Source organism: Amycolatopsis sp. MtRt-6, from assembly GCF_017308975.1.
Lineage (GTDB): Bacteria > Actinomycetota > Actinomycetes > Mycobacteriales > Pseudonocardiaceae > Amycolatopsis.
In genome coordinates, this window is sequence record NZ_JADWPD010000021.1 from 56,095 (window position 1) to 113,765 (window position 57,671).

The 57,671-nt window shown below is 71.9% G+C and carries 42 protein-coding genes and 1 pseudogene (2 of these 43 only partly in view); 24 read left to right on the top strand and 19 right to left on the bottom strand.

Annotation, left to right across the window (positions count from 1 at the left end; all coding sequences use genetic code 11):
- The 10 genes and pseudogenes from I4Q55_RS30615 to I4Q55_RS30655 form a co-directional block, all read left to right on the top strand.
- A protein-coding gene (locus I4Q55_RS30615) for a type I polyketide synthase (RefSeq protein WP_206792557.1) crosses the window boundary here: on the top strand, positions 1–3,979 show its 3' portion. 1,847 nt of this gene lie to the left of the window's left edge; only the last 3,979 of its 5,826 coding nucleotides appear in the window; its start codon lies off the left edge, out of view; the stop codon is at positions 3,977–3,979.
- A gap of 2 nt (positions 3,980–3,981) precedes the next feature.
- Positions 3,982–4,434, top strand: coding sequence for a thioesterase family protein (locus I4Q55_RS30620; protein WP_206792559.1), 453 nt, complete (start codon positions 3,982–3,984; stop codon positions 4,432–4,434).
- 99 nt (positions 4,435–4,533) lie between these two features.
- Positions 4,534–4,680, top strand: a complete 147-nt coding sequence (locus tag I4Q55_RS50695; RefSeq protein ID WP_206792561.1) for a hypothetical protein — start codon at positions 4,534–4,536, stop codon at positions 4,678–4,680.
- A 67-nt stretch (positions 4,681–4,747) separates the two neighbouring features.
- A pseudogene (locus I4Q55_RS50700) lies at positions 4,748–4,849 on the top strand (hypothetical protein); the annotation flags it as partial.
- Between the two features lie 420 nt (positions 4,850–5,269).
- Positions 5,270–7,087, top strand: coding sequence for an amino acid adenylation domain-containing protein (locus I4Q55_RS30630; protein WP_206792563.1), 1,818 nt, complete (start codon positions 5,270–5,272; stop codon positions 7,085–7,087).
- A gap of 29 nt (positions 7,088–7,116) precedes the next feature.
- Positions 7,117–14,550, top strand: a complete 7,434-nt coding sequence (locus tag I4Q55_RS30635) for a non-ribosomal peptide synthetase (protein WP_206792565.1) — start codon at positions 7,117–7,119, stop codon at positions 14,548–14,550.
- Complete coding sequence (locus I4Q55_RS30640) at positions 14,534–15,790, top strand: MFS transporter (RefSeq protein WP_206792567.1); 1,257 nt, start codon at positions 14,534–14,536, stop codon at positions 15,788–15,790. Before I4Q55_RS30635 ends, I4Q55_RS30640 begins: the two co-directional genes overlap by 17 nt.
- The gene (locus I4Q55_RS30645) at positions 15,787–16,743 is read left to right on the top strand and encodes a threonine/serine dehydratase (RefSeq protein WP_206792569.1); all 957 of its coding nucleotides are present in this window, start codon (positions 15,787–15,789) and stop codon (positions 16,741–16,743) included. The genes I4Q55_RS30640 and I4Q55_RS30645 overlap by 4 nt, the downstream gene beginning before the upstream one ends.
- Position 16,744: 1 nt before the next feature.
- Complete coding sequence (locus tag I4Q55_RS30650) at positions 16,745–22,885, top strand: non-ribosomal peptide synthetase (RefSeq protein WP_206792572.1); 6,141 nt, start codon at positions 16,745–16,747, stop codon at positions 22,883–22,885.
- Positions 22,882–23,109: an MbtH family NRPS accessory protein gene (locus I4Q55_RS30655; protein ID WP_206792574.1), complete on the top strand. Its 228-nt coding sequence runs from the start codon at positions 22,882–22,884 to the stop codon at positions 23,107–23,109. The genes I4Q55_RS30650 and I4Q55_RS30655 overlap by 4 nt, the downstream gene beginning before the upstream one ends.
- A gap of 290 nt (positions 23,110–23,399) precedes the next feature.
- Here the strand turns inward: I4Q55_RS30655 and I4Q55_RS30660 are convergent, their stop codons facing one another.
- From I4Q55_RS30660 to I4Q55_RS30670, 3 genes are read right to left on the bottom strand one after another with little or no spacing between them, the layout of a single operon-like run.
- Positions 23,400–25,205, bottom strand: a complete 1,806-nt coding sequence (locus tag I4Q55_RS30660; protein ID WP_206792576.1) for an ABC transporter ATP-binding protein — start codon at positions 25,203–25,205, stop codon at positions 23,400–23,402.
- On the bottom strand, positions 25,202–26,950 hold the full coding sequence (locus I4Q55_RS30665) for an ABC transporter ATP-binding protein (RefSeq protein WP_206792578.1): 1,749 nt from the start codon (positions 26,948–26,950) through the stop codon (positions 25,202–25,204). Before I4Q55_RS30665 ends, I4Q55_RS30660 begins: the two co-directional genes overlap by 4 nt.
- Positions 26,947–28,233 (bottom strand): MFS transporter, encoded by a 1,287-nt coding sequence (locus I4Q55_RS30670; RefSeq protein ID WP_206792580.1) that lies wholly within the window; start codon positions 28,231–28,233, stop codon positions 26,947–26,949. Before I4Q55_RS30670 ends, I4Q55_RS30665 begins: the two co-directional genes overlap by 4 nt.
- Positions 28,234–28,371: 138 nt before the next feature.
- Between I4Q55_RS30670 and I4Q55_RS30675 the strand changes: the two genes are divergently transcribed.
- On the top strand, positions 28,372–29,106 hold the full coding sequence (locus tag I4Q55_RS30675) for a TetR/AcrR family transcriptional regulator (RefSeq protein WP_206792582.1): 735 nt from the start codon (positions 28,372–28,374) through the stop codon (positions 29,104–29,106).
- Here I4Q55_RS30675 and I4Q55_RS30680 read toward each other — a convergent pair.
- The gene (locus tag I4Q55_RS30680) at positions 29,008–29,799 is read right to left on the bottom strand and encodes an IclR family transcriptional regulator (protein WP_242547067.1); all 792 of its coding nucleotides are present in this window, start codon (positions 29,797–29,799) and stop codon (positions 29,008–29,010) included. The two genes, I4Q55_RS30675 and I4Q55_RS30680, sit on opposite strands and share 99 nt — an antisense overlap.
- Between I4Q55_RS30680 and I4Q55_RS30685 the strand changes: the two genes are divergently transcribed.
- Genes I4Q55_RS30685 through I4Q55_RS30695 form a run of 3 tightly spaced genes read left to right on the top strand, consistent with a single transcriptional unit; the run spans position 29,798 to position 31,363 of the window.
- Positions 29,798–30,154 carry a hypothetical protein gene (locus tag I4Q55_RS30685; protein WP_206792584.1) on the top strand — a complete coding sequence of 119 codons (357 nt, stop codon included), beginning with the start codon at positions 29,798–29,800 and terminating at the stop codon, positions 30,152–30,154. The genes I4Q55_RS30680 and I4Q55_RS30685 overlap by 2 nt on opposite strands.
- A gap of 22 nt (positions 30,155–30,176) precedes the next feature.
- The gene (locus tag I4Q55_RS30690; protein WP_206792586.1) at positions 30,177–30,524 is read left to right on the top strand and encodes a type II 3-dehydroquinate dehydratase; all 348 of its coding nucleotides are present in this window, start codon (positions 30,177–30,179) and stop codon (positions 30,522–30,524) included.
- Positions 30,521–31,363: a shikimate dehydrogenase gene (locus tag I4Q55_RS30695; RefSeq protein WP_206792588.1), complete on the top strand. Its 843-nt coding sequence runs from the start codon at positions 30,521–30,523 to the stop codon at positions 31,361–31,363. Before I4Q55_RS30690 ends, I4Q55_RS30695 begins: the two co-directional genes overlap by 4 nt.
- A gap of 16 nt (positions 31,364–31,379) precedes the next feature.
- On the opposite strand, the gene I4Q55_RS30700 is transcribed toward I4Q55_RS30695, so the two are convergent.
- A complete protein-coding gene (locus I4Q55_RS30700) occupies positions 31,380–32,432 on the bottom strand; it encodes an alpha/beta fold hydrolase (RefSeq protein WP_307793355.1) in 1,053 nt (350 codons plus the stop codon).
- Positions 32,433–32,460: 28 nt separating this feature from the next.
- Positions 32,461–33,774, bottom strand: coding sequence for a cytochrome P450 (locus tag I4Q55_RS30705; RefSeq protein ID WP_206792591.1), 1,314 nt, complete (start codon positions 33,772–33,774; stop codon positions 32,461–32,463).
- Between the two features lie 165 nt (positions 33,775–33,939).
- On the opposite strand from I4Q55_RS30705, the gene I4Q55_RS30710 reads away from it, so the two are divergent.
- The gene (locus I4Q55_RS30710) at positions 33,940–34,755 is read left to right on the top strand and encodes an SAM-dependent methyltransferase (RefSeq protein ID WP_206792593.1); all 816 of its coding nucleotides are present in this window, start codon (positions 33,940–33,942) and stop codon (positions 34,753–34,755) included.
- 3 nt (positions 34,756–34,758) lie between these two features.
- On the top strand, positions 34,759–36,903 hold the full coding sequence (locus I4Q55_RS30715; protein WP_206792595.1) for a bifunctional diguanylate cyclase/phosphodiesterase: 2,145 nt from the start codon (positions 34,759–34,761) through the stop codon (positions 36,901–36,903).
- Positions 36,904–36,915: 12 nt separating this feature from the next.
- Here I4Q55_RS30715 and I4Q55_RS30720 read toward each other — a convergent pair whose 3' ends face one another.
- Positions 36,916–37,587, bottom strand: a complete 672-nt coding sequence (locus I4Q55_RS30720; RefSeq protein WP_206792597.1) for a response regulator — start codon at positions 37,585–37,587, stop codon at positions 36,916–36,918.
- A complete protein-coding gene (locus I4Q55_RS30725) occupies positions 37,584–39,134 on the bottom strand; it encodes a sensor histidine kinase (protein WP_206792600.1) in 1,551 nt (516 codons plus the stop codon). The genes I4Q55_RS30720 and I4Q55_RS30725 overlap by 4 nt, the downstream gene beginning before the upstream one ends.
- 76 nt (positions 39,135–39,210) lie before the next feature.
- Here I4Q55_RS30725 and I4Q55_RS30730 point away from each other — a divergent pair, with 76 nt between their 5' ends.
- From I4Q55_RS30730 to vanX, 6 genes are all read left to right on the top strand, one after another.
- Positions 39,211–40,233, top strand: a complete 1,023-nt coding sequence (locus I4Q55_RS30730) for a tripartite tricarboxylate transporter substrate binding protein (protein WP_206792602.1) — start codon at positions 39,211–39,213, stop codon at positions 40,231–40,233.
- Positions 40,230–40,727, top strand: coding sequence for a tripartite tricarboxylate transporter TctB family protein (locus tag I4Q55_RS30735; RefSeq protein WP_206792603.1), 498 nt, complete (start codon positions 40,230–40,232; stop codon positions 40,725–40,727). Before I4Q55_RS30730 ends, I4Q55_RS30735 begins: the two co-directional genes overlap by 4 nt.
- A gap of 1 nt (position 40,728) precedes the next feature.
- Positions 40,729–42,213, top strand: a complete 1,485-nt coding sequence (locus I4Q55_RS30740; protein ID WP_206792605.1) for a tripartite tricarboxylate transporter permease — start codon at positions 40,729–40,731, stop codon at positions 42,211–42,213.
- 65 nt (positions 42,214–42,278) lie between these two features.
- Positions 42,279–43,259, top strand: a complete 981-nt coding sequence (locus I4Q55_RS30745) for a D-isomer specific 2-hydroxyacid dehydrogenase family protein (protein ID WP_206792606.1) — start codon at positions 42,279–42,281, stop codon at positions 43,257–43,259.
- Positions 43,246–44,262 (top strand): D-alanine--(R)-lactate ligase, encoded by a 1,017-nt coding sequence (vanA, locus tag I4Q55_RS30750; RefSeq protein WP_206792608.1) that lies wholly within the window; start codon positions 43,246–43,248, stop codon positions 44,260–44,262. The genes I4Q55_RS30745 and vanA overlap by 14 nt, the downstream gene beginning before the upstream one ends.
- Positions 44,259–44,867: a D-Ala-D-Ala dipeptidase VanX gene (gene vanX / locus I4Q55_RS30755; protein ID WP_206792610.1), complete on the top strand. Its 609-nt coding sequence runs from the start codon at positions 44,259–44,261 to the stop codon at positions 44,865–44,867. Before vanA ends, vanX begins: the two co-directional genes overlap by 4 nt.
- Here the strand turns inward: vanX and I4Q55_RS30760 are convergent.
- On the bottom strand, positions 44,831–45,922 hold the full coding sequence (locus tag I4Q55_RS30760; protein ID WP_242547068.1) for a HAMP domain-containing sensor histidine kinase: 1,092 nt from the start codon (positions 45,920–45,922) through the stop codon (positions 44,831–44,833). The two genes, vanX and I4Q55_RS30760, sit on opposite strands and share 37 nt — an antisense overlap.
- Positions 45,923–45,932: 10 nt before the next feature.
- Complete coding sequence (locus tag I4Q55_RS30765) at positions 45,933–46,610, bottom strand: response regulator transcription factor (protein ID WP_206792614.1); 678 nt, start codon at positions 46,608–46,610, stop codon at positions 45,933–45,935.
- An 88-nt stretch (positions 46,611–46,698) separates the two neighbouring features.
- Here I4Q55_RS30765 and I4Q55_RS30770 point away from each other — a divergent pair, with 88 nt between their 5' ends.
- Positions 46,699–47,181 carry a M15 family metallopeptidase gene (locus I4Q55_RS30770; RefSeq protein ID WP_206792616.1) on the top strand — a complete coding sequence of 161 codons (483 nt, stop codon included), beginning with the start codon at positions 46,699–46,701 and terminating at the stop codon, positions 47,179–47,181.
- On the opposite strand, the gene I4Q55_RS30775 is transcribed toward I4Q55_RS30770, so the two are convergent.
- The 4 genes from I4Q55_RS30775 to I4Q55_RS30790 all read right to left on the bottom strand — a co-directional run bounded on the left by I4Q55_RS30775 (position 47,178) and on the right by I4Q55_RS30790 (position 51,436).
- Positions 47,178–48,524 (bottom strand): CBS domain-containing protein, encoded by a 1,347-nt coding sequence (locus I4Q55_RS30775; protein ID WP_307793356.1) that lies wholly within the window; start codon positions 48,522–48,524, stop codon positions 47,178–47,180. The genes I4Q55_RS30770 and I4Q55_RS30775 overlap by 4 nt on opposite strands.
- Complete coding sequence (locus I4Q55_RS30780) at positions 48,518–49,093, bottom strand: Rho termination factor N-terminal domain-containing protein (RefSeq protein ID WP_206792618.1); 576 nt, start codon at positions 49,091–49,093, stop codon at positions 48,518–48,520. The genes I4Q55_RS30775 and I4Q55_RS30780 overlap by 7 nt, the downstream gene beginning before the upstream one ends.
- A complete protein-coding gene (locus I4Q55_RS30785) occupies positions 49,090–50,031 on the bottom strand; it encodes a ParA family protein (RefSeq protein WP_206792620.1) in 942 nt (313 codons plus the stop codon). Before I4Q55_RS30785 ends, I4Q55_RS30780 begins: the two co-directional genes overlap by 4 nt.
- Before the next feature lie 70 nt (positions 50,032–50,101).
- Complete coding sequence (locus tag I4Q55_RS30790) at positions 50,102–51,436, bottom strand: cytochrome P450 (RefSeq protein ID WP_206792622.1); 1,335 nt, start codon at positions 51,434–51,436, stop codon at positions 50,102–50,104.
- 367 nt (positions 51,437–51,803) lie between these two features.
- On the opposite strand from I4Q55_RS30790, the gene I4Q55_RS30795 reads away from it, so the two are divergent.
- Positions 51,804–53,921, top strand: a complete 2,118-nt coding sequence (locus tag I4Q55_RS30795) for a bifunctional diguanylate cyclase/phosphodiesterase (protein ID WP_242547069.1) — start codon at positions 51,804–51,806, stop codon at positions 53,919–53,921.
- Here I4Q55_RS30795 and I4Q55_RS30800 read toward each other — a convergent pair.
- The 5 genes from I4Q55_RS30800 to I4Q55_RS30820 all read right to left on the bottom strand — a co-directional run.
- The gene (locus I4Q55_RS30800; RefSeq protein ID WP_206792625.1) at positions 53,903–56,017 is read right to left on the bottom strand and encodes an MMPL family transporter; all 2,115 of its coding nucleotides are present in this window, start codon (positions 56,015–56,017) and stop codon (positions 53,903–53,905) included. The two genes, I4Q55_RS30795 and I4Q55_RS30800, sit on opposite strands and share 19 nt — an antisense overlap.
- Positions 56,018–56,128: 111 nt before the next feature.
- The gene (locus tag I4Q55_RS30805) at positions 56,129–56,377 is read right to left on the bottom strand and encodes a hypothetical protein (RefSeq protein ID WP_091318156.1); all 249 of its coding nucleotides are present in this window, start codon (positions 56,375–56,377) and stop codon (positions 56,129–56,131) included.
- Positions 56,374–56,715 (bottom strand): winged helix-turn-helix domain-containing protein, encoded by a 342-nt coding sequence (locus I4Q55_RS30810; RefSeq protein ID WP_206792626.1) that lies wholly within the window; start codon positions 56,713–56,715, stop codon positions 56,374–56,376. Before I4Q55_RS30810 ends, I4Q55_RS30805 begins: the two co-directional genes overlap by 4 nt.
- Positions 56,716–56,770: 55 nt before the next feature.
- On the bottom strand, positions 56,771–57,508 hold the full coding sequence (locus I4Q55_RS30815) for a Long-chain-fatty-acid--CoA ligase (RefSeq protein WP_206792628.1): 738 nt from the start codon (positions 57,506–57,508) through the stop codon (positions 56,771–56,773).
- Between the two features lie 52 nt (positions 57,509–57,560).
- Positions 57,561–57,671 carry the 3' portion of a DUF2786 domain-containing protein gene (locus I4Q55_RS30820; RefSeq protein ID WP_206792630.1) on the bottom strand. Its footprint extends 609 nt past the window's final position, so 111 of the gene's 720 nt are visible here — the last part of the coding sequence; the start codon falls outside the window, past its right edge — the gene reads right to left on this strand; its stop codon occupies positions 57,561–57,563.

Here is a 57,671-nt window from a genome sequence, read left to right on the forward strand (position 1 = left end):
GCCCGAGGGCGGCGACCAGGTGGCGACCGAGGTGGCCCAGCCCCGCATCGTCACCGGCTCGCTCGCGGCGTTGCGGGTGCTCGGCGAGCTCGGTATCGAGGCGGCCATCGCGGCCGGGCACAGCCTCGGCGAGCTGACCGCGCTGCACTGGGGCGGGGCGATGGACGAGGCGCAGGTGCTCCGGCTCGCCGCGATCCGCGGCAAGGTGATGGCCAGCGCCAGCCACGGCGACGGGGCGATGGCCGGGCTGGCCACCGACCCGAACGGCGTGGAGCGCTTCGCCGACGGCGAAGACGTGGTGATCGCCGGGTACAACGCGCCGAGGCAGACCGTGATCTCCGGCCCCGCCGAGGCGGTGGAAAGGGTGTGCGCGAAGGCGCGGGCCGCCGACGTGACCGCGACGAGGATCAACGTCTCGCACGCGTTCCACTCGCCCGCCGTCGAACCGGCCGCCGAGGCGCTGACCGAGCATCTGGCCGGGTTCGGGTTCGACCGGCTCAGCGGGGCGGTGGTGTCCACCGTGACCGGTGAGGTACTGCACGGCGCCGAGGACCTCGGCGAGCTGCTGCGCGACCAGGTCGTGCTGCCGGTGCGGTTCCGCGAAGCCGCGGCGAAGGCGGCCGAGGGCTGCGATCTCGTGCTCGAGGTCGGCCCCGGCCGGGTACTCGCCGGGCTGCTCGAGTCGATCGCGCCGGGTACCCCGGTGCTGTCGGTGGACACCGACAGCGGCTCGTTGTCGTCGTTGCTTTCCGTCGCGGGCGCGGCGTTCAGCCTCGGCGCGCCCGTACGGACCGAGGCCCTGTTCGAGGGCAGGGTTGTGCGGCCGATCTCGCTCGAAGGCGATATGACCTTCCTGGCCAGCCCATGTGAGTCGGCTCCGGCGATCGACGCCGAGCTGGTGTCCGCCTTACCCGCCGAGCGGCCAAGGCAGGAAGCGGCCGAACCGGCCGGTGGCGGTGGCAGCACGCTGGATCTGCTGCGCAAGCTGGCCGCGGAGCGCGTCGAGCTGCCGCTGGAGACCGTCACCGCGGACAGCCACCCGCTGGACGACCTGCACCTGAGTTCCATCACGGTCGGCCAGCTGGTCAACGAGGTGACCAGGGCGCTCGGCCGCCCGCCGCTGGCGGGCATGCCCAACTTCGCCACCGTGTGCCTCGGTGACCTGGCCGAGATGATCGACGAGCTGGCCGAGACCGAGCAGGCCAAGGACGAGACGTCCGGGGCCGGCGAGGTGCCGGGCGTCGAGCCGTGGGTGCGCTCGTTCGCCGTGGACTACGTCGAGCGGCCGCGCCCGGGCGCCGATCTCGGCTCGGCGGGGGGCGCGACGCACGAGTGGACCGTGTTCGCCCCGGACGGCCACCCGCTGGCCGAACCGCTGCGAGCCGCGCTGGCCAGCGCGGGGGTCGGCGACGGCGTGCTGCTGTGCCTGCCCGCCGACTGCGGTGCCGGCCACCTCGGCCTGTTCCTCGACGCGGGCAGGGCGGCGCTGGCCGCACCGACCGGTACCCGGTTCGTCGTGGTGCAGCGCGGGCTCGGGGCCGCCGGGCTGGCCAGGACGCTGCGGCTGGAGGACCCTTCGACGCGAACCACGATCGTTGACCTCGACGACATCGTGCCCTCGGGCGACGCGCTCGCCGACGCGGTGTCCACCGTGGTCGCCGAGGTGGCGGCCACGACGGACTTCGCCGAGGTGCGGTACACCGCCGACGGCAGGCGGACCGTGCCGATGCTGGAGGCGAGGCAGGCGAGGACGGTCGAACCCGGCACGTCGCCGCTCGGCGAGGGCGACGTACTACTGGTCACCGGAGGCGGCAAGGGCATCACGGCCGAGTGCGCGCTGGCGATCGCGAAGGATTCCGGGGCGAAACTGGCCCTGCTCGGCAGGGCCGACCCGGCCGAGGACACCGAGCTGGCGGCCAACCTGTCCAGATTGGACGCGGCGGGTGTGCGGTACCGCTACGTGCGGGCCGACGTGACGTCGGCCGGGCAGGTGGGCGAGGCGGTCGAGCAGGTGCAGGCCAGCCTCGGCCAGGTCACCGCGGTGCTGCACGGGGCGGGGCGGAACGAACCCGCGGCTGTGTTCTCCCTTACCGAGCAGGGATTCCGGTCGACGGTGGCGCCCAAGGTGGACGGCCTGAAAGCGGTACTGTCCGCTGTGGACGCCGACCGGATCAAGCTGCTGGTGACCTTCGGCAGCATCATCGGCAGGGCCGGCCTGCGCGGAGAGGCGCACTACGCCACCGCCAACGACTGGATGTCCGAGCTGACCTTGCGGTTCGGCCAGGAACACCCAGGGGCCCGTGTGCTGGCGATGGAGTGGTCGGTGTGGTCCGGCGCCGGGATGGGCGAGAAGCTGGGCGTGGTCGAGGCGTTGCAGCGCGACGGCATCACCCCGATCTCCACCGAGCAGGGCATCGACGTGCTGCGCCAGGTGCTCGCCGACCCGGGGGCGCCGCCGGTGCTCGTCGTCGGTGGCCGCACGGGCGGGCTGGCCACGCTGCCCATCGAGCGGCCCGAGCTGCCGCTGACCAGGTTCGTGGACAGGGCCGTCGTGCACTATCCCGGGATCGAGCTGATCACCGAGGCCGATCTCGCCGACGGCAGCGATCCCTATCTCGGCGACCATCTGCTCGACGGCGACCTGCTCTTCCCCGCGGTGCTGGGCATGGAGGCGATGACCCAGGTGGCCGCGGCGGTGAGCGGGCGGACGGGCTCGCCGCGGCTGGACGGCGTCGAGTTCCTCCGGCCGATCGTGGTGCCCCGCACGGGCTCGACCACGATCAGGGTGGCCGCACTGGTCCGCGACCAGGACACGGTCGACGTCGTGATCCGCAGCGGGGAAACCGGGTTCGGCGCGGACCACTTCCGGGCCAGGCTGCGGTACTCCGGCCCCGAGCCGGAACGGGGCGAGGTCACCGGGGCGCACGAGCTGTCGGCGGTTCCGGTGGACCCGGTGACCGAGCTCTACGGCAGCGTGCTGTTCCAGGGCAAGCGGTTCCAGCGGCTGCTGGCCTACCGCAGGGCGAGCGCGCGGCAGGCGGTGGCCGAGATCTCCACCAGGTCCGAGGCCGCGTGGTTCGCGCCGTTCCTTCCGCAGGAACGGATCCTGGCCGACCCGGGTACACGGGACGCGATGATGCACGCGATCCAGTGCTGCGTCCCGGACGCGACGCTGCTGCCGCAGGGCATCGAGCGGCTGTACCTCGCCGACCGTGAGCGGCAGCAGGCCCTGGAGTACGTGGTGCTGGACGCGGTGGAGCGGTCGCAGGACGGCGACACCTACGTCTACGACCTCGACGTGCGGGCCCAGGACGGCGAGCTGGTGGAGCGCTGGGAGGGGCTGACCCTGCGGGCGGTCCGCAAGCGGGACGGCGCCGGACCGTGGGTTCCGGCCGTGCTCGGATCCTATGTGGAGCGTGCGCTGGAGCGGGTGCTCGGTGGCCACCGGGCGGTGGTGGTCGAGCCCGACCCCGCCGACGGCGACGTCGGCACGACCGCGCAGCGCAGGGCACAGACCGAGCTGGCCGCGAGCAGGGCGGCGGGCAGGCCGGTGCGGCTGCGCTACCGCCCGGACGGCAAGCCGGAGGCGGACGGGTTCGAGGTCTCGGCCTCGCACACCGCGGGCCTGACGTTCGTGGTGGCGGGTTCCGGCAAGCTCACCTGCGACGCCGAGGCCGCCACCGAGCGCGGCGAACAGGACTGGGCCGGCCTGCTCGGCGCCGAGCTGCTCGCGGTGAGCGACCTGCTCGCCGCCGAATCGGGCGAGCCGGTGACGGTGTCGCGCACGAGGGTGTGGACCGCGCTGGAGTGCGTCCGCAAGACCGGTGAGCTGACCCAGTCGCTGGCCGTACACCGGGTGCACCAGGACGGCTGGGCCGTGCTGTCCACTGGCGGGGCGAAGATCGCGACCTGGGCGACGATGGTGCACGGCCGGCCCGCGCCGGTGGTGTTCGCGGTACTCGCGGGAGAGGAAGCCTGAGCATGACGGGCTACTACGAGATCCGGCACACCGTCGGGTTCGAGGAGACCAACCTGGTCGGCAACGTCTACTACGTGAACTACCTGCGCTGGCAGGGACGTTGCCGGGAGATGTTCCTCAAGGAGAAGGCACCGACCGTGCTGGCGGAGGTTCGCGACGACCTGAAGCTGTTCACGCTGAAGGTCGAGTGTGAATTCTTCGCCGAGATCACCGCGTTCCACGAGCTGTCCATCCGGATGCGGCTCGAGGAGCTGACCCAGACCCAGATCCAGTTCACCTTCGACTACGTGCACCTGCACGAGGACGGCGAGATCCTGGTCGCCCGCGGCAGGCAGCGGATCGCGTGCATGCGCGGCCCGAACACGAACACGGTCCCGGCCAGGGTTCCCGAGGAGCTGCGTGCCGCGCTCGCTCCGTACTCGGCGAACGCGGCCATGCTGACCGCGGGAGGATGACTTGGCCGACAACGGTTCCGCAGGTGGCCATCGGCCGATAGCCAGGTTGCCGCGCCCGCCGGCGCAACGGTTGTCAAGGCAGGCCTCGCACTGGTCAAGGTGTACGGCGGGCGCGACCACTCGATCTTCGTCGGCGAGGTGCTCGAAGCCACTCGCGGCGTGGGTGATTCGGCGCTGCTCTTTCACGGCGGCCGGTTCGAGCACACCGGCACCGTGCCAGCCCACGACGAAAAGGCCATCTCGTGACTACCAACCAGGCCGCGGTGCCCGTCCCGATCGAGCCGAGAACCCCGAACCGGATGGCCGGCTCGGCCGGGGCATCGTGTGGAGCGACCTCGTCGCCGAAATGGAACGCGAGTGGGCGCGGCGAGGCCGCGAGAACCACGACGTCCGGGAGGACCGGAGGGCCGCCTGATGAGTTCCGGCCCGGCCGAGCACTCGCGGCCGCCGGCCGGAGTGCGGGCGGCGAGCCTGCGGGTGGTGCGGCCCGGCGACGTCGGCGAGCCGGAACCGGAGCAGGCCCCGCCGACGATGGGCTCGCTCAGGCAGCGGCACGGCCTGCTGCGCGCGGAGATCGTCGCGGGGAACCGGAAGGCGGTCGAGCGAAATTCGGCATACCACTTCCATTCTATCGACAATTCAGTGACACACTATGTTGGGCGCGTATATTTCGATCGGCGGAACCGATAAACCGATAATGCCGAAGGTGGGGGCGTTTGTCTTGACACGGAAGCCTTTGGGGCAGTTGGCCAATTTCTCGCTGTTGCCGGTGGACGACAACGACCTGATTGCAGAATCGAACGATACGGCCACGGAATTCGCCGATTCCGAGCGGTTGCTGCACGAATTGTTCCACCGCGCCGCGTTGCGGCACTCCGAAGAGCCGGCGGTCATCCACCCGGGCGGGCAGCTGACCTACCGGCAGCTCGGCGACCGGGTGAACAGGCTCGCCGCCCGGCTGCTCGCGACGGGTATGCGGCCCGGTGACGCCGTCGCGATCGTCATGGACAAGGGGTGGGAGCAGGTCGTCGCCTCGCTCGCGGTGCCCGCGGCGGGCGGGTTCTTCGTGCCGGTGGATCCGCGGGTGCCGCGGGATCGGTTGCACCACCTGCTCGACCACGCGGGCGCCGCCGTCGTGGTGACCCAGCCCTGTCTGGTCGAAGGGGTGGACTGGCCGGACGGCGCCGTCGTGCTGGACGTCCCGGACACCGAGCCGGGCACGCGGGAGCCGGTGAGCACGCCGGACCGGGGCCCGGACGACCTCGCCTACGTGATCTACACCTCCGGTTCGACCGGTGCACCCAAGGGCGTGATGATCAACCACCGCGGTGCGGTGAACACCTGCCTGGACATCAACGAGCGGTTCGGGGTCACCGCCGGGGACCGCGTGCTCGCCTTGTCGGCGCTGACGTTCGACCTCGCCGTGTACGACGTGTTCGGCGTGCTGGCCGCGGGCGCGACGATCGTGATTCCGGCGCCCTCCCCGGCACCGGATCCGGACTACTGGGCGGAGTTGACCCACCGGACCGGGGTGACCGTGTGGAACTCCGTGCCCGCGCTGATGGAACTCGCGGTCGCCGCGGCGCGGCCAGGGGCATTGGCGAGCCTTCGCCTCGTCATGCTGAGCGGGGACTGGATCCGCGTCGGGCTCCCGGCCGACATCGCACGCGCCTGCCCGGACGCCAAGGTCATCAGCCTCGGTGGTGCCACGGAGGCGTCGATCTGGTCGATCCTCCACGAGATCGGCGACGTCGACCCCGCATGGACGAGCATTCCTTACGGGCGGCCGATGGCGAACCAGACCTTCCACATACTCGACAAGGCGATGTCCCCCTGTCCGATCGGTGTGCCCGGTGATCTCCACATCGGCGGGGTCGGCGTGGCGATGGGCTACTGGAATGCCCCGGAGCTGACCGCGGCGAGCTTTGTCGACCACCCGGAGACCGGCGCTCGGATCTACCGCACCGGTGACCTCGGGCGGTACTTGCCGGACGGGACGATCGAGTTCCTCGGCCGGGACGACTTCCAGGTGAAGATCCAGGGTTTCCGAATCGAGCTCGGCGAGGTCGAGGCCGCGCTGCGGCAGTGCACGGGTGTGGCGGACGCGGTCGCGGCGGCCGAGGTCGGCGACGGTGGTGCGCGGCTGGTGGCCTTCGTCCGGGGCGCCGACGGGCTGGATCCCGAGCAGCTGCGTGCGGATGTGGGGCGGACGCTGCCCGCGTACATGGTCCCGTCGAGTGTCGCCGTCGTCGGCAGCTGGCCGCTGACGGGGAACGGGAAGGTGGACCGGGCCGCCCTGGTGAGCGGGCACCTCCCGGTCGCGGAGGGCGGTGGGGAGCCGCGGGACGCACTCGACGAGCTGCTGGCCGAGCTGTGGGCCGACACGCTCGACCGGGACGCGGTCGGCACCCGAGACAGCTTTTTCACGCTCGGTGGCCAGTCACTGCTCGCCGCCCGGCTCGTGATGGCCATCAACGCGGTTCTCGACCTCGAGGTGCCGGTCCGGGCGCTGTTCGAGGCGCCCACGGTCGTCGCCTTCCGGGACTGGCTCGAGGTCAAGCCGGAGGTCGACGCGGACGCGCTGCTCGGCACCGCGGAGGCGTTGCTCGCCGACGGGTACGAGATGGACGACGACGAGAGCACGGCTCGATGACCGCCTCGCCCAGGAGGCGTCCCGCCGCCGTGCGCGCAGCCCTGCGCAAGGCCGCCGCCGGGACCGGCGCCTACCCCGACGAGCAGCGTCTCGTGCCGTCCGCCGGCCAGGAACGGCTGTGGTTCCTCGACCAGCTCTCCCCTGGCAGCCCGGCCTACAACGTGCCGCTCGCGTTCCGGCTGAGCGGCCCGCTCGACGTCGCCGCAATGGGCCAGGCCCTCGCCGCGGTCGTCACGCGGCACGACTCACTCCGCTCGAACATCGTCGCCGCGGATGGCGCACCGGTGCTCACGATCACCCCGGACCACCGGGTCGTCATCGCCGTCGACGACATCGGCAGCGACGCCGCCGGCGAGCAAGCCTGGCTCGGCAGGCACATCCGGGCGCCGTTCGACCTGGGCCGCGACCCGCTCGTGCGTGCCCGGCTCGCCAGGTTCGGCGCGGATCACCACCTGCTGCTGGTGGTGATCCATCACGCCGTGTGCGACGGATGGTCCCAGGACGTCCTGGTTCGCGAACTGTCCACTGCGTACGATCAACTCGTCCGAAATGGACAGACGAACCTGCCGCCGGTGCCGGCACAGTACCCGGACTTCGCCGCGTGGCAGCGGGAGCGGCTCGCCGAGCGCAGCGCGGCCGAGCTGGCTCACTGGCGCGAGCACCTCGCGGGTGCGCCGGAGTCGCTCGAGCTGCCGACCGACTTCCCGCGCCCGTCCGCCGCCACCCTGCGCGGAGACGACCTGCCGGTCACCGTGTCTCCGGAGACCTCGCGCAAGCTGCGAGCCCTCGCCCGGGCCGAGGGCACGACGCTGTTCCCGGTGCTGCTCGCCGCGTTCCAGACGCTGCTCGCCCGCTACACCGGCAGCCGCGACGTGGTCGCGGGCACGCCCATGGCGGGCCGGGTCCGAGGTGGCACCGAGGATGTGATCGGGTTCTTCGTCAACACGGTGCCCTTGCGGGTCGACGTCGGCGACGCGTCAGTACGGGAGCTGGTGACCCGCTGCCGGGAAGCGACGCTCACCGCCTACGAACACCAGGAACTGCCACTCGAACTGCTCGCCGACCGCGTGCGCGGCACCGGGCACGACACCCTCGTCCGCGCGCTCGTCCAGCTCGACGACGCACCACGCGTGCTCGCGGCGGGTGGCGCGGAGTGGACGCCGGTGGCGGTCACCAACGGCGCCGCCCGCTTCGACCTCGACTTCATGGCGGTCGACGGCGGGGAGCTGACCGGGCGGCTGCGCTACGCCCGTGACCTGTTCACCCGGGCGACCGCGGAGCGCATGGCGGGTCACCTCGGTCTGGTGCTCGCGGCGTTCGCCGAGGACCCCGACCAGCAGGCGCTGGATATTCCACTGTGGACGGAAAAGGAGCGGGCGCTGGTCCGCGCCGCCAACGACACCTCGGTGCCGGCACCCGGCGCGTGCCTGCACGAGCTGGTCTCCGCGCAGGTGGCGAGAACTCCGGACCTGATCGCCGTCGCCGACGAGCACACCGAGCTGACCTTCCGCGAGCTCGACCGGCGGGCCAACCGGCTCGCTCACCGGTTGCGCGAGCTCGGTGCCGGACCGGACATCCTGGTCGGGGTCTGCCTCCCGCGATCGACAGAGCTCGTCGTGGCCCTGCTCGCGGTCCTCAAGGCAGGTGCGGGCTACCTGCCGCTCGAACCCGACCTCCCGCCGGTACGGATCGGACGCATGGTCGCCGATGCGCGCCCGGTCGCGGTCGTGACCGAGGCCGAAGCGACCCGCGCACTGCGGAGCACCGACCTGCCCCCGGTCGTCCTCCTCGACCGCGACGACCTCACGAACCTCCCGGACGGAGCACCCGGCACCGGCGTGACACCGGATGCCACCGCATACGTGATCTACACCTCCGGCTCGACCGGGTCGCCGAAGGGAGTCGCGATCCCGCACCGGGCCGTGGTCAACCACCACCTCTGGCTCGCCGGCGAGCTGGGCCTCGACCGCGCCGACGTCGTCCTGCAGAAGACACCGTTCGGGTTCGACGTCTCCGTCTGGGAGCTGTTCCTGCCGCTGATGACGGGAGCGCGCATGGTGCTGGCCCGTCCCGGAGGCCACCGCGACCCGCGCTACCTCGCCGAGCTGATCGACCACGCGGGCGTGACCGCGGCACACTTCGTGCCGTCGATGCTGCGGACCTTCGTCGACGCCACCGGAGTCCCCGCCGGCACGAGCCTGCGCGTGATCATCTGCAGCGGTGAGGCGCTACCCGGTGACCTGCGCGACCGGGTGCTCGCCGAGTTCGACGGCTCCCTGCTCAACCTGTACGGCCCGACCGAGACCACGATCCACAGCACCGGCGCCTGGGCGTCCACAACGGACCACGGCGCGGTCGCGTCGATCGGCCGTCCGATGTGGAACACCACGGCGCACGTGCTCGATCCCGACGGCAGGGAGGCGGGGTTCGGGCTGCCGGGCGAGCTGTACCACGGCGGGACCGCGGTCGGCCGGGGTTACCTGCACAAGCCGGGGCTGACCGCGGAGCGATTCGTGCCCGATCCCACCGTGCCCGGAAGCCGGCGCTACGCGACCGGCGACGTGGTCCGCTGGCGGCCAGACGGCACGCTCGAGTTCCTCGGCCGCACCGATCACCAGGTCAAGGTCAACGGGCAGCGGATCGAACCGGCCGAGATCGCGGCCGCCCTCGCCGCGCACCCGGCGGTGGGCGAGGTCGCGGTGCGCCCGGTCGCCGACCGGGCGGGCACCACCACACTCGCCGCGTACCTCACCGTCGCCGGTCCGACGCCCGGACCGGCGGAGCTGCGTGCCCACCTCCGAGAACACCTGCCGGCAGGCTGGGTGCCGCAGCACTTCGTCGTGCTGGACGCACTGCCGCGCACAGCCAACGGCAAGCTCGACCGGGACGCGCTCCCCGCACCCGAACCGGCACCGGCGAGCAGCACGCCCCTCCGGACCGATGGCGAGCGTGCGCTGGCCGGAATCTGGGCCGAGGTGCTCGGCAGGGCGGACATCGGCGCCGACGCCCGCTTCTTCGACCTCGGCGGCCACTCACTCCAGTTGATCCAGATGGTGGTGCGGCTCGAGCGCGCGACCGGGGTGCGGGTTCCGGTGCAGATCGCGTTCGAGGCGGCCACGCTCGCCGACCTCGCCCAGTACGTCGAGGCACAGGCCGGCGGCGAGAGCACGCCGCCGGTCCGCGTGTCGCGTCGCAGCGGCACCGACGCGCTGTCATACGGCCAGGAACGGCTGTGGTTCCTCGACCGGCTGGTGCCCGGCTCCCCGGCCTACAACGTGCAGCTGGTGCTCGCGCTGCCCGAACTGCTGGACGTGCCCGCACTGCGGGCGGCACTCACCGAGGTCGTGCGCCGCCACGAGATCCTCCGCACCGTCTACGACGACACCGGCAGTGGCCCGGCCGGCCGGTTGCTGCCGGCCGAGCCGGTGCCACTTCCGGAGGTGGACCTGACGGCGCACGCGGACCAGGACGGCGCGGTCCGTGCCGCGGCCGGCACCCAGGCGCGGCTCCCGTTCGATCTCGCCACCGGACCGTTGCTGCGGGCCGAGTTGCTGCTGCGGGCCGGTCGGCCGGTGCTGGTGCTGACGATGCACCACATCGTCACCGACGGCTGGTCGCTCGGGCTGCTCGTCGACGAGCTGGCCGGGCTGTACCACGGGCGCACGCTCGCCGAGCCCGCGCTCCAGTACGCCGACTACGCCGCGTGGCAGCGGGACTGGATGGCGGGCGAGCGGCTGGACCGCGAGCTCGACCACTGGCGGTCCGTGCTGGACGGGGCACCCGCGATCCTCGACCTGCCGGGCACCGGCGTCCGGCCACCCGTGCCGACCTACCGCGGCGGCATCCGGCGGTTCATGCTCGACGCCGGCCTCACCTCGGCGGTGCGTGCGGTGGCCATGGCGCACGGCGCGACGCCGTTCATGGTGCTGCTGACCGGGTTCACGCTGCTGCTCGCCCGGTTCGGCGGCAAGGACGACCTCGTGGTCGGCACGCCGGTGGCCGGGCGTGCGACCTCGGAACTGGAGGACGTGCCCGGCTTTTTCGTCAACACCGTCGCGCTGCGCGCCGATCTGTCCGGCGCCACGACCTTCGCGGACGCGCTGACGGTCGTGCGAGACGCGGCAGTCGCCGCCTACGAGCACCAGGACGTGCCGTTCGAGAAGGTCGTCGAGGCGGCGGCGCCGCACCGGGACCTCGCCCACCAGCCGTTCCACCAGGTCATGTTCGAACTGCACGCGCCCCGCCCGGCCGGCGAGACGTGGGCCGAGGTGTTGCCGGTCGGCGTTTCCAACGACACGGTCAAGAACGACCTGACCCTGGTCGCCACCGACTCGGGCGACCGGTTCGACTGCGGGCTTCGGTTCGCCACCGACGTGTTCGCCGGTGCGGAGGCGGACGTCCTTGTCGAGGGATGGCGCACCATCCTGGCCGCCATGGTCGCCGACCCGTCCGCACCGCACGCCGACGTGTCGCTGCTGACCGCGGCGGGACAGGCCCTGCTCGACCGCGCGGGCGACACCGCCACACCGGTCCCCGGCACCGGAGTGGCCGCGCTGGTCGCCGCGCGGGCGGCGCTGCACCCGGACGCGGACGCGGTGGTGTGCGGGGACGAGGTCGTGACGTACCGGGATCTGGACCGCCGGGCCGCCCGGCTGGCCGGCCGGCTCACGGCATTGGGCGCCGGACCCGAACGGCTCATCGCGGTGCGGCTGCCGCGCGGCGTCGACCTCGTCGTCGCCCTCCTCGCTGTCTGGCGCACCGGAGCGGGCTTCGTCGCATTGGATCCGGAGCTGCCGCCGCGGCGGGCCGCGGACGTGCTCGCCGACGCACGGCCCGACCTCGAGCTCACCGAACTGCCCCCACTCGAGGACGGGCCCGAGCCGCCGCCGCGGCTCGTCCACCCGGACGGCCGCGCGTACGTCGTCTACACCTCCGGTACGACCGGCACCCCGAAGGGCATCTCCGGCACCCACCGCGGAGTCGCCAACTACCTGGCCGATCTGAGCCGGGCCGGTCTCGTCACCGCTGCCGACACGGTGACGGCGTTGACCACCGTGTCCTTCGACGCGTCGCTGCGCGACCTGCTGCTCCCGCTCGCCGTCGGCGCACGCGTCGTCCTCGTGCCGGGCGGTGCGGCCGATCTCGACGCGGTTGCCGGCGCCATCGCCGAGGCGACGGTCGTGCCCGCCGTCGTGCCGTCGCTGCTGCGCATGCTCACCACACGCGGGAGGCAGTGGCCGGATCTGCGGACCGTGCTGGTCTCCGGTGAGCCGCTGCACCCCGAGGACGTGGCCGCGGTGGCGGCCGTCGCGCCGAATGCGGCCGTCTACAACATGTACGGGCCCAGCGAAACGACCATGACCACCACCCGCCACCGCGTACGGCCCGGCGCGACCAACCGGATCCCGGTGGGCACGGCGATCGGCAACACTCGTGTCGAGGTGCTCGACGAACGGTTGCGCCCGGTGGGGATCGGCATGCCGGGCCGCGTCTTCATCGGTGGCGCGGGCCTCGCACGCGGCTACCACCGGCAGCCGGGGCGCACCGCCGAGCGGTTCGTTCCCCACCCCACCAGGGCCGGGGAACGGTTGTACGACACCGGTGACCGCGCCAGGTACCTGCCTGACGGGACTCTGCAGTACCTCGGGCGCACCGACCACCAGCTCAAGGTCAACGGGGTGCGCATCGACCCGAGCGAGATCGAGGCAGCGCTGTGCGCGCACCCCGCGATCGCCGAGGCCGCGGTGCACGCACCCGGCGGCAGGCTGGTGGCGTGCGTGGTGCCGGCGGGCACTTTGCCCACGCCCCAGCGCATCCGCGCCGATCTGGCCGACCGGCTGCCCACCACCCACCTCCCGGCCGGTTTCGTCCCGCTCGACCGGCTCCCGCGCACCACGACGGGGAAGATCCGCCGCGATGCGCTCCCCGGACCCGCGGCGGAGGCGGTGACCGACCAGCACCCGCGCGACGGTGTCGAGGAGCTGATAGCCCGCGTTTGGTGCGACGTCCTCGACGTGCCGGAAGTCGGGGTGCACCAGGACTTCTTCACCCTCGGCGGACATTCGCTGCTCGCCGCACGGACCGTCTCCGGGCTACGGGAGTCGCTGGGCGTAGTGCTGCCGGTGCGTGCGTTGTTCGAGAGCCCGACTGTCGCGGAGCTCGCGACGCGGGTCCGTGACGCGGAAGCCGACCCGCTGCCCGAGCTCGTGCCGGCTTCGGGCGAGCCGGTGCTGACCGCCGCGCAGCGTCGGTTGTGGTCCCTGGAACGGAGTTCCGGGCGGTATGCGTTCTACAACGTGCCGATTGTCCGGCGGCTGCGCGGCGAGCTCGACCACGACGCGCTGGCGACGGCCCTCACTGGGCTCGTCGCACGGCACGACGCGCTGCGGACGGTCTTCCCCGCGCACGGCCCGCAGCTCCGGCCGCCCGCGCCGGTGCCGCTCGAGGTGGTCGACGTGGCTCCCGCCGACCTGGCAGGTGCGGTCGCGGCGCGGGCCGGGCAGCCGTTCGACCTGGCGGCCGGGCCATTGCTGCGTGCGACGCTGCTGCGGCAGGGCCCGCGGGACCACGTCCTGTGCGTGGTCATCCATCACCTCGTCGCCGACGGATGGTCGGTCGGCCTGGTTCTCCGCGACCTCACCGCGCTGTACCAGTCCACTGTGGAGCTTCCGTCGGTCGCGCGGTACGCGGACTTCGCCGCGTGGCAGCGGGCATATCTCACCCCCGAGTTCGTCGCGGCCGAATTCGACCACTGGCGTCGCGAACTCGCCGGGGCCGGCGCGCTGTTCGAGCTGCCACCGGACTACCCGCGGCTCACCGGGCCCGGCCGGCCGGCCCGTGGCAGGGTGACCCGCACCCTCACCACTGGGCAGAGCGCCCGGGTCCATGAGCTGTGCCGCCGGCTGCGGGCGACACCGTTCATGGTGCTCATGGCGGCGTTCCAGGCCGCGCTCGGCACACGGTTCGGCCGGGACGACTTCACGGTCGCGGTGCCCATGGCCAATCGCGACCGCCCGGAGCTCGACGCGATGGTGGGGTACGTCGCGAACATGGTGGTGCTGCGGGCCGATCTGACCGGCCGGCCGGACTTCGCCACGCTGGTCGACCGCACGCGGGGCCGGGTGCTCGACGCCCATTCCCACCGCCACCTGCCGTTGGAACTCCTGCTCGACGAGTTGGCGCCCGACCAGGCCGCGAGCCACGCGCCGCTCGCGCAGGCGCTGTTCAACATGCAGGACTTCCCGCACCGCGCCGTCGAGGTTGCCGGACTGGAGATCGAGCACACCGGCCTGAACGAGGTCTGGGCCCGCTACCCGATCACGCTGTTCGCGCACGACCGGCCGGGAGGTGTGTTCCTCGACCTGATCTACGACCAGGAGCTGTTCGACCCGGGCCGGGCTGGGTCGCTCCTGGACACGATGGTGACAGCGACCGAGGCGGAAACCGATGACCTTGCTGCGTAACGGCCCGTTCGTGCGCCTGTGGACGGGACAGACGATCTCCGAGCTCGGCTATCACCTCTCGCTGGTGGCGTTGCCACTGGTCGCGGTGATCCAGCTCGACGCGACGGCCACCGAGATGGGGCTGTTCGTCGGCGTCGGCATGGCACCCATGGCGTTCGCATGGCCGTTCTTCGGGGTGCTCGCCGACCGGGTCGACCGCCGCCGGATGCTGGTCGCGACCTACACCGGCCGCGCGGTGCTGCTCGGTTCGCTGCCGGTCGCGGCGCTACTCGGCCTGCTCTCCATGCCGTGGCTGATAGTCGTGTACTTCCTGGTCAGCACGCTGCACGTGGCGTTCAGTGTGGTGTCGCCCTCGCTGCTGCCCGCGCTGGTGAGCGGGCGCGAGCTGGTGGACGCCAACAGCAAGCTGGAACTCACCCGTTCCGCCGCGATGATCGTCGGTCCGTCGATCGCCGGGTTCCTGGCGGAGTTGCTCGGCGCCGCCAACACCGTCGCCATCGACGCGGTCTGCTACCTGGCGGCAGCCGGGTTGATCGTCACCCTCACCGTGCCGAAGCGGGCGGGGCCGGCGGAAACGACCGCGGCGCCCCCGGCGGCCTCGGTCTGGCGGGACATCCGCGAAGGCCTGTCGACCGTGTTCGGCGACCGGCTGCTGCGCCCGATGGCGATCTCGTCCGGGATCATGAACGCCTTCTTCTACATCCGCACCCCGATCCTCGCCCTGTTCGTGCTGGAGGACCTCGGTTTCTCGGCCGGGAGCCTCGGGCTGATCCTGGCCGCGGCCGGGCCGGGCGCGCTGGTCGGCTCGTTCGTCGTGCGCAGGGTCAGCGGCCGAGTCGGCCTCGGCACCACGGTGACCTGGGCGGCGTTCGTCGCGGGCGGGCCGGTGCTGATCGTCCCACTGGTGCCGGACAACAGCTTGTGGAGCCTGGGGTTGCTGATCCTGTCGACCTTCACGGTGAGCGCGGGGGTGCAGACCTACAGCATCAGCCTGGTCAGCGCGCGGCAGATCATGACACCCGACCACCTGCTGGGGCGGGTGAACGCGACGTTCCGCTGGGTCGCCTGGGCGGCCACCCCGGTCACCGCGGTGGTGAGCGGGCTGCTCGCGGAGCTCTTCGGGCTGCGCGGGGCGATCGCGGTCGCGGGCGCCGGACTCCTGCTCCCCGCCCTGTTCCTGGCGTTCTCACCAGTCCGCGGCACCCGGATCGTCCCAGGCCTGGCGGGACAGCCGTCATGACGCTCGCCCACGACGACATGATGCCGCCGGCGGAGTACCTGAGCGCCCACCGCACGGCCATCGAGGAGGCGGCCCGGCGGGTGCGGTTCCGCATCCGGCACACGCCGCTGCGCGCGCTGCCCTGCGGGACCTGGCTCAAGCTCGAGTCGACGCAGGTGTCGGGGTCGTTCAAGATGCGCGGTGCGTACAACGCCCTGCTGCGGCTGCCCGGTCACCCCGCGGGTGTGGTCGCCCCCAGCTCTGGCAACCACGCCAAGGCGGTGGCCACCGCCGGGCGGGCGCTGGGCATCGCGGTGACGGTCGTGGCACCGGAGAACGTGCTGCCCACGAAGCTCGCTGCCGTCCGCGACCTCGGTGCCGAAGTGATCACCCACGGCGTCACCTTCGGCAACCGCGACGGGCTGGCCCGCGCGATCGCCGCCGAACGCGGCTGGCCGTTCGTGCACTCCTCCGACGACTGGGACGTCATCCATGGTCAGGCCACAGTCGCCGAGGAGATCATGACCGCGGTCCGGGATCTCGCGACCGTCGTGGTGCCGGTCGGCGGTGGCGGCCTGCTCGGCGGTACCGCTCTCGCGGTCAAATCCCGCGCCCCGCACGTCGCGGTCATCGGGGTGGAGCCGGAACGGGCCGCGGACGCCGCGGCCAGCCTGCGCACCGGCAGGCTGCACCGGCTCCACGGCGAGGCCGACACCATCGCCGACGGGGCCCGGGTGGCGAACCTCGGCGAACGGCCTTTCGAGGTCGTTGTCGGCAGGGGGCTGGTCGACGACATCGTCACCGTCTCCGAGGACAGCATCCGCACCGCGTGGCACGCCATGGCAGACGTGCCGGCCGAACCGACCGCGGCGCTGCCGCTCGCCGCGCTGCTCGACGGAGCGGTTCCCGCCGGCACCGGCACGGTGCTGGTCATCAGCGGCGGCAACGTCAAACGCCCCGCATCGGAGACGTGAAATGGACCTTCGCCTGACCCCGGATCTCATCGAGGAGCAGTGCCACCGCGCACCGGACGCGACGGCGGTGACGTTCGAAGGCACCCACCTCACCTTTGCCGAGCTCGATGACCGGGCCGCGCGGTTCGCGGCCCGGCTGCGCGAGCTCGGCGTCGGCGCGGAGACGGTGGTCGGCGTGTGCCTGCCGCGCGGCATCGACCTGATCGTCACGCTCGTCGCGATCTGGCAGGCGGGTGGGGCGTACGTGCCGCTCGACCCGGACTACCCGCGGGAGCGGCTGCGGTACATGGTCGCCGACGCCACCCCGGCGGTGCTGGTCACCGACACCACCGACCGGGCGGGAGCGCTGCTCGACGACAACGAGCACCGGCCCGAGTTGGTGTGCCTCGACCGGGACCGCGCCACGGTCCTGGCCGGGGCCCGGATCGACCTACGCGTCCGTACCGCGCCGGGCAACCTCGCTTACGTCATCTACACGTCGGGCTCGACCGGGCGGCCGAAGGGCACGATGCTCGACCACCGGTCGGTGGCCAACTACCTTGCGTGGACCAGGGATCTGCTGCCGGTCGGCGCCGGCGATGCCGTGCTGCTGCGCACCGCGATCAGCTTCGACCCGTCCGTGTGGGAGTTGTTCCTCCCGTTGACCACCGGCGCCCGGCTCGTCGTGCCGAAGCAGGACGGGCACCGCGAGCCCGACTACCTGTCCGCGTTGATCGCCAGGGAACGAGTCACGGTCGCGCAGTTCGTGCCGTCGCTGCTGCAGCTGTTCCTCGACGAGGCCGACCCGGCCTCGTGCGCGAGCCTGCGCTGGCTGGTGGCGGGCGGCGAGGCGCTGCCCGCCGCCCTGGCCGACCGGGTGACGGCGGCGCTCGACGTCGAGTTCTACAACTTCTACGGGCCGACCGAGACCACGATCTTCTCGACGTTCGCCCGGTGCCGGGGCGGCGAGTCACCCGTGCCGATCGGGGTCGCTGTGCCCGGCAACACGCTGCACGTGCTCGACGAGCACCTGCGCCCGGTCCCGCCCGGCACACCGGGTGAGCTGCACATCGGGGGCGTCGCGGTGTGCCGGGGCTACTTCCGCAGACCCGGCCTGACCGCCGACCGGTTCGTGCCCGATCCGACCGTGCCCGGCGGACGCCTGTACCGGACCGGTGACCTGGTCCGCGAGCGTCCGGACGGGCAGCTCGACTACCTCGGGAGGCTGGACAACCAGATCAAGGTCAACGGAGTCCGGGTCGAGGCGGGCGAGATCGAGGCGGTGCTCACCGGCCACCCGGGGGTCGCGGCCGCCGTGGTCCACCAGCGCGACGGGCGGCTCGTCGCCTACGTGGTGACCCGTCCCGGCACGCCGGGGCCGGGCGCGCGGGAGCTGCGCGAGCACCTCGCGGACTCGCTGCCCGCCATGGTCGTGCCGCGGTACTACGTGACGTTGCCGCGTTTTCCGCTCAACCCCGCGGGAAAGGTCGACCGAGCCGCGCTCCCCGCGCCCGGCCCGGAGCGGGCCGAGGACCACGTCGCACCGTCGAACGACCTCGAACGGCGGCTCGCCGGGATCTGGTCGGCGGTACTGGGTGCCGGCGGGGTCGGCGTGACCGACCACTTCCTCGACGTCGGCGGGCACTCGCTCGCGGGGATCCGGATCGTCACCAGGATCGCGCGGCAGCTGGGCGTCCGGCTCACGCTCGCCGACCTGTTGCGTGCCGGCACGGTCGCGGGTCTCGCCGACCTGATCTCCACCCGGGGGCGGGACGCGGCGGACGAACCGCGGCCGCTGCCGCGTGACGGACGGCCGCTGCCGCTGTCGTTCGCGCAGGAGCAGCTGTGGTTCGTCGAGCAGGTGGGAGACCAGGCAGGCACCTACAACCTGGCGCTGGCCCTGCACCTGTCCGGGCCCCTCGATGTCGACGTGCTGCGCGAGGCGGTCACCGGGCTGCTCGCCCGCCACGAGACGCTGCGAACGACCTTTCACGCCGAGAACGGTGTGCCGTACGCCCAGGTGCACCCGCCCGGGGCGGCGAGGATGGCGGTCGAGGATGTCGCACCGGACGAGGTGGCCGCCGCGCTGGCCGAGGAGACCGCGCGGCCGTTCGACCTGGCGACGTATCCGCTGGTGCGGGCCCGGGTCTTGCGGGTCGGCGCGGACGAGCACGTTCTGGTCGTCGTGGTGCACCACATCGTCGCCGACGGGATGTCGTTGGACGTGCTCGCTCGCGACCTCGGCTCGATCTACGCGGGTGCGGAACTGCCCGTGCCCGCCATGCAGTACGCCGACTTCGCCGCCTGGCAACGAGAGCGGCTCACCGGCGCTCGCCTCGACGCCGGGCTCTCGTACTGGAAGTCCACTTTGGATAGTGCGGAGCTCGTGCTCGACCTGCCGAGTGACCTGGTGCGCCCGGCGGTGCAGGACTTCCGCGGCGGCCGGGTCTCGTTCACCGTCGACGGCATCTTGTGTGCCCGGCTGCGCGAGCTCGCCAGGGCCGGGCAGGCCACGCTGTTCATGGTGCTGCTGGCCGGCTACCAGGCACTGCTCGCCCGGTACACCGGCCGGGACGACGTGCTGGTCGGTTCCCCCGTCTCCGGGCGGGACCACGTCGACCTCGAGCCGCTGGCCGGGCTGTTCGTCAACACGGTCGTGTTTCGCACCTCGGTGTCCGGTGACCCGAGTTTCCGGCAGCTGCTCGATCGGGTGGCCGCGACCGCGCTCGGCGCCTACGCGCACCAGGACGTGCCGTTCGAGCGTCTCGTCGAGGCGCTGGCACCGGACCGCGACCTCACCCGGCATCCCATCGTGCAGGCGCAGTTCGTCGTGGAGAGCGATCCAGCGGCCGGCTTCGCCGTGCCCGACCTTGCCGCGCGCTCGGTGCCGGTCCCGGTGGGCGGGATCAAGTGTGACTTGCGGCTCGCGGTGACCGAGCACGCCGGCGGCCTGGCCGGGACGCTCGAGTTCGACAGAGACGTCGTCGACCAGGCCTGGGCGGAGACGTTCGTGGCGCACTGGCTGCGGCTGCTCGACCTCGTCGCCGCCGAACCGGACCGCCCGGTAATGCGCGTGCCGCTCACCCCGGCACCGGTCCCGCGACGGGTCACCCCCGCGGTGGCCGACCCGTGGGAGCTGGTGGCCCGGCAGATCGCTGCCCGGCCGGACCGGGTCGCGGTGCGTGCCGCCGGGACCGACGTCACGTACGCCGAGCTCGGCGCCCGCGTCGACCGCCTCGCCACCCGCCTCGTGGCGGCCGGTGCGGGACCGGAGACGCTCGTCGCCGTCCACCTCGGCCGGGACGCGGAGCTGGTCGTCGCCCTGATGGCGGTGTGGCGGGCCGGAGCGGGGTTCGTGCCGCTCGACCCGGAGCACCCGCCTGCTCGGCTGGCCGGAATCCTCGACGACACCCGCCCCGGCGTGTTGCTGACGAAGAAACCTCTGCCGGGGTTCGCGGGCCCGGTGGTCCAGGCGGGCGACATGCCGGTCGACCGGATCGCGGAGTTCCCCCGGGCCGAGCCGGACAGCCTGGCCTACGTCGTGCACACCTCCGGCTCGACCGGGGCGGCCAAGGGGATCGCGGGCACGCGCCGCGGCGTGGCGAACTATCTCGCGGATATGCGGCGGCGCGAGTACGCGGGCCCTGGTGACACCGTGGCGGCGATGACGACCGTCTCGTTCGACGCGAGCCTGCGCGACCTCGTGTTCCCGCTGACGGTCGGCGCGCGGATCGCGCTGCTGACCGACGGGGTGGCCGATCTGGACACGGCCGTCGACGTGCTCGCAGCCGAACCGGTAAGCGTGGTCGCGTCCGTCGTCCCGTCGGTCCTGCGGGTGCTCACCGGCCACCTCGCCCGGCGCAGGGTCACGCTGCCGGCGCTGCGCACCGTCCTGGTCAGCGGCGAGCCGCTGCACGCGGGTGACGTACTCGACCTCACCGTGGTCGCGCCCTCGGCGCGCGTGGTCAACATGTACGGCCCCAGCGAGACGACGATGACGACCACCGCACACGAGGTCCGGGCGCCCGCGGTGCACCGCCACGTGCCCGTCGGCCGGCCGATCGACGGCACGTGGGTCGAGTTGCTCGACGACGAGATGATCCCGGTGGGCACGGGCCTGCCCGGCCACGTCTACGTCGGTGGCGCCGGCCTGGCCCGCGGCTACCACGGCAACCCGACGCTGACCGCGGACCGGTTCGTGCCCCACCCGACGCTGCCGGGGCAACGCCTCTACCGCACCGGCGACCGGGCCAGGCACCTGCCCGACGGCAACCTGCAGTACCTCGGGCGGTCCGACGACCAGCTCAAGGTCAACGGCGTCCGCTTCGACCCGGCCGACGTGGAGGCGGCGCTGCGGGCGCACCCGACCGTCGGCCGGGCGGCCGTCGCGGTGCACGGGGTGCTGGTGGCGTACGTGGTCGCGGACCCCGCCGTGGCGGCGGTCGCGGAACCGGTCGTGCTGCGCGCGTTCCTCGCCGAGTCGCTGCCGCACGCGCTCGTGCCGTCGGCATACGTGCCGCTGACCGAGCTGCCCACGACACCGACGGGGAAGCTCGCCCGGCGCGCGCTGCCGGCCCCACCGGAGCCCGCGATGGCAGGCGGGCGGGCGCCGGAAACGGAGGCGGAACGGGTCCTGGCGGCCGTCTGGGCGCAGGTGCTCGACGTGCCGGCACCGGCGGCGGACGCCAACTACTTCGCGCTCGGCGGCGACTCGATCCGCGCCATCCAGATCGTCGCGCGGGCGGCGAGCGCCGGGCTGCACCTGACCCCGCGGCAGTTCTTCGCCCACCAGACGCTCGCCGAGCTCGCCGCGGTCGCCACACCGGTCGAGGCACCGGTCGCCGTACCGCCGGAGTGGGCCGCCCGGCGTGCGGCGATACTGCGCCGCGACCCGGCCGCGGCGGACGCGTACCCGCTGGCACCGACCCAGGAAGGCATGCTCTTCCACGTACTCGCCGAACCGGGCAGCGGTCTGTACGTCAGCCAGACGGTGTGGCCGCAGGAGGGTCTCGACCCGGACACGTGCACCGCGGCGTGGGCGGAGCTGGCGCGCCGCCACCCGGTGCTGCGCACCCGGTTCCTGCTCGACGACCGGCAAGAACCGTGGCAGGTGGTGGACCGGCACGCCACATCGGCCGCCGACGTCGTCCTCGGCACCGCCTGGCCGCCGGACACCCACCGCAAACGGCTCGAGGAGCTGTTGATGGCCGACCGCATCCGGGGCTTCGACCTGTTCGAGGCGCCGCTGGTCCGGCTGACCATGGTCGACCTCGCAGACGGGGACTGGGTGGTCGCGTTGACCAGCCATCACCTCATACTGGACGGCTGGAGCCTCGTCGCGCTGGTCGACGAGTACCTCACCGTGTACGACGCGCTCCGCGCCGGCGCACCGCCACCGCACGACCCGGCGCCGTCCTGGTCGGCGCACATCGCGTGGCTCCGTGCGCAGGACCACGAGCGGGCCCGCCCGTTCTGGCAGCGGTACCTGGCGGGCTTCCGCGAGCCGACCTCACTGCCGTCGCACGCGTCCGGCGGGTCGGGGCACGCGCAGTGCGAGCGCCTGCTCGACCTCGGTGACCGGCTGACCGGGTTCACGAGGACACACCGGGTCACCGCGAACACGGTGCTGCAGGCGGCGTGGGGTCTGGTGTTGTCCCGGTACGCGGGCACCCCGGATGTCGTCTTCGGCGTGACGCGCAGCGGCCGGTCAGCGGAACCGGACAACACCCGCATGCTCGGGATGTTCATCAACACGCTGCCGGTGCGGGTCACCATCCCGGCGGACGGGGACCTGGTGACGTGGCTGCAAGACAACCAGCGCCACCAGGCGGAGCTGCCGTCGGACCACACACCGCTGGTGCGGGTGCACGGCTGGAGCGAGGTGCCGGGCAATGTGCCGCTGTTCGAGACCATCCTGGTGGTCGAGAACTATCCGGTGCGCGAGTCGGTCCGCGAACGACTCGCGCCGGCGGGCGCCGCCGCGGTATCCGCGAAGACGTGGACGAACTACCCGTTCACCCTGGTGGTCACACCGGGCGACCGGATGCGCCTCGAAGCCGTGTTCGACCGAGGTCGGTACGACGACCGCTTCGTGGCGCACGTGCTCGCCAACTTCGAAGCCGTGCTGGACAACATCATCACCGACACCGAGGAGCAGCAGTGACGTACCGGGTGGTCGTCAACGACGAGGAGCAGTACTCGATCTGGCCGGCGGACCGCGAAGGCCCGCCCGGCTGGACCGCGACCGGGTTCACCGGCACGAAGGAGGAGTGCCTGTCCCACATCGACGAGGTATGGACCGACATGCGCCCGGCAAGCCTACGTCGCGCCATGTCTACTTCGGACGGACCGGTCACGGGACAACGTGTCTCGAAGCACCCGGGCTAGCTGGACAGCTGGGTGTAGTCGCGGATTTAGCCAATGCTCGGGGCGCAGGAGGATGCGGACCATGCGTTCGGTGGCGGCGGGGGCGCTTTCGATGTGGGCGTCGGCGCCATCGGGGCCGAGGTAGCGGCTGGCGAGGCCCAGCGTTGCTCGACGGTGGACGCTGAATTTGCAGCAACGAAGACCGCTATCGGGGTTCCTAGCGTTGAACGTGCAACAATTAATCGCACGAGTGTCCCGGCTCGCCGAGACCCAGCGGTTCTTCGCTTTCCTGCGCGCGGAGATCCCGCAGCTCATGCGCAAGTGGAAGGACCTGGAAACCCATCAGTCCACCTGATCGGCGCCTCCGCGTCGGTGTGCCGGCCGGCCAGCAGCCGCTGGTAGCCGGGCGCGTTCGCGGCGAGCTCGTCGTGTGTTCCTTCGGCGATGACGACGCCGTCGTCGAGCAGGACGACGCGATCGGCGCGGCGGATCGTGGACAGCCGGTGGGCGATCACCAGGGTGGTCCGGGATCCGTGCGTGGCTTCCAGGCTCTCGTGCAGGGCACGCTCGCTTTCGGTGTCCAAACTGGACACTGCCTCGTCGAGCACGAGCACGGGCGCCTCGGTCAGCAACGCCCGCGCGATGGCGATGCGCTGGCGCTGCCCACCGGACAGGACCGCGCCGCGTTCGCCGCAGCGGGTGTCGTAGCCGTCCGGCAGTGCGCGGATGAATTCGTGCGCGCCGGCGAGACGTGCGACAGCGTGGACCTCGGTGTCGGCGGCGTCGGGCCGGCCGAGGCGGATGTTGCCGGCGATCGTGTCGTCGAACAGGAAGATGTCCTGCGGGACAAGGGAAACGGTCCGGCTCAGGTCTTCGGTTGCCAGGTCGTGCAGGTCGACGCCGCCGATGCGGACCGCACCCGTCGTGGTGTCCCAGAAGCGCAGCAGCAGGTGCGCGCACGTCGTCTTCCCCGCGCCGGAGCGCCCGACCAGCGCGACGGTTTCGCCGGGCTCGATCCGGAGGGACACGCCGCGGAGCACGTCTTCGGACTGGCCGGGGTAGCCGAATCGGACGTCGTCGAACTCGACGGCGGGCACCGCGGCGCGAACCCGGTTCGGCGCCGCGGGCTCGTCGACGTGGGCGGGGTAGCCGACGATGGTGAGCACGCGGGCCGCCGCGGCCCGCACCTCGCCCAGGGTGCGGGCGGTGGCCGAGACGGTGGCGATCGGGGCCAGCGCGGAGGTGCCCAGCACGATCACCGCCGGCAGCCACTGCGGGGCCAGCGCACCTGGGCCGGTCCGGGCGCCGGCGACGGTGGCCAGGACGAGCAGTCCGAGGCCGAGCAGGAGCTCGGTGGTGACCAGTTCGGCTCCGGCGCGGCGCGCGTAGCGGCGGTGTGCGGCGCCGAGTTCGTCGCTTCGGGCGAGCACGCGCTCGGCGTAGTCACGCCCGCGGCGGGCCAGGGCGAGTTCCCGCAGGCCCTGGATGACATCCATCGTCTCGCCGGCCACCGCTCCGCCGGCAGCGCGCATCGACTGTCCTTGTTCGCCGGCACGACGCGCGAGCACGGCGGGCACGGCGGCAACCAGGACCATCAGCACGGCCAGCACCAGCGCGCACAGCGGGTTGAGCACGGCGACGGCCACCAGCGCCGCGAGTGAGACGGCGATCGCGCCGACGTAGTCGCCGGCGGTGTGCGCGAAGAACAGTTCGGTGGCCGAGACGTCGTTCTTGGCGATGTCGGCGAGTTCGCCGGTGCGGCGACCCAGCAGCCGGCCCGGGGTGGCGCGGGCGATGCCGTCGACGATGCGCACCCGCAGTTCCTTGAGCAGCCGGTAAGCCCAGTCGTGACCGATGCCGGCTTGCCACCACTGGGCGAGGCCGGCGACGGCCACGGCGACGACGATCCCCGTCACGAGCGCGCCGCCGGCTCCGGTGTGTGCGGTCACGAGGGTGCCGAACAGGTATGCGGTGAGGGCGGGCAGCGCGACGATGGTGGCGTAGTAGAGCAGGCCCGAGCAGATGACGAGCCCGAACACGACGGGCCGGGACGCCATGGAGGGCACCAGCCGCCACAGTGGCCGGTCGATGGTCTCGGCAGAGGTACGGGTGGTCACAGAGTCGCTCCGGAGCGGACGAGGCGGTGGTAGGTCCCGCCGTTGTTCAGCAGGGTTTCGTGGGTGCCGCGTTCGACGACCGTGCCGTGGTCGAGTACGACGATCTCGTCGGCGTCGCGAACCGTTGCCAACCGGTGCGCCACGATCATCACCGCCTTCTCGCGGGCGAGCCGGGTGATGGTGTCGTGCACGATCTGCTCGGTGCGGCCGTCCAGCGCGGCGGTCGCCTCGTCGAGGATCAGCACGGCCGGGTCGGCCAGCAGTGCCCTGGCGATCGCGACCCGTTGCCGCTGACCTCCGGACAGGGTGGTGCCGCGTTCGGCGACCGGGGTGTCGAAACCCCTCGGCATGGTGGCGATGTCGGCGGACAAGCCGGCGGCCGCAGCCGCGGCTTCGACCTCGTCGAGTGGCGCCTCGGGGCGGGCCAGCGCGATGTTCTCCCGCAGCGTCCCGGGGAACAGGTGGGTGTCCTGGCTGACCACCGCGACGTGCTGCCACCAGTACTCCTGCGGCAGCTCACGCAGGTCGATGCCGTCTCTGCCACCGCTGTCCACCACGATCCGGCCGGAGACCGGGTCGGCCAGCCGCGGCACCAGCGACACCAGGGTGCTCTTGCCCGAGCCGGAGGCCCCGACCAGTCCGACCGTGCGCCCGGGCCGCAGTTCGAGGCTCACGTCCGAGAGTGCGTTCTCGGCACGGCCGGGGTAGCGGAACGACACCTGCTCCAGCGCGATCCTCGACGGCGCGGTCGTCGGCGTTCCGGTGTGCGTCGGGTCGGGGATCGAGGGACGCTCGGCCAGGAAGGCGTCCAGCTTGGCGGCGGTGAGCGGGGCGGTCAGGCTCGCGTGCAGGTACTTGGCCGCCTCGTCGACGGGGGCGAACGCGACCAGCGTGATCAGCACGACCGTCACGGCGGGCACCGTGGCGATCCGTCCGTCCGCGGCGAGGAAGCCGGTCCGCACCACCACCGCCGCGCCGGCGCCCGCGATCGCCCACCGCACGGCCAGCATCTGGGTGAACAACGCGGTCAGGACCCGCATGCTCGCCACCCGCACCCGCTCGGCCTGGGCGGCCAGCCGGTCGCGCACCCGGCTTGTCGCGCCGAACGCCTTGGCGGTGGGCATGCCCTGCACGGCTTCGACGAATCCGGCGTCCATCGCCGCGAGATCGACGAAGACGTTGTCGTGTCCCTTCCGCCCGATGCGGTTCCACAGTGGCCGGGCGGTCTGCGCGATGACGAGTGCGAGTGCGATCAGCGTTCCGCCGATCGGGTCCACGATCCCGATCGCCAGCGCCGCCAGCGACGGGCCGATCCAGGACAGCAGCCGGGCCGGACCGCCGCGCGCGACCGCCGTCTCCAGGGCCGAAGCGCCCTCCACCAGGGTCGCCGCGACTTTTCCGCTGGGGTGGGTGGCAACGTAGGCAGGCCCCAAGGACAGCAGGTGTTCCAGCACACGGCGCCGCACGCCGAGGGTCACCCGGTGTCCCGCCGCCTGCGCGATCGACTCGCCTGCCCACAGCAGAACCGCCCGCAGCAGCACCATTCCCGCGGCCAGCCACAACCCCCACAGCGCCGTCTCCAAGGAACGGCTCGTCAGCGGGGCCGTGATCAGCACCGCCAGCGCGAGGGCCTGAACCAGGCGGGTCACCACGATCCCGATTCCCACCGCCACCGCGCCGGCCAGCAGGGGGCGCACGGTGCGGACGGCGAATCCCAGCACGCCTGGCTCGCGCACGCCGGTCATGCGAACTCCCTTGGTGTGTCGAGTGAATCGGACGAGACGTGGTGGCCGCGCAGCCAGCGAGCCGTGATCCAGGTGCCGGCTGCCGCGAGCAGGACCGAGGCACCGATCAGTGGCGGAAAGCCGGCTGTTCCGGCCACGGCCAGCCCCGCTGAGCTCATCGCGAGCCGCAGCACCCCGAGCACGGAGATCTGCAGTGTGAAGTCGGTGGCCGCCGAGGCAGGGCGGGCCAGGTCCATCGACACGGTGGAGACGCACACCGCCATCCCCGAGTAGCCCACCGACACGGCCAGCACGGCCGCCGCGTCCACCGCGGCCGTGGACCCACCCAGCGACAGGGGTAGCAACGACGCCAGCGCGAACACCCAGAACACGCCGACGGCGAGCGCGGACCGGCGCCGGCCCAGCCGCGTGACCAGAGCGCCGGCGCCGAACCCGGCCGCGAGTCCCACCAGGCCGGACAGCGTGCTCTGCACCAGCGCGATCCGCTCCAGCGACCAGTGCGCGGCCAGCATCATCGGCGCCTGTACCGCGGTGGCCACGTACCCGCCGAGCGCGAACACCGGCACGACCAGCAGCGTCCACGTGCGTACCCGCCGCTGCCGGAACAACGTCACCAGCTCGGCGAACGGCAGCTCTCGCCGAGCCGGCTGCCCGTCAGCCGGTTCGGTCATGAACAGCAGCACCCCGAACGGCACGAGGAACAGCGCCGCGAGCACGCTGATCGTCACGCTCCAGCCCGCGTGCGAGTACAGCAGCAGCGCGCCACCGGAACCGAGCATGATCGACACACTGGCCATCCCGGTCTGGATGCCGTTGCCCAGGCCCCGGTCCCGCGGGGGCAGCAACCGGACCGCCAGCCCGTTCATCGCGGTGTCGTGCACGGCCGACACCGCCAGCCCCACGGCCATGAGCGCCAGCACCACGGGCAGATCTCCCACCGGATCCAGCGGGACCAGCGTGAGCCACACCACCACGAGCACGAGCTGCGTGATCACGAGCCAGCCGCGGTAGTGACCGAGCCACCCGAACCGCACGCGATCGACGAGCGGTCCGAGGAGGAACCGCCCCACGTACAGCAGCCCCAGCAGGTTGATCAACGCCACCTGCCCGAGGTGCGTCCCGCCCTGCAACAGGATCGTGTTCAACGCCCCGAAGAAGAACGAGTAACCGATATCGGCCACCAGGTACAGCGCGGCGATGGTGGCGAACCGCCGCCGTCGCGACAACGCCGGCACGGCACCTGTCGCGGCGGGAGGCGGCAGGCCCTCGACACGCTGCACCATCGACAACCTCCTCATTCAGTGACTGACCGCCAGTCACATTAATGAACATGATTGTCAATGGCAAGCCGCTTGGTGGCGGCTCGGCCGGAACGGTCACAATGAGCGTGGTCAGCGGGCACGAGGAGGAAGGGCAATCGCGTGAGGCGGCGCACGGAGGCACCGGAACGACGACGCGGCGACCTGCTGGACGCCGCGCTGCAGATCGTGCTGGACAAAGGGGTCGCCGGGCTGACCGTGGACGAGGTGACGGCCCGCGCCGAGGTCGCCAAAGGCACCTTCTACCTGTACTTCCGCTCCAAGGAACAACTCCTCGGCGCGCTGCAGGACCGGTTCGTCGGCGAACTGACCGCCCGCCAGCAGGCTGAGCTCGGCCGGTTTCCGGACGGCGACTGGATGGGCCGGCTGCTGCACTGGATGGAATCCGGCATCCGCGGCTACCTCGCCCACGCCGACCTGCACGACGCGCTGTTCCACCACCCCCGCAGCGTCGGGCCCGGCCAGGCAGCCCGCCACGGACACGAAGCCGACCCGGCGATCAACCAGCACGCGGCCGCGCTCGCCGGCCTCCTCGAAGCCGGCACCGCGGCCGGCGCCTTCGCCCTGACCGACCACCGGGCCGCCGCGATTCTGCTGTACAACACCATGCACGGCACCGCGGACTACCTCGTGGAGCGGGCCGGTCACCACGGGACGACCGGCTCCGCCGCGGACCTCGTCAATGCGGTGATCGCCGAAAGCCTGAACCTCTGCCGCCGCTACGTCGAGCCCGCGGGATCAGCCCAGTCTCGCCCAGGCGCTCCCGGTCAGGCTCGGCATCCGGGCGGCCTGGCGGCCCAGTGCGATCGCCGCGGTCCGGACTGCCGGGCCGAGTGAGGAGACGTCCACCTCGCCCAGCCTCGTGCTGATCGACAACCCGGCGATCGGCTTGCCGGTCCGGTGCACGACCGGGGCGGCCGCGCAGGCGACGTCCGGTCCGGATTCCTCGGTCTCGTAAGCGATTCCGGTCTCGCGGATGGTGTCCAGTTCCGCGCGCAGCCGCGCCGGGTCGGTGATCGTGGCCGGGCCCAGCGGTCGCAGCCCCGTCTCGATGACCCGGTCGACGGCCTCGTCGCCGGCGAAGGCCAGCAGTGCCTTGCCGACAGCCGTGGTGTGCGCGGGCAGCCTGCCGCCGACCCGCGAACCCAGCGGTGGGGCGGTGCGGCTGCGCAGCTTGGTCACGTAGACCACGTCGGTCCCGTCGAGCACGGCGAGGTGCACGGTCTGCCGGGTGGCGCTGCGCAGGTCGGACATGCTGGCCAGGGCCAGCCTGCGCAGCTGCTGCGGCCGGGCGGCCCGCTCGCCCAGCTCGAAGAACCGCAATCCGATCCGGACGTCCGGCCCGGCGTGCTCCAGGAACTTGTGCTCGACGAGCTCCCGGACGATGCGCGAGACGGTCGACGTGGCCAACCCGGTCCGGCGGGCGAGTTCGCGGACACCGAGCCCGTCGTCGTCCGGCCCGAACGCCTCGAAGATCAGCGACACCCGGCCGACCATCGACGCCGGGGTGTCCCGCTCACTGGCACACATGCTCGTCGCCGCGGCGTCGGTGCTGCTCAGCTCGATCTGCTACGCGGCGCCGAACGCCGTCTGGCCGGCCATGTACGCGGAGATGTTCGACGCCCGGGTGCGCTACACCGGCCTGGCCGTCTCCACCCAGTTCGCCAACCTCGCCCTCGGTTTCCTGCCGTCGATCGCCGCGATCCTGATCAGCACCGGAAGCCTCGGCTGGCTTTCGATCGCGGTGCTGCTCGCCGTGCTCTGCCTGGTCGCCGCCGGGGCCGCGTTCGCCGGCCGGGAGACGGCGCACGTTCCGCTGCGAGAACTCGGACGTGCTTCCCGCACCGCCGCGCGCACGCCCGCACCGGCCGAGGCCATCTCCTGAACCCCTCCGGAAAGGTTCCCCCATGCGGCACGGCCGCCTCCTGATCATGAACGGCCCGAACCTCAACCTGCTCGGTACCCGCGAGCCCGAGCTCTACGGCGCCGGCACCCTCGCCGACGTCGAGCGGATCGCCGGCGGCCGGGCCGCGGAACTCGGGTACGAAGCCGACTTCTTCCAGAGCAACTGGGAGGGTGCGCTGCTCGCCGCCGAACTGCCGGTCGCCGAGGTGCACATCAGCAACGTGCACAAGCGCGAGGAGTTCCGGCACCGTTCCTACATCTCCGACATCGCCGAAGCCGTGATCGCCGGAGCGGGAATCCGGGGATACGTGTACGGGATCGAATGCCTCGACCGGGCGCTCCGGCCGTGAACACCGTCCTCGCCGGACTGATCGGCCGCGGCATCGGACCGTCCCTTTCGCCCGCGCTCCACGAACGCGAGGCCGCCGCCCTCGGCGTCCCCTACCAGTACCGGCTCTGGGACCTCGACGTCCTCGGCGCGGCTGCCGAAGACATCCCGAAGCTGCTCCGGCGTGCTCGCGACGAGGGCTATCGCGGGCTCAACATCACCCACCCGTGCAAGCAGCTCGTGATCCCGCACCTCGACCGGCTCTCGCGCGACGCCGAGGCGATCGGCGCGGTGAACACCGTCATCCTCGACGAGGACGGGACGACCGGGCACAACACCGACTGGCAGGGCTTCCGCGCGGGTTTCCTCGAGGGCCTGCCCGAGGTGGCGTGCGAGCACGTCGTGCTCCTCGGGGCCGGTGGCGCGGGTGCGGCCGCCGCGCACGCCCTCCTTTCGCTCGGCACGCTCCGCCTCGACGTCCTCGACGTCGATCCGGGGCGGGCGGAGGCGCTCGCCGCGCGCTTCGGGAACGGGCGCGCCGTGGCCGGCCACCCGGGCGATGTCGCCGAGCTTCTCCGTCGCGCGGACGGCCTGGTGCACGCGACCCCGACCGGCATGGCGGCACATCCCGGACTGCCACTCGACGCGCGCCTGCTCCGCCCGGACCTGTGGGTCGCCGAGATCGTCTACATGCCGATGGAAACCGAGCTCCTCCGCGCCGCTCGCGCAGCCGGTGCCCGGCATCTCGACGGGGGCCACATGGTCGTCCACCAAGCCGCGGAGGCGATGCGCCTCTTCACCGGCCTGGCACCGGACACGAGCCGGATGCTGCGGCACCTGGCCGAACTGCTGGACCGCTGAAGGAGGTGAGTCCGCGCTACCTGCCGACCATCTCGTTCGTCCAGCTGGTCACGGCGTTGTGCAGCAGGGGTGCGCCGGGGGCGAAGTTGATCGAGTGCCCGTAGCCAGGCACCACGAACGTGCGCAGCCTCGCCTCGGGCGAGTAGTACCCGGCCTCGCCCTGCCGCAGGCTTTCCGCGCTGGAGCAGTCGCTCGCCAGCGGGCCGCAGAACACGTTGTCCCGCTCGCCCATGGCCACCAGCACCGGCACGGTGATCCGCCTGCTGTAGGGGAGCACCAGAGCGATCACGACGGCGTCCACGATCTCGCCGGCCGCGATCAGGTCCTTGCTCGCCTCGTCCGCGTCGATGACCTGCTGGTCGAACGGGCCAGGGCTGTGGAACGCGGTGTACCGCATGCCCTGCAGCGTGGTCAGGTACCCCGCGTCCAGCCCGACGACCTCGGACATCCGCTCGTCCAGCACCGCCGGGCTCAGCGCGGCCAGCGTGGGCAGCACCGTCAGCGGGGCGGCCCGGTGGGTGAACCCGGTGATCACCACGCCGGCCACGTCGCGGAAGGTGGCCGCCTCGATGATCGCCGTGGCCGACCCCAGCGAGTGCCCGACGAGGACGATCTTGTCGAACCGGGGACCCACCGCGCCCGTCCGCATCGCCTGGATGGCGTGGTGCACCGCGTTGGCCTGGGTGGTCGCCGTCAGCAGCTGGCTCAGCGGCTTGGAGCTGCGGCCCGAGCCGACGCGGTCCAGCGCCAGGGTGGCGTACCCGGCGTTGTTCACCGCTCTGCGGAACGACCGGGTCTCCGGCAGGCCGGGCGGGTCGTAGTAGGCGGAGCTGTACGTCCCGCCGGGCACCAGCACCTGCAGGGTGCGGCTGCCGCCCGGCGGGACGCACAGCCTGCCGTACATGGTCTGATCCATGATCCCGAGCAGGGGCACGTCCACCAGTGACACGGGGATGTGCAGGTCCTGGCAGGCCGCCTCGGCGGCGGACGCCCGCGCCGGGGTGAGCACCGTACCGGCGCACAGCAGGACCACCACCGCCGTGGCGAGCCGGCGCAAGAGCAAACGCACAAGAACCTCCGTAGTCCTTTGTGGACAACTAAACTCGCGGGCGTACCGTCATCGGCATGCCACGCGGGTAGGCGATGGTGGTGTACCGAACCCGGACCGGGCCGGCGGGTTCGAGGCGCCACCGCGCGAAGATCGTGGCCAGGCCGATGACCACCTCGGCCCGGGCGAACAGGTGGCCGACGCACTGCCGGATCCCGTTGCCGAACGGGATGAACACACCCGGCGGCAACGACTTCACCCGGTCGGTGGACCAGCGGTCCGGATCGAACACGTCCGGGTGGTCCCAGTACCGGGGGTCCGTGTGCAGGGCGAGCGGGCTGAACATCACCTCGTCGCCGGGCCGCAGCCGCACCGGGCCGAGGTCGACCTCCTGCTCGGTCCGGCGCATCAGGATCCACAGCGCGTACAGCCGCAGCACCTCGCTGACCACCTGCCCGGTGTAGGCCAGCGCGGGCAGGTCGTCGAAGGTCACCGGGCGCCCGCCCAGCACGGAGTCCACCTCGGCCCGCACCCGGTCCGCCACGCCGGGGTTGCGGCCCAGCTCGTGGCAGGCCCAGGCCAGGATCAGCGCGGTGGTCTCGGTGCCCGCGGTGAGCAGGGTCATCACCTCGTCGTGCACCTGCTCCCGGGTCATCCGCTCCCCGGTCTCGGCGTCCCTGGCCAGCAGCAGCGTGGACAACAGGTCACCGTGGTCGGTGCCGTCGTCGCGGCCCGCCATCAGCTCGTGCACCACGGCCTTCATCCGCGTGGTGGCCTGGTCGAAGCGGCGGTTGACCGGCAGCGGGAGCTTCTCCACGAAGCCCGGGGCGAGCACCCGGTACATGCCCAGCCGGATGACCAGGGGGATCGAGCGGCGGGCCTCGCGGATCGCCGCCTCGCCCAGCTCGGTGCCGAACAGCGCCTCGCCCACGTTCGTCATGGCCAGCGCCTGCATGTCCGCGTCGATCCGCCGCACCTCGCCCGGCCGCCAGGACTCGGTCAGGGCGGTCGTCGCCCGGACCCAGATCCCGGCGTAGCGGCGCAGGTGCCGCCGGTCGAAGGCGGGCAGCATCAGCTTGCGCTGCCTGCGGTGGAAGGGCCCGTCGGAAAGGGCCAGGCCGTTGCCCGCGTACGGGCGGAATTTGCGGAACATGATCCCGCTGCCGAAGCAGGCCCCGTTTGTCACCAGGACGCGGTGAACGATTTCCGGATTGGTGAGGAAATATGTGTGCAGCGGCCCCATTGAAAGCTTGACCACATCGCCGTGTTCCCGCAGTCCGGCGGTGAATTGCGTGGGACGGCGGACCAGCGCGACGCTGTGTCCCAGCAAAGGCCATCGGCCGGGTGCCACCCGGACGGACACGAGAACTCCTTGGTATTGGCGAGAATCGGGAAAGTGGTCACCCTACGGGCCGTTCAGCCGGGCCGACAGCACCCGATTGGGTAGTGCCGGACCACGATTGACGGATTAGGGCACTATTGCCGGAGTGGGTATGCTGTTCCGGCTCCCGAACCGATGAGGTGCGCAATGGTGAGTACACGGGACTGGATCCCGGCCGGAGTGGACGTGACCTCTCCGAACGTCGCCCGGATCTACGACTACTGGCTCGGCGGCAGCCACAACTTCGAGACGGATCGCGCCACCGCGGACCACCTCGAGCGAACCCTGCCCTGGATCCGGCAGTCGGTGCGGCTCAACCGCGCCTTCCTCGGCCGCGCGGTGCGCTTCATGCTCGCGCAGGGCATCCGCCAGTTCCTCGACCTGGGCGCGGGCATCCCCACCGTGGGCAACGTGCACGAGATCGCCCAGCGGGAGGTCCCCGAGGCGCGGGTGGTCTACGTCGACAAGGAGGCGGTGGCGGTCGCGCACGGCGAGCTGCTGCTGGCGGGCGACGACCGCACCGCGGTCCTGCACGCGGACGTGCGCGACGTGGCCGGCGTGCTGAAAAGCGCGGAGGTCCGGCGGCTGATCGACTTCGCCGAGCCGGTGGGCCTGCTGTGCCTGCTGCTGCTGCACTGGATCCCGGACGAGGACGACCCGGCCGGGCTGGTGCGCGCCTACCAGGAACCCCTGCCCCCGGGCAGCCTGCTCGCCTTCACCCACGTCACGTCCGACGCGCACCAGGAGTCGTTCGCCGCGGCCAGCGACCAGATGGCCGCGCGGCGCGGCGAGGTGCCGCACACCCGTTCCCACGACGAGATCCTGGGCCTGCTCGGAGACTTGACGCTGGTCGAGCCGGGCCTGGTGGGCTGTGGCAGCTGGCGGCCGGCCGGGCCGACCGACATCGCCGAGGACCCGGCGTGGAACGAGCTGATCTACGCGGGCGTGGCGCGGAAGTCCTGAGCCATGACCGACCCCGGCAGACACCCGGTCCCGGAGCCGTCCGAAGACGGGCGCCGTCCGCTCGCGCGCAAGTGGGCGTACCTGCTGGGCGGGATCGGTTACGTGCCGCTGGCGCACGCCGGCTTCGAGACCGAGCTGGCCGCGCTGCTGGACGCCGTGTGCGCCGAGGTGCACGGGAGCGGACAGGAGCGCACCGGTTCCCTGGCGGCCGCGGGCGCCCGGCTGGTCGAGCTGAACTGCGCGGACGGGCAGGCGCTGACCGTCACCATGGACGTCCTGGGCAAGGGCCTGCTCACGCTGCCCGAGTTCCGGCCCGCCGAGCAGTTCGCCGAACGCGTGGTGGGCGTGCTCGGCGCGCTGGCCGCGAGCGTGGTGACGGCCGCGCAGGGCGTCACCCTGGCCCAGCAGGAGGGCCTGAAGCTGTCCCTGCTCAAGGCCGTGCGGGACGCCAAGTACGAGCTGCGGACCGCGCAGGCGCGGTTCGACGAGGTCGCGACGTCCTCGGCGAGCGGAATCCTGGTCGCCGACCTGGACGGCACGCTGGTCACCGTGAACGCCGCGGCGGGCGTGATGCTCGGGCACGCCCCGGACGAGCTGACCGGGGGCGACCTGTTCGCGCTGGTCCACCCCGACTACGCGCCGGTGCTGCGCGAGGACTACCGCGCGCTGCTGGCGGGCAAGGTCACGCGGATCAAGCAGTCCCAGCGGCTGCTGCGCCGCGACGGCGAGCCGGTGTCGGTGTCGTTGACCGCCTCGCTGCTGCGTGGCGCCGGGGACGAGCCCAGCCACTTCGTCACCGTGGTCGAGGACGGCACCGAGCTGGTGCTGCTGCAGAACGAGCTCAACCGGCAGGCCCTGCACGACGTGCTCACCGGCCTGCCCAACCGGCAGTGCTTCAGCACGCGGATGGAGACCGCGCTGGGCAAGGCCGACCCGGAGCTGGGCGTGACGCTGCTGCGGCTGGAGCTGGACGCCTTCGCGGTGGTGCGCGACGGCCTCGGCGAGCGCGCGGCCGAACAGTTGCTGGTCAGCGTGGCGCAGCGGCTGAAGTCCGTGCTGGCCGGGGAAAAGGCTCTCCTCGCCCGGTTCGGCGGTGCGGAGTTCGCGGTGCTGGTGGAGAACGCGCCGGACACCCCGGACCCGGTGCGCCTGGTGCACGAGCTGCGTCAGGAGCTGGCCGAACCGGCCTATGTGGACGGGCACGGGCTGGCCCTGTCGGTCAGCGTCGGCGTGGTCAACCGGCCCGCCCAGGACCGCGAGGCGGCCACTCTGCTGCGCGAGTCCCACCAGGCGCTGCGCCGGGCCAAGGCCGGCGGGCGCGGGCAGTGGGAGCTGTCCCACCCGGAGCAGAACCGGCTGGACCGCGAGACCGACGCGCTGGCCGCGGTGATGCCGGGCGCCTTCGAGCACGGGGACGTGCAGGCGCGGTACCGGCCGCTGGTGCGGCTGGCCGACGGCGTGGTGCACGGGGTGGAGGTGCTGCTCGGCTGGGACCCGCCCGGCGTCGGCGCGCTGTCCGACCAGTCCTGCCGCCGCCTGGCCGAGATCACCGGGCTGATGCTGCCGCTGGGCGAGTGGCTGCTGGGCACCGGCTGCCGGCAGGTGGGCTGGTGGCGGCAACGGCTGGACCGCGACCTGCGGCTGCTGGTGAGCCTGAGCCCGCACCAGGCAGCCGACACGGACCTGCTCACCCGGGTGGTCGGCGTGCTGGACGAGACGCGGTTCCCGGCCGAGCGGCTGCTGGTCGAGCTGCCCGTGCCGGCCCTGGCCGCCGACCTCGGCGAGACCAGGGACAACCTGCAGGCGCTGGCCGACGTGGGCGTACGGCCGGTGATCAGCGCCGGCGGGCTGGGCACCGGCGCGCTCGCCGTGGCGGCCGGCCTGCCGGTGCACGGCGTGCGGCTGGACTGCGGACTGCTGGACGGGGCCGCGCCCGACTCGCCGGTGGCCGGCCTGCTGCGGGAGCTGCCCGGCTTGGCGCGCCGGGTGGGGGCCGAGGTGATCGTGGACGGTTTGACCACTGCCGGGCGGGCGCGGTTCTGGCTGGCCACCGGTGCCGAGCTGGCGCTGGGTGACTACTGCGGGGCGCCGTGCCGGCCGGAGGAGCTGGCGGCCACGCTGGGCGAGCCCGCTTGGCGGACGCCGTAGGCAGGTTCGGGGTCAGCCGAGCCAGACGTAGCGTCGCTTCGGGCGGCCGGCGCCGCCGTATTCCAGGTGGACGTCGGCCTTTCCGGCTGTCACGAAATGTTCGAGGTAGCGTCTCGCGCTCACCCTCGCGAGCCGGGTCAGGTCGGCGCACTCCGATGCCGAGACACCCTCCGGGCGCTCCCGGAGGACGCGCTCCACGAGGCCGGCCGTCTGGGTGGTGAGTCCCTTCGGCAGCGCGGGCGTCCGCGGTGACCGTGCCCCGAAGACCTGGTCGACGTCCGCCTGGCCGGCCTCCGCCAGCTGGTTCAGCTTGGTGTGCAGGGCGGCGAAACGCGCCAGCTGATCACGCAGGGCGTCATAGGTGAACGGCTTGATCAGGTAGTGCAGGACACCACCGCGCATCGCGCCGCGAACGGTGTCCACATCGGTCGCCGCGGTGATGACGATGATGTCGACCGCCTCGTCGCCGCGGGCCCGCAGCTCCCTGAGGACGCCGATGCCGTCGAGGTCCGGGAGGTAGACGTCCAGGAGCACGAGGTCGGGCTGCAGCTCGCGCACGGCGCGCAGGGCGTCCGCGCCGGTGTGCGCGACGCCGACCACCTCGAAGCCGGGGGTGCGTGCCACGTACCCGCTGTGCACCCGGGCCACCATGAAGTCGTCGTCGACGACCACCACTCTGATCACACCGGCACCCCGATCGGCAGTGACGCCGTGAACACGGCGCCGTTTTCGTTGTGCACCCGCACCGATCCGCCGCGGCGCAGGCACGTCTGCCGCGTGAGCGCGAGCCCGAGCCCGCGTTGCCCGTGTTCGGCGGCTTTCGTGGTGAAGCCGTGCCGGAACACTTCCTCGGCGATCTCCGGAGCCACGCCCGGCCCGGAATCGCGGACCACGACCACCACTTCGCTCTCCCGCTGCCGCACCTGCACCTCGACCCAGCCGTTCTGGGCCCCCAACGCGTCCAGCGCGTTGTCGATCAAATTGCCCAGTACCGTAACCAGGTCCGTCGACAGGACCTCGTCGATCTCGGCCAGGACGCTGTCGCCGGCCATCCTGAGCCCGATGTTCCGCTCGGCGGCGAGGCTCGCCTTGGCGATCAGCAGCGCCGCCACGGCCGGGTCGCCGATCCGCTCGCTCACTTCGCGCCGCCAATGGGCTTGCGTGGAGCTGATCCGGTCGATGAACCCGCGAACCTCGTCGTACTCGCCGAGCTCGATCAACCCGGCGATGGTGTGGAGCCGGTTGCTGAACTCGTGCGCCTGCGCCCGCAGCGTGTCCGTGGCGTGCCGGCTGGCGGCCAGCTCGTCGTGCAGGGTCATGAGCTCGGTGCGGTCGCGCACGGTCACGACCGCGCCGTGCGGCTCGATCGGCATCCGGTTCAGCGTGAGCACCCGGCCTTCCCCCAGCACCAGCTGATCGGCTCCGGTGGTGGCGCCGCTCAGCACGTCGTGCAGGCGGTCGTCGAGGTCCAGTTCCGGCACGGACCGGCCGACGCAGTCCGCGGGCAGGGCGAGCAGCTCTCGCGCGTGGTCGTTGGCGAGGGTGATCCGGTTGGCCGGGTCGAGGCCGAGGACCCCCTCCTTGATCCCGTGCAGCAACGCTTCGCGGTACTCGACGAGCGCGGTGATCTCCCGCGGTTCGAGCCCGAGCGTCTGGTTCTTCACCCGGCGGGCCAGCAGCAGTGAGCCGACCACGCCGATGATCAGGGCGGCACCCAGCAGCCGCAACGCGTTGTCCGGCGCGTCGAGCACTCCGGCGAACACACCGGGTTGCTCCTCGCCCGCGGCGATCAGGCCGATCACGCGACCCTGGTCGCCGATGACCGGCACGTGGGCCACGATCGCCCCGGAGACCTCGCCCACCCACGACCGCCCGCTCAGCGCGGTGCTGGGACCGATCTCGAGCGGCTCGCCGACCTGGCTGGGATCGGGCGAGGTGAGCACCTTCCGCGCGGTGTCGGTGATGATCACGTAGGTGGCACCGGACAGGCTGCGCGCGCTCTCGGCGAACGGGGCGAGCGCGTAGCGGCCCAGCGGGTCGGCGAGCGCGGCCCGGACACCCGCGGTGGCGGCGACGTCCTCGGCGACGGAGAGCATCCGGCGTCCCTCGGTCGCGCGGAAGTTCGCGCTCGCCTGGGTGACCGACAGCGTCCCCACTGCGCAAAGCAGCGCCACCACTACGACGAGTTGCCATGCCAGGAGCTGGCGGGCCAGCGACCCTCGTCCACCCATGACACCTCCGTGACCACAAAGACCAAAAGAACCGCTACGCCCGTAAGCGGGACATCCCTGTCTACACGAGGGCACCATGTCCAACCACCTGGCAAAGAGGACGGGGAAGACAGTGTCGTCGAAGAACTGGCTGGCGGTCGCGGCGGCGGTGGCCGCTGTCGTCCTGCTGCCGCCACTGCTCACCTCAGGCTCGGAAAGCGGCGCCACCGGGCAGCTGCGCGCACTCCGGGTCCTGGTTCCGAACGCCCCCGGCGGGGGCTACGACATCACCGCACGGACCGCGGCGAAGGCGATGAAGGACGCGGAGCTGCTTCGCAACGCCGAAGTCTTCAACCTCCCCGGAGCCGGTGGCACGGTCGGACTCGGCCGGACGGTCGCCGAACGCGGCAACGGCAAGCTCGTCATGTCGATGGGCCTGGGCGTCGTGGGCAGCGTGTTCACGAACAAGGCGCCGTCGTCGCTCCTGGACACCACCTCGATCGCGAAGCTCATCGAAGAGCCGGACATCGTCGTGGTCGGCAAGGACTCGCCGTTCCGGACCCTCGACCAGCTGGTGACGGCCTGGAAGGCCAACCCCGGCGCGGTGCCGGTCGGCGGCGGGTCCTCGCCGGGCGGCCCGGACCACCTGGCGCCGATGCTGATGGCGAAAGCCGTTGGCCTGCCGCCGAAACAGGTCAACTACATCCCCTTCGACGGCGGCGGCGAGCTGCTCGCTTCGGTGCTCGGCGGCAAGGTCGCGTTCGGCGTCTCCGGCGTCGGCGAGTACCGCGACCAGATCCAGGCCGGCACCCTCCGCGTCCTGGCCGTGACGAGCGCGAAGCGCATCCCGGGTGTCGAAGCGCCGACGCTGACCGAAGCGGGCGTGAACGTCGAGTTCAACAACTGGCGGGGGATCGTCGCCCCGCCGGGGATTTCCGATGCCGACCGGACGCGCCTGGTGGAGCTCTTCTCGAAGCTGCACCAGACACCGCAGTGGCGGGAGGCGTTGCAGCGCAACGGCTGGACGGACGCCTTCGCGCCGGGGGACGAGTTCAACGCGTTCCTGAGAGAGGAAAACACACGAGTGGCGGCGGTTCTGCACGACTTGGGGCTGGCATGAACAAGACCTGGTTGAAGGAGCGGTCCGAGCTCGGTGTCTCGGCTGTCCTCGTCGGCCTCGGCGTCCTGGTCCTGGTGGACGCGCTCACGATCCACACCGACTTCGCCCAGCGCGGCCCGATCGGCCCCAAGGCCGTGCCCGTCGTGGTCGGTTCGCTGCTCATCGTGGTGGCGCTGCTCCTGGCCCGCGACGTGCTGCGCGGCGGGCGCGGGGAAGCCGAAGGCGGCGAGGACGTCGACCTGTCCGCGCCCGCCGACTGGCGGACGGTTCTCCTGCTGTGCGCGGCGTTCCTGGCCAACGCGGCGCTGATCGGCGTGGCCGGGTTCCCGATCTCCGGTGCGGTCCTGTTCTGGGGCGCGGCCTACGCGCTGGGCAGCAGGCACTTCGTCCGCGACCCGCTGATCGCCGCCGGCCTGTCGGTGGCGACGTTCCTGATCTTCAACAACCTGCTCGGCGTACCGCTGCCCGGTGGCCCCCTGATGGAGGTGCTCTGACGTGGACTCCTTCACCCAGCTCCTGGACGGCTTCGGCACGGCGCTGAGCCCGACGCACCTGGCCCTCGCCGCGCTCGGGGTCCTGCTCGGCACCGCCATCGGCGTCCTGCCGGGCATCGGGCCGGCGATGGCGGTCGCGCTGCTGCTGCCGGTGACCTACGGGCTCGAGCCGACCGGCGCGTTCATCATGTTCGCGGGCATCTACTACGGCGGGATGTTCGGCGGCTCCACCACCTCGATCCTGCTCAACACCCCGGGCGAGAGCGCGGCCGTGGTCGCCGCCATCGACGGCAATCCCATGGCCCGCCGGGGCCGCGGTGCCCAGGCGCTGGCCGCCGCGGCCATCGGCCACTTCGCCGGCGGCATCATCGGCACGATCCTCCTCGTGCTGCTCGCGCCGACCGTGGCGAAGCTCGCCGTCAACATCGGGGCGCCGGACTTCTTCGCGATCATGGTGCTGGCCTTCATCGCCGTCACCTCGGTCCTGGGGTCCTCCCGCGTCCGCGGCTTCGCGTCGTTGCTCATCGGGCTCACCCTCGGCCTGGTCGGGCTGGACGAGATGACCGGCCAGCAGCGGCTGACCTTCGGCTCGCTGCACCTGGCCGACGGCATCGACGTCGTCATCGTGGCCGTGGCCCTCTTCGCGGTCGGGGAGTCCCTCTGGGTGGCCGCCCACCTCCGGCGCACCACGGGCGAGCCCATCCCGGTCGGGCGGCCGTGGCTGAGCCGGGCCGACCTGCGGCGCACCTGGAAGCCCTGGCTGCGCGGCCCGTTCATCGGCTTCCCCTTCGGGGCGATCCCCGCCGGTGGTGCCGAAATCCCCACGTTCCTGTCCTACGTGACGGAGAAGAAGCTGTCCAAGCACCGCGACGAGTTCGGCAAGGGCGCGATCGAGGGCGTCGCCGGGCCGGAAGCCACGGCGTCGGCGTCCGCGGCGGGCACGCTCGTCTCGATGCTGACCCTGGGCCTGCCGACCACCGCGGTGGCCGCGGTGATGCTCGCCGCCTTCCAGCAGTACGGGATCCAGCCGGGCCCGCTCCTGTTCGAGCGGGAGGCGTCGCTGGTGTGGGGGCTGATCGCGTCGCTGTTCATCGGCCTGACGTTGCTGCTCGTCCTCAACCTGCCGCTGGCGCCGGTGTGGGCCAAGCTGCTGCGGATCCCGCGGCCGTACCTGTACGCCGGCATCCTGTTCTTCGCCAGCGTCGGTGCCTACGCGGTGAACGCCGACGTGTTCGACCTGCTGGTCATGTTCGCCATCGGCGTGCTCGGGTTCGTGATGCGCCGCTACGGCCTGCCGGTGCTGCCGGCGATCATCGGCGTCATCCTCGGGCCGGCCGCCGAACAGCAGATGCGGCGAGCGCTGCAGCTCAGCGACGGCGCGTTGACCGGCCTGGTCAACACGCCGCTGTCGATCGCCATCTACGTCGTCGTCCTGGTGCTGCTGGCGTGGCCGCTGATCCGCAAGGTGGCCATTACCCGCCGGTAACTTATCCTCGGTGTATCGAAAACCGCATACGTGCCGGCAACGCCGTCCGCCCTTGAATGGGCGGTATGAACGAACCGGCACGCGGGATGACGATCTATGGGTGCGCACCCGACGAAGCCGTGCTGTTCCGGGAGCTGGCGCCGCGCTTCGGCGTGACGCCGACCATCACGGACGCGCCCGCGAGCGAGGCCAACGCCGGACTCGCGGGCGGCAACCGGTGCGTCAGCGTCGGGCACAAGACGCCGGTGACCAACGAGACCCTTCGCGCGCTCAGCCGGGTCGGGGTCGCGTACGTCTCCACGAGGAGCGTCGGCTTCGACCACATCGACGTCGAATACGCGCGGAGCGTGGGCATTTCCGTCGGGAACGTCGCCTACTCGCCCGACAGCGTCGCCGACTACACGCTCATGCTCATGTTGATGCTCGTGCGGGACGCCCAATCCGTCCTCCGCCGGGCCGACGAGCACGACTACCGGCTCAACGACGTCCGGGGCAAGGAACTGCGTGACCTGACCGTCGGGGTGGTCGGGACCGGCCGGATCGGCGCCGCGGTCGTGGACCGGTTGCGGGGCTTCGGCTCCCGCGTCGTCGCGCACGACAGCCGCCCCCGGACCGGCATCGAGTACGTCGAGCTCGACGAACTGCTGCGGCTGAGCGACATCGTCACGCTCCATACCCCGCTCAACGCCGGAACGTGGCACCTCCTGGACCGGCGGCGTCTCGAGCTGATGAAGCCCGGGGCGTTCGTCGTCAACACCGGGCGTGGGCCCCTGCTCGATACCGAAGCGCTCGTCTCGGCACTGGAAAACGGCAGGCTGGGCGGCGCCGCGCTCGATGTCCTCGAAGGGGAAGAAGGCGTCTTCTACGCCGACTGGCGGGGGCGGCCCCTCGAAAGCGACCTGCCGGCGCGGCTGCGGAAGCTGCCGAACGTGCTCGTCAGCCCGCACACCGCCTACTACACGGACCACGCGCTGCGCGACACCGTCGAAAACTCCATCGTCAACTGCCTGAAATTCGAAAGCGGGGAACGGCATGGCCAGGGTTAAGGTCGGGATCATCTTCGGGGGCGGTTCCGAAGAGCACCCCGTCTCCGTCAAGTCCGCGCGGGAGGTCGCCAAACACCTCGATGCCGGCAAGTACGAAGCGTTCTGGGTGGGGATCACCAAGGACGGGGCCTGGAAGCTTTGTGACGGCCCGGAAGCGGGCTGGGAAGCCGGGCGGACCGTCGTGCTCTCGCCGGACCGGAGCGTTCCCGGGCTGCTGGTCCTGGAAGACGGGAAGTACGAGACGATCGGCCTGGACGTCGTGCTGCCCGTGCTGCACGGCAAGTTCGGCGAGGACGGCGCGATCCAGGGGCTGCTGGAGCTCTCCGGGATTCCCTACGCCGGCTGCGACGTCCAGAGCTCGGCCCTGTGCATGGACAAGTCCCTGGCTTACGTGGTCGCCGCGAGCGCGGGTATCGCCACGCCGAAGTTCCGGACCGTCCTGGCGGGCGAGGACGTCGACGGGCTCACCTATCCGGTGTTCGTGAAGCCGGCGCGGTCCGGCTCGTCGTTCGGGGTCAGCAAGGTGTCCGCAAAGGACGAACTGGCGGCCGCCATCGAGGCCGCGGCGCAGTACGACTCCAAGGTGCTCATCGAAGAAGCCGTCGCCGGGAGCGAGGTCGGCTGCGCCATCCTGGGTCACGGCTCGGAGCTGTTCGCCGGCGAGGTGGACCGGATCGCCCTGTCCCACGGCTTCTTCCGGATCCACCAGGAAGATTCCCCCGAAAGCGGCTCCGAGAACTCGACGCCCGTCGTGCCCGCCGACATCCCGGCCGAAACCCGCGCACGCGTCCAGGAGACGGCGAAAGCCATCTACCGCGCGTTGGGGTGCGGGGGACTGGCCCGGGTGGACATGTTCCTCACCGGCGACGGCACGGTGGTCCTCAACGAGGTCAACACCTTGCCCGGCCTGACGTCGTACAGCCGCTACCCGAGGATGATGGCGGCCGCCGGCGTGCCGCTCGGCGACCTGATCGACCGGATCGTGGCCGGGACGGCCCGGTGAACGACGACTTCGCCTTCGTGGACGAACTGGTGCCCGGCATCCGCTGGGACGCCAAGTACGCCACCTGGGACAACTTCACCGGCAAGCCGGTGGACGGCTACCTCGCCAACCGGATCGTCGGCACGAAGGCCCTGTGCGCCGCCCTGGCGGAAGCGCAGGAGAAGGCCGCGTCGCTCGGCTTCGGCCTGCTCCTGTGGGACGGCTACCGGCCGCAACGCGCCGTGGACCGCTTCCTGCGCTGGATCGACGAGCCGGAGGACGGCCGGACCAAGCTGTGGCACTACCCGAACATCGACCGGGCCGCCATGTTCGCGAAGGGGTACGTGGCCGCGAAGTCGGGGCACACCCGGGGCAGCGCCGTCGACCTGACGCTCTACCTGCCGGACACCGGTGAGCTCGTGTCGATGGGCGGTGGGCACGACCTGATGGACCCGGTCTCGCACCACGGCGCGCGCGGGATCCCGCCGGCCGAAGCCGGGAACCGCGCCAGTCTCCGGTCCATCATGGAGGGTTGCGGGTTCGTCGCGTACGAGTGCGAATGGTGGCACTACCGGCTGAAGGACGAGCCTTACCCGGACACGTACTTCGATTTTCCGGTCAAGTAACGGCGAGGCAGCCGGACGGTGACGCCGAGGCCGCCGTCCGGTCGCGGGGCGAGGGCGAGCGTCCCGTCGTGGGCCTGGGTGATGCTCTTGACGATGGCCAGGCCGAGGCCGACGCCGGCCTGGTCGGTGCGGATGCGCTCGGTGCCGCGCTGGAATGGCTCGGCGAGGGTCGCGACCAGGGCCGGGGCGAGGTGTTCGCCGGTGTTCTCGACGGTCAGGACCACGGTCCCGGGCTCGGTGCGGGTCGTCACCCACACCGCGCCCCGCTCGGGCCGGTTGTGGACGATCGCGTTGTGCACCAGGTTCGTGGTCAGCTGCAGCAGCAGTGCCGGCGAACCGAACGCGGGTGCGGCGTCGCCGGACGTCTCGATCGTGACGCCCCGCTTCTCGGCCAGGGGCAGGAGCGTTTCGGCGGCTTCCTCGGCGACCAGGGACAGGTCGACGACGTCGCGCTCGAACGACCGCTGTTCGGCGCGGCTGAGCAGCAGGAGAGCCTCGGTGAGCTCGATCGCCCGCGCGTTGACGACGCGGAGGCGTTCGTCGAGGTCGCCGGTGGCGCGCTCCGGGTCCTTGCGGGCGACGTCGAGCAGGCTTTGGGTGATCGCGAGCGGCGTGCGCAGTTCGTGGGACGCGTTGGCGGCGAACCGGCGCTGCTCGGCGACGTGGGCCTCCAGCTGCGCGAGCATGGTGTCGAAGGCGTCGGCGAGCTCGCGGAACTCGTCGGTGCGGCCGGGCAGCCGGATGCGGTGGGAGAGCACGCCGGTCGCGGCGACGCGGGTGGCCTCGGTGATGCGCGTCAGCGGGTCGAGCATCCGGCCGGCGAGGAGCCACCCGCCGAGGAGCCCGAACACCAGCAGCGCGACCAGCACGACGGCCATGAACGGGACGAAGTCGCGGACGAGGAGCGGGCGGTTGATCCAGAAGTTGCCTTCGGTGATGATCCAGCCCTTGGGCAGGAAGTACAGGTAGAACACGAGCACGGCACCCATCAGCAGGATGCCCGCGAGCATCACGAACCCGGCGTAGCTGAGGGTGAGCTTGAGGCGGGCGCTCAAGCCGGGTTCCCTAGCCACGGTCCGCCCCGCCGGTGTCGATGCGGTAGCCGACGCCGGGCACGGTCGCGATGATCCCGGGTTCGCCGAGCCGCTTGCGCAGCACGGAGACGGTGATGCGCACGGCGTTGGTGAACGGGTCGGCGTTCTCGTCCCAGGCCCGCTCCAGCAGCTCTTCGGCGCTGATCACCCCGCCCTGGGCCGCGACGAGGACTTCGAGCACGGCGAACTGCTTCCGCGTCAGGGCCACGTACCGGCCGTCGCGGTAGACCTCGCGGCGGAACGGGTCCAGGCGCAGGCCGGCGATTTCGTGCACGGGCGGCCGGTTGTGGGCGCGCCTGCGGTCGAGCGCCCGCAGCCGGAGCACGAGCTCCCGGAGCTCGAACGGCTTCGTGAGGTAGTCGTCGGCGCCCAGCTCGAACCCGCTCGCCTTGTCGTCGAGCCGGTCGGCCGCGGTGAGCATGAGGATCGGCATGCCGCTGCCGGAGGCGACGATGTGCCGGGCGATCTCGTCGCCGGACGGGCCGGGGATGTCGCGGTCGAGGACGGCGATGTCGTAGCTGTTGACGCTGAGCAGCTCCAGCGCGGTGTCGCCGTCGCCCGCGGTGTCCGCCGCGATGGCCTCCAGCCGGAGGCCGTCGCGGATGGCGTCGGCCAGGTAGGGCTCGTCCTCGACGATCAAGACACGCACCCCGCCGATGCTACGAGCGGGGGCATATCGGGCGCATATCGGAAACCGCGTACGTGCCGGCAACACCGCGCTGCCTTGACTGAGCGTCATGACCTCCAGCCAACGCACGTCCCCGCGCAGCCTCGGTACGGAACACGGCGCCGTCCCGGTCGGCCTCCCGGTCTCCGCCGGGTCGCCCGCCGTGGCCAACCTCGACCCGGACCTGCTCGACGCCCTGCGCCAGGCGGCGAAGGACGCCGCGGCCGACGGGATCGCGTTCGTCGTCAACGGCGGCTGGCGCTCCTGGGCGTACCAGGAGCAGCTCCGGCGCCAGGCGGTCGCGAAGCACGGCTCGGAAGCGGCGGCGGCCCGCTGGGTGACGACCGCGGACAAGTCCGCGCACGTGCGGGGACAGGCGGTCGACGTCGGCCCGCCCGAAGCCCGGACGTGGCTGGCCGAGCACGGCGCCCGGTACGGGCTGTGCCAGGTCTACCGCAACGAACCGTGGCACTACGAGCTGCGGCCCGAAGCCGTCGAACACGGGTGCCCGCCGATGTACGCCGACCCGTCGCAGGATCCGCGGACGCGCTAGGCCGGGGTGCGGTAGCGGTGCAGCAACGTGGTGAAGTGCCGCAGCTTCTCGACGGTGTCTTCGGAGATCGCGTCCGGGTGGAAGTGCATCACGCTGTTGCGGATGTGCCGGATCTCGTTCAGGCGGGTGATGAACGCCGGCCGGTCCAGTGGCCAGCCGAGCCGGTCCCAGACGGCCTTGTTCTCCAGGATCCGCTGGTAGTCGCCGAAGGCCAGGTGGTCGAAACTGTCGATCGACCGGCCGCAGAGGGGCTGGACGGTCGCGAGGTCCAGTGTGCACCGGATGATCCAGCGGAGCGTCTGGTCCAGCTCGCCCAGCTGGAAGAACGGGGTGGCCATCTCGCCGTAGCGCCGGGCGACGTCGGCCGTCGTGACGATGCCCTTCACGGCCCTGCTTTCGTCGGTGACGAGCACGAACTCCCGCTGCTGCAGCGCGGGGAGGACGTCGAAGAGGTCGCGGTCGTAGGCGACGACCTCGGCGTGGACGATCGCGTCGGCGAGCCCCGCCCCGGGCTTCCGGTGCATGGCCTGGGCGATCGAGCGCCACGTCACGGCTCCGCGGGGGTTGCGCGGGCCGCTGAGCACGGCCAGCTGCGAGAAGTCGTTGAGGAGCATGGTGGTGATCGCTTCTTCGAGCGAGCTGCTGGGCCCGACGAACGCCAGGCCTTCGACCGACTTCAGGTTGCCCACCGTCAGGCGGACGTCCAGGTCGCCGCCGCCCTCGTCGTCTTCGGTGGCCGGCAGGACCTCGGTGGCCGCCGGTTCCTCGGGCTCTTCCGGTGGCGTCGTCAGGGTGACGACGGTGTCGAGCGTGACCGCGCGGAAGCCGGGGGACGTCACCAGCCCGTGGTTGGCCAGGCCCGCTTCGATCCGGCCGACCTGGTCGCCGCGGTCGGTCACGCCCCACAGCTTCAGGAGCTCGCGGACCGTGATGCGCTCGGGATCGCCCTGGTCGGCCCGGGCGCGTGCCTGCCGCAGGCGCTCGTGGACGCGCTGGTCCCCGACCTGACGTCCGGCGGTCGAGACCGCTCGGTCCAGGAACTCCTGGCGCACCGAATCCAGCAGGCGCTGCTCGTCCACCACGACCCAGGCCCGCCACCCGTCGACCCCGCGCATCCCGGCGGCCACCATCGCCGCGCGGGAGGGCGACCGGAACTCCTCGCCGTCGGGCTCGAGCCGGATCCGGCCCGCGGTGGTGACGGTCGCGTCGAAGGTGTCGCCGATGCGCTTGCGCTCGAACCGGAGCTTCGCCCCGGCTTTGAGCAGGCCGGCTTCCAGCAAGTCCGACACCATGACGCGGCGGCCGTCGATCAGGTACATCGAACGGCCGTCGCCGGTCACCACTTCCGCAGCCCGGCGAACTTGCGCCGGGCACCGATGGCTTGCTTGAGCACCCGCCGCTTGAGCTCCGCCTGGCTCAGCCGGGCGACCCGGGTGAGCTGCAGTTCGGCGGCGACGGCGAGCAGGCTCTCCCGATCGAGGTGCCGGTCCTCCAGGTAGGCGGCGCCTTCCGCTTCGGTTTCGGTTTCCCGCAGGTGCGCGGCGATGGCAGCCGCGTCGACGCCGGGTCGCGCGACGACCGCCGGCGGCGGGCTCGCGACCGGCCGCGCGGGAGCGACAGCGGGAGCGGGAGCGGGAGCAGGCGGCGGCTCGGCCGGGGGTGCGTCGGAGCCGTGGCCGGTGAGCAGGGCGACGAGTTCGGCTTTCCGCAGCTTGCCGTATCCGGGCACCCCGCGTTTCCCGGCCAGGGCCTTCAGTTCCTTCACCGTCAGTTTCGACAGGTCCTCGGGAAGACCCGTCACGGCCAGCCGGGCCGTCCCGCCGAGGATCGCTGCCAAGGTGGCCTCGTCCTGTTCCGCGAGGAACTCGTACACCCGCGCCTGCAACGCGGCCAGCTTCGTCAGGTCGGTCACCGGCGGTCACCGGACAGCGCGAGGGCGCCGAGGACCTCGTCGGCGAGCTCGTCGAACTCCCGCACGACCTCGTCGCGGCCGGTGGCGCGCAGCATGGCGGGCACCCCGTTCTCGCCGGCGTCCCCGAAGTGCTTGGTGCTGTTGCGGATGTAGCTCTTCAGCACCGGAACCTGGGAGTTCGCCTGTGCTTCGTCGACGTAGCGCTGCTGGGCGGCCGTCAGCTGCTGGGAGTAGATCTGCACCATGGTGAACACCACGCCGAGGAACTCGGGGTGGATCGGCTCGTGGTCCCGGCTGCCGCCCTTGTGGTGGACGAAGTCGTTGAACTGCTGCGTCAGGCCGGTGCAGTTGCCGCCAAGGTAGTCCAGCCCCAGGGTGGACAGGTAGTCCGCCTTGGCCGGGACGAGGATCCGCTCGCTCGCCACGATCGCCGTCTTGGTGACGAGGCCGAAGTTCGGGGCGCAGTCGATGAGGACCAGGTCGTAATCGGCGAAGAAGCTGTCGGCCAGTGCCTGCCGCAGGCAGCCGTGCAGGTCGAGGAACCGCCGTTTCGACCCGTCGAGGGTGGTCGAGCCGCCGAGCAGCGCGGCGAGTTCGAGGTCGATGTCGATGAGGCCGAGGTGCGAGGAGATCAGGTCGAGCCGGCCGCCGGTGCCGCCGAGGACGTCGTTCACCCGTTCCGGCGAAACGACGAGGTGGGACAGCGGGATGCCCCGGCCGGGCAGTTCGGCGCCGTACCACTGCCTGATCGTGCGGCTGTCCGCCAGCCGTTCGTGCCAGTCGTCGATCGAGAAGAACGAAAAGGTCAGGTTGGTCTGCGGATCGAGGTCGAGCAGGAGCACCCGCAGTCCGCGGCTCGCCGCCACCGCGCCGAGGTTCGCGGTCAGCGTCGTCTTGCCCACTCCGCCCTTGTAGTTCATGACCGCCACGACCCGCATGCGCTCTCCCGAGGTCTCGTGCCCGGTGCCGTTTGTATTACGCGGGCGGGCGGTCCGGCACGGATCGCCGTCAACTGTCCGGGAACTGTCCACGATCTGGCCAGTGCCGGCGGGGCACCACCGTCATCGGCAGGCTGCCGGGGTAGGCGGCGGAGGTGAACTTCACGCGGACCTGCTTGCCCGGCACCGGAACCAGCCGCCAGCGGGCGGCCACCGTGGCCAGCGTGATCACGATTTCGTTCTGGGCGAAGCGGTTCCCGATGCACTGCCGGGTGCCCGCGCCGAACGGCACGAACGCGCCCTTCGGTACCGCGGCCGCCCGGTCCGGCGCCCAGCGGCCGGGGTCGAAGCGGTCCGGGTCGGCGAACGACCGGGGGTCGTGGTGGAGCGCGTGCGGGCTGACGATCACCTCGGCGCCCTCCGGCAGCCGGACTCCGCCGAGGTCGACTTCGGTGAGCGTGCGGCGCATCAGCAGCCACAGCGGGTACAGCCGCAGCACCTCGTCGACCACCTGCCGGACGTAGGTCAGCCGGGGGAGGTCGTCGACGGCGACCGGGCGGCCGGCCAGCACCTCGTCGAGCTCGGCGTGCACCCGCGCCTCGACGTCCGGGTGCCTGCCGAGCTCGTGGAACGTCCAGGCCAGCGCCAGGGCCGTCGTCTCGATGCCGGCGGTGAGCAGGGTGAGCACCTCGTCGCGGGCCTGCTCGTCGGTCATGCCTGCCAGCAGCAACGTCGAAAGCAGGTCGCCGCGGTCGACGCCTTCGCGGCGCCAGTCGCGGATCACCTCGATCACGATTCCGCGCATCCGGGTGATCGCCTCGTCGAACCGCCGGTTGCCGGGCACCGGGAGCTTCTCGACGAGCTTGGGTGACAGCGCGCGAATCATTCCCTGCTGGATGATCACGTAAATCGAGCGGCGGGCTTCGGCGATCGCCGCTTTTCCCAGATCCGTGGAAAACAGGGCCTCGCCGACGATCGTCACCGCGAGGCCCTGCATGTCTTCGTCGATCTTCCGCACTTCACCGGCACGCCACGAGCCGCTCACGTCGGCTGCCGCGCGCCGCATGATCTCCGCGTACGCGGCCAGGCGGTCGCGGTGGAACGCCGGCTGCATCAGCCGGCGCTGCCGCAGGTGGAAGTCCCCGTTCGAAAGCACCAAGCCATTTCCGACGAACGGCCGGAACTTGTCGAACATGGCGCCTTTGCGGAACTTCGGACCCTCGCTGACCAGCACTTCGTGCGTCAACCGCGGGCTCGTGACGAAGTAGACGGGCGCCGGACCGAGGGAGAGCCGCACGATCTCGCCGTGCCGGGGCAATGCGTCGGTGAATGCGAAGCGTTGCCGGAGCAACGCCGGAGTGTGTCCGAGAAAAGGCCACCGGCCCGGGGCGGTCGGGACGCTCATGGGGCTCCTCGTTGCGCCATTGTGTGGATTTCGCAAGGAGACGGTCGACGGTAGGCGCGTCCGGTCGAACGGGACAGTGCCCGATCGGGTGGTGCGGGCTCACGCGGATGGCCCAGTAGCCGAACCGCGGGGAATCGCTAAGCTCTTTCCGATCCAACTGACCGAGGCTTGTTCCGGTTCGGCCCGCCGACGGCTGGACGAGTCTTACCGAGAAGGTGTTTTTCGTGACACGATCACCGGAATGGGTACCGCCGGGTACCGTCGAAAGAGCGGACGCGGTGATCAGGGCCGGATTTTCTGCGCTTTCCGCTGGTTTCGATAGCGTCGAACCCCGCCGCGAGACCTGATGCGGGTATCGCCCATGCCGATGACCGACCCCCAGCCCGGCCAGCCCGCCGCGCCCGACGCGCACCGCGGGCGGGTCGTGCTCGCGCGGAAGTGGGCGTACCTGCTCAGCGGCGTGACCGTCGTGTCGCTCAGCCGCGAAGAACTCGACGCCGAGCTCGGCGAACTCCTGGGCACGCTCTGTGACGCCCTGCGCCGCACGCCCGCGGACACGGCCCCGGCCGAGCGGATCGGCGCGCGGCTGGTCGCGCTCGGCTACGTCGGCGAGCCCGGGCTGCGGTGCACGCTCGACGTCCTCGGGAAGGGCCTGCCGGCGCTGCCCGAGCTCCAGGCGGTCGACCGCGTCGCCGACCGGGTCGTGGCGGCGCTGGGCGCGCTGTCCTGCGGCTTCCTCCTCGCGCACGAACGCAGCGTCCTCGACCAGCAGGAGATCATGCACCTGTCGCTGCTCAAGGCAGTGCGGGACGCCCAGTGGAACCTCAGGCAGAGCGAAGCGCGCTTCGAAGAGGTGGTGACGTCGTCGGCGAGCGGCATCGCCGTCGTCGCGCTCGACGGCCGGATCGTGCGGGCCAACGCGGCGCTGGCCGAGATGCTCGGGCACCCGGCGGGCGAACTGGCCGGCTCGGTGCTCTACGACGTCGTCCACCCCGATTCCGTCGAGATCCTCCGCGCCGCGATGCTGGCGCTGCTGGACGGCGGCAAGGAGCGGATCCGGCAGTCGGAGCGGCTGCTGCGCAGGGACGGCGACGTCGTCCGCATCTCGCTCACCGCGTCGCTGCTGCGCGACGCCGAAGACCGGCCGTCCCACTTCGTCGTCGTGATCGAGGACGGCACCGAGCTGATGCTGCTGCAGGGCGAGCTGAGCCGCCAGGCCCTGCACGACGTCCTCACCGGGCTGCCGAACCGCCAGTACTTCGGCACCCACCTGGAGACGGCGTTGCGGCGCGCCGACCCGGCGTACGGTGTCACGCTGTTCCACGTCGACCTCGACGCGTTCGGCATGGTCTGCAACAGCCTCGGCCGCCGGGTCGGCGAGCAGCTGCTGGTGCACTTCGCGCAGCGGCTGCGGGCGGTGATGGCCGGCGAGAACGCCATGATCGCGCGGTTCCACAGCGACGAGTTCGGGATCCTGGTCGAGAACACCGCGTCGACGCCCGACATCGACACCATCGTGCGCGCGATCAACGACGAGCTCGCCGAACCGTTCTTCGTCGACGGGCACGGGCTCGCGCTGTCGGCGAGCGCCGGGGTGGTGCACCGGCCGTCGAAGGGCATCGACCCGCTGGAGCTGCTGCGCCAGGCGGACCAGACGCTGCGGCGGGCCAAGGAGCGGCGGCGCGGCCAGTGGAAGATGTTCGACCGCGAGGCCGACGCCCACGACCGGCGGACGCAGGCGGTGGCCGTCGGCATGGCCGGTGCCTGGGAACACGGCGAGATCGGCGTCCGGTACCGGCCGATGGCGCGGCTGGCGGACGGCGAAGCCGCCGGCGTCGAAGCCCGGCTGCACTGGGACCGCCCGGACGACACGGCGCTCTCGCACGAGTGCTGCGTGGAGCTCGCCGAATCGACCGGGCTGGTGCTGCCGCTCGGCGACTGGCTGCTGCGCGCGGCCGCCCGGCAGGGCGAATGGTGGCGGCAGCGGGCGGATTTCGGCCTCCCGATGGTCGCCGGCCTGACCGGGCACCAGGTGTCGGACGACGCGCTCGGCACGCGCGTGACACGGCTGCTGCGCGACACCGGCCTGCCGCCCGAGCAGCTGATGCTCGGCGTCCCGGCCCCCGCGCTGCCGGTGTCCGGCGTCATCGAGAACGTCACCGCGCTGGCCGACCTCGGCGTCCACGTGATGCTCGACGAGTTCGGCCTGGGCCCCGACGACCTGCGGGCGATCGAGGACCTGCCGGTGGACATCGTGCGCGTCGACCGGCGGCTCGCGGAGTGGCAGGCGTGGTCGGACTCGACGTTCCTCGGCGCGCTGGTGCCGCTGGTCCGGCAGGTCGGCGCCACGCTCGTCGTCGACGGCATCCACACGGAGGACCAGGCGAACTGGTGGCGGACGGCCGGCGCGGACCTGGCGACGGGTGACTACTTCGGCGTCGCCAGGCCGCCGGCCGAGCTGGCCGGTCAGTTCGCCGGCACCTGAGGCAGGTCATCGGGAACGCGGCGCCGCTCGCGCCACAGCCGGCCGCCGGCCAGGGCCAGCGCGGCGGGCAGCAGGACGCCGCGGACGATCGTGGCGTCGAGCAGGATGGCGAAGGCCATGCCGAGGCCGAGCATCTTGTACTCGATCGCGGCGAGGCTGAGGAAGACGCTGAACACGCCGGTCATGATCAGCGCGGCGCTCGTCACCACGCCGGAACTGCTCGCGGTGCCCTCGACGATCGCCTGCCGGGGCGGGACGCCCGCCAGCCACCGTTCGCGGACGCGGCTGAGGATGAACACGTGGTAGTCGGTGCTCAAGCCGAACAACAGCACGAAGAGGAACATCGGCAGCCAGCCGAGCACCCCGCCGTAGGGCGTGAAACCCAGTAGCGGCGCGAGAAAACCGTCCTGGAACACCAGCGTGAGCACGCCGTAGGCCGCGCCTGCCGAGAGCAGGTTGAGCAGGATCGACACGATCGGCACCGCGACCGACCGGAACACCACGAGCAGCAGCACGAACGCGAGCAGCAGGATGAAACCGAAGGTGTACGGCGCCCGGGCGATCGCCTGCGTGGTGAAGTCGTGGGCTTCGGCGGTCCGGCCCGCCACCGCGTAGCCGACCCCGTCGATCCGCCCGACCGTTCGCGGCAGCAGGGTTTCGCGCAACGTCGTGAGCGTGCGGCCGGCGGCTTCGTCGTTGCCGGTGCCGCCGAGCGGGATCCGGACGACGAGCGCCTCGTCCACGCCGACGACGATGGCCGGCCGCGGCACTTCCGCGGTGAGCTCGTCGATCGCCCGGCGCAGCGCGGGTGTGTCGACCGGGCCGCCGCGGGTGTTCCAGAGGACGACGTGCGCGGGCATCGTGACGCCGGGAAACGCTTCCTGCATGCGCACGGCCGCGTCGATCACCGGGATGCTGCGCGGCAGGCTCTCGGTCGGTGCCGGGTCCTGCAGCCGCATGCCCAGCGCGGGCATCGTGAGCAGCACCAGCAGCGCGGTGGCGAGGCCGGTCCAGAGCGCGGGCCGCCGGGTGACGGTGGTCGCCACGCCGGCCCAGAACGCCGACCGGGTCCGGCGGCGGCCGAGCCACGGGATCCGGCCGCGGTCGACGCGGGCGCCGAGCAGGGAGAGCGTCGCGGGCAGCACCGTCACCGCGGCCAGGACGGCCAGGCCGACGACGAGGATCGTGCCCGCGGTCAGGCCCTGGAGGTTGTCGAGCCCGGTGAACAGCAGGCCGGTCACGCACAGCACGACGGTCAGCCCCGACACGACGATCACGTGCCCCGACGTCCGCGCGGCGATCCGGATCGACTCGTCGACGCCGTGGGCGCGTTCCTCCCGGACCCGGCGCAGGAAGAACAGTGAGTAGTCGACGCCGACCGCCATGCCGATCAGCAGCGTTATTGCGGAAGTCGCGCTGTTGACCGGGATCCAGTTGTCCACAACGGACAGGAAGCCGAAGGTGGCGAACACCGCCGTGCCCGCGAGCAGGACCGGGACCGCGGCCGCGACCAGCGAGCCGAACACCACCAGCAGGATCAGCACGGTGATCGGGAGCGAGCGGGCTTCGGAGCGCCCGATGTCCTCCTTGATGCTCTTGTCGACCGCGCCGGACACGCTGAGGTCGCCGGCCTGGGCCAGCCGGACGTCCGGGTGCCGGGCGGCGACCGTGTCGACCGCCGCGGTCGCCGTCGCCAGGTTGGCCCGGATTTCCGTGCCGGTGCCGGTGATCCGGAAGGTGACCAGTTCCGACCGGCCGTCGGCGGAGACCGCGGAGCGGGCGTCCGCGGCCGCGCCCGACGTCGTCAACGTGGTCACGAGGTCCGCCGTGGCGGCGGGGGACCGGGGCTGGACGAGGACGTTTTCCCAGAACGGTTCGCGGGTGTGCTGGCGGTCGAGGACGGCTTGGCCGGTCCCGGCGTCGCCGGCCGGGCTCGACCGCGCGTCGGTGCCGGGGGCGAACGTGCCCAGGGCCCAGGCCAGCGCGACGAGCGCCAGCCAGCCGAGGATCGCCGTGGCGCGGTGCCGCAGCGACCAGTTCGTCACGCGTTCGACCACCGGCCCCCGCCGGTGAGCCGGGGTGCCAGAAGGCAGCATGAACTAAGGTCCTTCCCTGAAGGAGTGATCCGATGAGAGCTCGCCCTCGGGCGAGTGGGTGCTTCTTCCTCCTGGGTCGCCGAGTTGCCGCTCGGCGGCCCAGGGCCTAACTCAGTCGACCTCCTTGAGCACGCGTTCGATGGACCGCAGGCGGTCCTGGACGTCACGCAGTTGTCGCTCGGTCTCCTCCTGCGTCCGGACGGCTTTCTCGGCCAGTGACCGGTATTCGTGCTCCCGCGCGAGCTTCGCCTTGGCGCGCCAGGTCGCGGCCAGCTGCACGATCGCGATCGAGAGCACGACGGTGATCAGGACGAAGATCCCGACCACGCCGAGGATCTCCTGCCACTGGTGCCAGTTCATGAGCGTCCCTCCTCGCCGTCCCCCTGGACGGACTCCGGTGTGGTGAGCGTCGGCGCGGCGGCCGCGATCGCCTCCGGCGTCAGCACGACGGAGAACGGCGTGACCTCGTAGAACCGCATGGTCTTGCCGTCCTCGCCGACCTCGGAGCTGGCGGTGACCAGGCCCGCGGCTTCGAGCTTGCGCAGGTGGACCTGCAGCAGCGCGCGGCTGATCCGCAGCTCGCGGGCCAGCTTGCTGACGTAGGTGCGTTCGGCGGACAGGGCCGCGACGATCCGCAGCCGGTGCGGGTTGCCGAGGGCGCCCAGCTGCCGCAGGAGCTCGTCACCCGTCGTCCACATGCAAACAAAAGTTAGCAGGTGCCGGGCGAGGATGCCACCGGGGTGATCCCCGAGATCACATCGGGTGTTCCAGCCACACGTTCGGCTCGACATACGTCGCCGTGTCGTGGGCGACCGACGCGTACACCGGGGCGATGCCGCCCGGGATGAAGTTCTCGCCGTCCTGGAGCTTCACGCCCGTCCAGTCGTGCCAGTCCGCCAGGGAACCCGACAGCGTCACCGCGAACGGGCACACCTTCACCACGTGGGCGCCCAGCCGCTCGTGGGTGCGCAGCCAGCGGTCGGCCAGGAGGCCGTCCGGGCGGCGGCGGGCCGCGTACTCCGGCATCGGGACCGACGGCTCGGCCTCCTTGCCGATCGGGCGGACCGAGACGATCAGCTTGCGCAGGCCCGTTTCCGCCGCCCGCGCCTTCAGCGCCTTCAGCATCGGGGCCGACAGGCCGGTGCCGCGCAGGTGCGGGGCGATCACGACTTCCAGCGCGCACAACGCGTTCGGCGCGCGGCCGTCCATGACGTCCTGGGCCGCCCACTCGATCGCCTGGTCCCAGCCGTGGTCCGGCAGCTCCGCGCGGTCCGGGGCCGGGTACGCCAGCGGGACCGACAGGGCGCGGGCCATCGGCGTGCCGTCGTCGTCCAGCGCGATCAGGAAGTAGCGCGCCCAGTGGTGCAGGAAGCGCTCGCCGGTGATCATGCGGCCGCTGGCACCCTGGTAGATGAACTGGCCGCCGACGTCGCCGAGGGCCAGTGCGGCGTCGAGGAGGTCGGGGCGGCCGGCAAGATCGACAACGCGCATGCGCCCAGTGAAGCGGAAGTGATCGCCGCTCCGATAGCGGCAACCGGGCGACTCAGCGCAGGGCTTTGCGCCGCCGGGTCAGCGCGGCCGGGTCGAGGTTCGCCCGGGTGCCGGCGTCGTGGCCGTCGAGGTAGCCGCTGCCGCTGAGTCTTCTGGGCGAGGC

What these genes read in the sequence shown, in the direction of transcription:
- I4Q55_RS30645 (WP_206792569.1), top strand. Translation starts at nt 15,787, where the DNA reads ATGACGCTCGCCCACGACGACATGATGCCGCCGGCGGAGTACCTGAGC.
- I4Q55_RS30670 (WP_206792580.1), bottom strand. Translation starts at nt 28,233, where the DNA reads ATGGTGCAGCGTGTCGAGGGCCTGCCGCCTCCCGCCGCGACAGGTGCC.
- I4Q55_RS30710 (WP_206792593.1), top strand. Translation starts at nt 33,940, where the DNA reads ATGGTGAGTACACGGGACTGGATCCCGGCCGGAGTGGACGTGACCTCT.
- I4Q55_RS30690 (WP_206792586.1), top strand. Translation starts at nt 30,177, where the DNA reads ATGCGGCACGGCCGCCTCCTGATCATGAACGGCCCGAACCTCAACCTG.
- I4Q55_RS30725 (WP_206792600.1), bottom strand. Translation starts at nt 39,134, where the DNA reads ATGGGTGGACGAGGGTCGCTGGCCCGCCAGCTCCTGGCATGGCAACTC.
- I4Q55_RS30795 (WP_242547069.1), top strand. Translation starts at nt 51,804, where the DNA reads ATGACCGACCCCCAGCCCGGCCAGCCCGCCGCGCCCGACGCGCACCGC.
- I4Q55_RS30790 (WP_206792622.1), bottom strand. Translation starts at nt 51,436, where the DNA reads ATGAGCGTCCCGACCGCCCCGGGCCGGTGGCCTTTTCTCGGACACACT.
- I4Q55_RS30735 (WP_206792603.1), top strand. Translation starts at nt 40,230, where the DNA reads ATGAACAAGACCTGGTTGAAGGAGCGGTCCGAGCTCGGTGTCTCGGCT.
- I4Q55_RS30800 (WP_206792625.1), bottom strand. Translation starts at nt 56,017, where the DNA reads ATGCTGCCTTCTGGCACCCCGGCTCACCGGCGGGGGCCGGTGGTCGAA.
- I4Q55_RS30745 (WP_206792606.1), top strand. Translation starts at nt 42,279, where the DNA reads ATGAACGAACCGGCACGCGGGATGACGATCTATGGGTGCGCACCCGAC.
- I4Q55_RS30785 (WP_206792620.1), bottom strand. Translation starts at nt 50,031, where the DNA reads ATGCGGGTCGTGGCGGTCATGAACTACAAGGGCGGAGTGGGCAAGACG.
- I4Q55_RS30665 (WP_206792578.1), bottom strand. Translation starts at nt 26,950, where the DNA reads ATGACCGGCGTGCGCGAGCCAGGCGTGCTGGGATTCGCCGTCCGCACC.
- I4Q55_RS30685 (WP_206792584.1), top strand. Translation starts at nt 29,798, where the DNA reads ATGCTCGTCGCCGCGGCGTCGGTGCTGCTCAGCTCGATCTGCTACGCG.
- I4Q55_RS30715 (WP_206792595.1), top strand. Translation starts at nt 34,759, where the DNA reads ATGACCGACCCCGGCAGACACCCGGTCCCGGAGCCGTCCGAAGACGGG.
- I4Q55_RS30810 (WP_206792626.1), bottom strand. Translation starts at nt 56,715, where the DNA reads ATGTGGACGACGGGTGACGAGCTCCTGCGGCAGCTGGGCGCCCTCGGC.
- I4Q55_RS30640 (WP_206792567.1), top strand. Translation starts at nt 14,534, where the DNA reads ATGACCTTGCTGCGTAACGGCCCGTTCGTGCGCCTGTGGACGGGACAG.
- I4Q55_RS30770 (WP_206792616.1), top strand. Translation starts at nt 46,699, where the DNA reads ATGACCTCCAGCCAACGCACGTCCCCGCGCAGCCTCGGTACGGAACAC.
- I4Q55_RS30805 (WP_091318156.1), bottom strand. Translation starts at nt 56,377, where the DNA reads ATGAACTGGCACCAGTGGCAGGAGATCCTCGGCGTGGTCGGGATCTTC.
- I4Q55_RS30650 (WP_206792572.1), top strand. Translation starts at nt 16,745, where the DNA reads ATGGACCTTCGCCTGACCCCGGATCTCATCGAGGAGCAGTGCCACCGC.
- I4Q55_RS30815 (WP_206792628.1), bottom strand. Translation starts at nt 57,508, where the DNA reads ATGCGCGTTGTCGATCTTGCCGGCCGCCCCGACCTCCTCGACGCCGCA.
- vanA (WP_206792608.1), top strand. Translation starts at nt 43,246, where the DNA reads ATGGCCAGGGTTAAGGTCGGGATCATCTTCGGGGGCGGTTCCGAAGAG.
- I4Q55_RS30680 (WP_242547067.1), bottom strand. Translation starts at nt 29,799, where the DNA reads ATGTGTGCCAGTGAGCGGGACACCCCGGCGTCGATGGTCGGCCGGGTG.
- I4Q55_RS30730 (WP_206792602.1), top strand. Translation starts at nt 39,211, where the DNA reads ATGTCCAACCACCTGGCAAAGAGGACGGGGAAGACAGTGTCGTCGAAG.
- I4Q55_RS30620 (WP_206792559.1), top strand. Translation starts at nt 3,982, where the DNA reads ATGACGGGCTACTACGAGATCCGGCACACCGTCGGGTTCGAGGAGACC.